This window comes from Streptomyces sp. NPDC052236 (assembly GCF_044548015.1).
Lineage (GTDB): Bacteria > Actinomycetota > Actinomycetes > Streptomycetales > Streptomycetaceae > Streptomyces.
Genome location: NZ_JBIUBL010000008.1, coordinates 1 through 55,338, shown reverse-complemented (window position 1 = coordinate 55,338; position 55,338 = coordinate 1). Strand labels below are relative to the sequence as shown.

Annotated in this window: 57 protein-coding genes and 1 riboswitch (1 of these 58 only partly in view); of the genes, 24 read left to right on the top strand and 33 right to left on the bottom strand. The window is 69.8% G+C overall.

What is annotated here, in order from left to right; translation table 11 throughout:
• A protein-coding gene (locus ACIHCQ_RS15610; protein WP_399662167.1) for a gamma carbonic anhydrase family protein crosses the window boundary here: on the top strand, nt 1–309 show its 3' portion. It extends 222 nt beyond the left edge of the window; 309 of the gene's 531 nt are visible here — the last part of the coding sequence; its start codon lies beyond the left edge, outside the window; its stop codon occupies nt 307–309.
• Between the two features lie 38 nt (nt 310–347).
• On the opposite strand, the gene ACIHCQ_RS15605 is transcribed toward ACIHCQ_RS15610, so the two are convergent.
• Both ACIHCQ_RS15605 and ACIHCQ_RS15600 read right to left on the bottom strand, forming a co-directional pair.
• Nucleotides 348–1,013 carry a DedA family protein gene (locus ACIHCQ_RS15605; RefSeq protein WP_399662165.1) on the bottom strand — a complete coding sequence of 222 codons (666 nt, stop codon included), beginning with the start codon at nt 1,011–1,013 and terminating at the stop codon, nt 348–350.
• 113 nt (nt 1,014–1,126) lie between these two features.
• Entirely contained in the window at nt 1,127–1,579 is a 453-nt protein-coding gene (locus ACIHCQ_RS15600) for a DUF4442 domain-containing protein (protein WP_399662163.1), read from the bottom strand.
• 95 nt (nt 1,580–1,674) lie between these two features.
• On the opposite strand from ACIHCQ_RS15600, the gene ACIHCQ_RS15595 reads away from it, so the two are divergent.
• Nucleotides 1,675–2,727, top strand: a complete 1,053-nt coding sequence (locus tag ACIHCQ_RS15595; protein WP_399662161.1) for a hypothetical protein — start codon at nt 1,675–1,677, stop codon at nt 2,725–2,727.
• Between the two features lie 100 nt (nt 2,728–2,827).
• Here the strand turns inward: ACIHCQ_RS15595 and ACIHCQ_RS15590 are convergent, their stop codons facing one another.
• Nucleotides 2,828–3,673: a spermidine synthase gene (locus tag ACIHCQ_RS15590; protein ID WP_399662159.1), complete on the bottom strand. Its 846-nt coding sequence runs from the start codon at nt 3,671–3,673 to the stop codon at nt 2,828–2,830.
• Between the two features lie 275 nt (nt 3,674–3,948).
• Here ACIHCQ_RS15590 and ACIHCQ_RS15585 point away from each other — a divergent pair, with 275 nt between their 5' ends.
• The 4 genes from ACIHCQ_RS15585 (at nt 3,949) to ACIHCQ_RS15570 (ending at nt 7,188) form a co-directional block, all read left to right on the top strand.
• The gene (locus tag ACIHCQ_RS15585; RefSeq protein ID WP_399662157.1) at nt 3,949–4,656 is read left to right on the top strand and encodes a TVP38/TMEM64 family protein; all 708 of its coding nucleotides are present in this window, start codon (nt 3,949–3,951) and stop codon (nt 4,654–4,656) included.
• Nucleotides 4,657–4,802: 146 nt separating this feature from the next.
• Entirely contained in the window at nt 4,803–5,678 is an 876-nt protein-coding gene (locus ACIHCQ_RS15580) for an undecaprenyl-diphosphate phosphatase (protein WP_399662154.1), read from the top strand.
• Between the two features lie 54 nt (nt 5,679–5,732).
• Complete coding sequence (locus ACIHCQ_RS15575) at nt 5,733–5,921, top strand: hypothetical protein (protein ID WP_399662152.1); 189 nt, start codon at nt 5,733–5,735, stop codon at nt 5,919–5,921.
• A gap of 106 nt (nt 5,922–6,027) precedes the next feature.
• Entirely contained in the window at nt 6,028–7,188 is a 1,161-nt protein-coding gene (locus tag ACIHCQ_RS15570; RefSeq protein ID WP_399662151.1) for a methyltransferase, read from the top strand.
• Here ACIHCQ_RS15570 and ACIHCQ_RS15565 read toward each other — a convergent pair.
• Nucleotides 7,178–7,798: a flavin reductase family protein gene (locus ACIHCQ_RS15565; protein WP_399662149.1), complete on the bottom strand. Its 621-nt coding sequence runs from the start codon at nt 7,796–7,798 to the stop codon at nt 7,178–7,180. The genes ACIHCQ_RS15570 and ACIHCQ_RS15565 overlap by 11 nt on opposite strands.
• 125 nt (nt 7,799–7,923) lie before the next feature.
• Here ACIHCQ_RS15565 and ACIHCQ_RS15560 point away from each other — a divergent pair, with 125 nt between their 5' ends.
• Together ACIHCQ_RS15560 and lnt are read left to right on the top strand one after the other, a co-directional pair.
• On the top strand, nt 7,924–8,382 hold the full coding sequence (locus tag ACIHCQ_RS15560; RefSeq protein WP_399662147.1) for a nuclear transport factor 2 family protein: 459 nt from the start codon (nt 7,924–7,926) through the stop codon (nt 8,380–8,382).
• Nucleotides 8,383–8,572: 190 nt separating this feature from the next.
• Entirely contained in the window at nt 8,573–10,171 is a 1,599-nt protein-coding gene (gene lnt / locus ACIHCQ_RS15555; protein ID WP_399662576.1) for an apolipoprotein N-acyltransferase, read from the top strand.
• On the opposite strand, the gene ACIHCQ_RS15550 is transcribed toward lnt, so the two are convergent.
• Together ACIHCQ_RS15550 and ACIHCQ_RS15545 are read right to left on the bottom strand one after the other, a co-directional pair.
• Entirely contained in the window at nt 10,095–11,000 is a 906-nt protein-coding gene (locus ACIHCQ_RS15550) for a Gfo/Idh/MocA family protein (protein ID WP_399662145.1), read from the bottom strand. The genes lnt and ACIHCQ_RS15550 overlap by 77 nt on opposite strands.
• Complete coding sequence (locus ACIHCQ_RS15545; protein ID WP_399662143.1) at nt 10,997–12,226, bottom strand: FAD-dependent monooxygenase; 1,230 nt, start codon at nt 12,224–12,226, stop codon at nt 10,997–10,999. Before ACIHCQ_RS15545 ends, ACIHCQ_RS15550 begins: the two co-directional genes overlap by 4 nt.
• Nucleotides 12,227–12,328: 102 nt before the next feature.
• On the opposite strand from ACIHCQ_RS15545, the gene ACIHCQ_RS15540 reads away from it, so the two are divergent.
• Complete coding sequence (locus ACIHCQ_RS15540) at nt 12,329–12,982, top strand: TetR/AcrR family transcriptional regulator (RefSeq protein ID WP_399662141.1); 654 nt, start codon at nt 12,329–12,331, stop codon at nt 12,980–12,982.
• Nucleotides 12,969–13,481, top strand: coding sequence for a DinB family protein (locus ACIHCQ_RS15535; protein WP_399662139.1), 513 nt, complete (start codon nt 12,969–12,971; stop codon nt 13,479–13,481). Before ACIHCQ_RS15540 ends, ACIHCQ_RS15535 begins: the two co-directional genes overlap by 14 nt.
• A gap of 52 nt (nt 13,482–13,533) precedes the next feature.
• Here the strand turns inward: ACIHCQ_RS15535 and ACIHCQ_RS15530 are convergent, their stop codons facing one another.
• From ACIHCQ_RS15530 to ACIHCQ_RS15500, 7 genes are all read right to left on the bottom strand, one after another.
• Nucleotides 13,534–13,971, bottom strand: coding sequence for a hypothetical protein (locus tag ACIHCQ_RS15530; protein ID WP_399662574.1), 438 nt, complete (start codon nt 13,969–13,971; stop codon nt 13,534–13,536).
• A 215-nt stretch (nt 13,972–14,186) separates the two neighbouring features.
• The gene (gene ung / locus ACIHCQ_RS15525; protein ID WP_399662137.1) at nt 14,187–14,870 is read right to left on the bottom strand and encodes a uracil-DNA glycosylase; all 684 of its coding nucleotides are present in this window, start codon (nt 14,868–14,870) and stop codon (nt 14,187–14,189) included.
• Nucleotides 14,871–14,938: 68 nt separating this feature from the next.
• Nucleotides 14,939–16,519 (bottom strand): ABC transporter substrate-binding protein, encoded by a 1,581-nt coding sequence (locus tag ACIHCQ_RS15520; RefSeq protein WP_399662135.1) that lies wholly within the window; start codon nt 16,517–16,519, stop codon nt 14,939–14,941.
• Between the two features lie 115 nt (nt 16,520–16,634).
• Nucleotides 16,635–17,432 carry an SDR family oxidoreductase gene (locus ACIHCQ_RS15515; protein WP_399662133.1) on the bottom strand — a complete coding sequence of 266 codons (798 nt, stop codon included), beginning with the start codon at nt 17,430–17,432 and terminating at the stop codon, nt 16,635–16,637.
• Nucleotides 17,433–17,449: 17 nt separating this feature from the next.
• Nucleotides 17,450–18,211: a 3-oxoacyl-ACP reductase FabG gene (gene fabG / locus ACIHCQ_RS15510; RefSeq protein ID WP_399662131.1), complete on the bottom strand. Its 762-nt coding sequence runs from the start codon at nt 18,209–18,211 to the stop codon at nt 17,450–17,452.
• A 160-nt stretch (nt 18,212–18,371) separates the two neighbouring features.
• On the bottom strand, nt 18,372–18,806 hold the full coding sequence (locus ACIHCQ_RS15505; RefSeq protein WP_399662129.1) for a DUF3037 domain-containing protein: 435 nt from the start codon (nt 18,804–18,806) through the stop codon (nt 18,372–18,374).
• Nucleotides 18,803–19,618: a HipA family kinase gene (locus tag ACIHCQ_RS15500; RefSeq protein WP_399662127.1), complete on the bottom strand. Its 816-nt coding sequence runs from the start codon at nt 19,616–19,618 to the stop codon at nt 18,803–18,805. Before ACIHCQ_RS15500 ends, ACIHCQ_RS15505 begins: the two co-directional genes overlap by 4 nt.
• 221 nt (nt 19,619–19,839) lie before the next feature.
• Between ACIHCQ_RS15500 and ACIHCQ_RS15495 the strand changes: the two genes are divergently transcribed.
• On the top strand, nt 19,840–24,141 hold the full coding sequence (locus ACIHCQ_RS15495; protein WP_399662572.1) for a GH92 family glycosyl hydrolase: 4,302 nt from the start codon (nt 19,840–19,842) through the stop codon (nt 24,139–24,141).
• 139 nt (nt 24,142–24,280) lie between these two features.
• A complete protein-coding gene (locus tag ACIHCQ_RS15490) occupies nt 24,281–24,781 on the top strand; it encodes a Rieske (2Fe-2S) protein (RefSeq protein ID WP_399662125.1) in 501 nt (166 codons plus the stop codon).
• Nucleotides 24,782–25,116: 335 nt separating this feature from the next.
• On the opposite strand, the gene ACIHCQ_RS15485 is transcribed toward ACIHCQ_RS15490, so the two are convergent.
• A complete protein-coding gene (locus ACIHCQ_RS15485; RefSeq protein ID WP_399662123.1) occupies nt 25,117–25,779 on the bottom strand; it encodes a cysteine hydrolase in 663 nt (220 codons plus the stop codon).
• Nucleotides 25,780–25,869: 90 nt separating this feature from the next.
• Here ACIHCQ_RS15485 and ACIHCQ_RS15480 point away from each other — a divergent pair, with 90 nt between their 5' ends.
• Entirely contained in the window at nt 25,870–26,346 is a 477-nt protein-coding gene (locus tag ACIHCQ_RS15480; RefSeq protein ID WP_399662121.1) for a pyridoxamine 5'-phosphate oxidase family protein, read from the top strand.
• Between the two features lie 24 nt (nt 26,347–26,370).
• Here the strand turns inward: ACIHCQ_RS15480 and ACIHCQ_RS15475 are convergent, their stop codons facing one another.
• Entirely contained in the window at nt 26,371–27,285 is a 915-nt protein-coding gene (locus tag ACIHCQ_RS15475) for a LysR family transcriptional regulator (protein ID WP_399662119.1), read from the bottom strand.
• A gap of 38 nt (nt 27,286–27,323) precedes the next feature.
• On the opposite strand from ACIHCQ_RS15475, the gene ACIHCQ_RS15470 reads away from it, so the two are divergent.
• Nucleotides 27,324–28,325, top strand: a complete 1,002-nt coding sequence (locus tag ACIHCQ_RS15470) for a DMT family transporter (protein WP_399662117.1) — start codon at nt 27,324–27,326, stop codon at nt 28,323–28,325.
• Here the strand turns inward: ACIHCQ_RS15470 and ACIHCQ_RS15465 are convergent.
• A complete protein-coding gene (locus ACIHCQ_RS15465) occupies nt 28,316–29,647 on the bottom strand; it encodes an aminotransferase class I/II-fold pyridoxal phosphate-dependent enzyme (RefSeq protein ID WP_399662115.1) in 1,332 nt (443 codons plus the stop codon). The two genes, ACIHCQ_RS15470 and ACIHCQ_RS15465, sit on opposite strands and share 10 nt — an antisense overlap.
• 36 nt (nt 29,648–29,683) lie before the next feature.
• Between ACIHCQ_RS15465 and ACIHCQ_RS15460 the strand changes: the two genes are divergently transcribed.
• Entirely contained in the window at nt 29,684–30,310 is a 627-nt protein-coding gene (locus tag ACIHCQ_RS15460; protein WP_399662114.1) for a pyridoxamine 5'-phosphate oxidase family protein, read from the top strand.
• 66 nt (nt 30,311–30,376) lie between these two features.
• On the opposite strand, the gene ACIHCQ_RS15455 is transcribed toward ACIHCQ_RS15460, so the two are convergent.
• The 3 genes from ACIHCQ_RS15455 to ACIHCQ_RS15445 form a co-directional block, all read right to left on the bottom strand.
• Nucleotides 30,377–31,330 carry a DMT family transporter gene (locus ACIHCQ_RS15455; RefSeq protein ID WP_399662112.1) on the bottom strand — a complete coding sequence of 318 codons (954 nt, stop codon included), beginning with the start codon at nt 31,328–31,330 and terminating at the stop codon, nt 30,377–30,379.
• Nucleotides 31,331–31,550: 220 nt separating this feature from the next.
• The gene (locus ACIHCQ_RS15450; RefSeq protein ID WP_399662110.1) at nt 31,551–32,552 is read right to left on the bottom strand and encodes an EamA family transporter; all 1,002 of its coding nucleotides are present in this window, start codon (nt 32,550–32,552) and stop codon (nt 31,551–31,553) included.
• A 31-nt stretch (nt 32,553–32,583) separates the two neighbouring features.
• Nucleotides 32,584–33,153, bottom strand: a complete 570-nt coding sequence (locus ACIHCQ_RS15445) for a Clp protease N-terminal domain-containing protein (RefSeq protein WP_399662109.1) — start codon at nt 33,151–33,153, stop codon at nt 32,584–32,586.
• A gap of 210 nt (nt 33,154–33,363) precedes the next feature.
• Here ACIHCQ_RS15445 and ACIHCQ_RS15440 point away from each other — a divergent pair, with 210 nt between their 5' ends.
• A complete protein-coding gene (locus ACIHCQ_RS15440; protein ID WP_399662107.1) occupies nt 33,364–33,792 on the top strand; it encodes an SRPBCC family protein in 429 nt (142 codons plus the stop codon).
• A gap of 61 nt (nt 33,793–33,853) precedes the next feature.
• On the opposite strand, the gene ACIHCQ_RS15435 is transcribed toward ACIHCQ_RS15440, so the two are convergent.
• Nucleotides 33,854–34,465 (bottom strand): PadR family transcriptional regulator, encoded by a 612-nt coding sequence (locus ACIHCQ_RS15435; RefSeq protein ID WP_399662105.1) that lies wholly within the window; start codon nt 34,463–34,465, stop codon nt 33,854–33,856.
• Between the two features lie 245 nt (nt 34,466–34,710).
• On the opposite strand from ACIHCQ_RS15435, the gene ACIHCQ_RS15430 reads away from it, so the two are divergent.
• The 3 genes from ACIHCQ_RS15430 to ACIHCQ_RS15420 all read left to right on the top strand — a co-directional run bounded on the left by ACIHCQ_RS15430 (nt 34,711) and on the right by ACIHCQ_RS15420 (nt 36,352).
• Nucleotides 34,711–35,274: a DinB family protein gene (locus ACIHCQ_RS15430; protein ID WP_399662103.1), complete on the top strand. Its 564-nt coding sequence runs from the start codon at nt 34,711–34,713 to the stop codon at nt 35,272–35,274.
• A gap of 386 nt (nt 35,275–35,660) precedes the next feature.
• Nucleotides 35,661–35,963 carry an ArsR/SmtB family transcription factor gene (locus tag ACIHCQ_RS15425; protein ID WP_399662101.1) on the top strand — a complete coding sequence of 101 codons (303 nt, stop codon included), beginning with the start codon at nt 35,661–35,663 and terminating at the stop codon, nt 35,961–35,963.
• Nucleotides 35,960–36,352 (top strand): VOC family protein, encoded by a 393-nt coding sequence (locus ACIHCQ_RS15420; RefSeq protein ID WP_399662099.1) that lies wholly within the window; start codon nt 35,960–35,962, stop codon nt 36,350–36,352. The genes ACIHCQ_RS15425 and ACIHCQ_RS15420 overlap by 4 nt, the downstream gene beginning before the upstream one ends.
• Before the next feature lie 11 nt (nt 36,353–36,363).
• Here ACIHCQ_RS15420 and ACIHCQ_RS15415 read toward each other — a convergent pair whose 3' ends face one another.
• Nucleotides 36,364–36,768, bottom strand: a complete 405-nt coding sequence (locus ACIHCQ_RS15415; RefSeq protein ID WP_399662097.1) for a RidA family protein — start codon at nt 36,766–36,768, stop codon at nt 36,364–36,366.
• A gap of 92 nt (nt 36,769–36,860) precedes the next feature.
• Nucleotides 36,861–37,760: a helix-turn-helix transcriptional regulator gene (locus tag ACIHCQ_RS15410; protein WP_399662095.1), complete on the bottom strand. Its 900-nt coding sequence runs from the start codon at nt 37,758–37,760 to the stop codon at nt 36,861–36,863.
• 103 nt (nt 37,761–37,863) lie between these two features.
• Here ACIHCQ_RS15410 and ACIHCQ_RS15405 point away from each other — a divergent pair, with 103 nt between their 5' ends.
• Complete coding sequence (locus ACIHCQ_RS15405; protein WP_399662093.1) at nt 37,864–39,390, top strand: MFS transporter; 1,527 nt, start codon at nt 37,864–37,866, stop codon at nt 39,388–39,390.
• Nucleotides 39,391–39,472: 82 nt separating this feature from the next.
• Entirely contained in the window at nt 39,473–40,321 is an 849-nt protein-coding gene (locus tag ACIHCQ_RS15400) for a PhzF family phenazine biosynthesis protein (protein WP_399662091.1), read from the top strand.
• A gap of 15 nt (nt 40,322–40,336) precedes the next feature.
• Here the strand turns inward: ACIHCQ_RS15400 and ACIHCQ_RS15395 are convergent, their stop codons facing one another.
• Both ACIHCQ_RS15395 and ACIHCQ_RS15390 read right to left on the bottom strand, forming a co-directional pair.
• Complete coding sequence (locus tag ACIHCQ_RS15395; protein ID WP_399662089.1) at nt 40,337–41,173, bottom strand: CPBP family intramembrane glutamic endopeptidase; 837 nt, start codon at nt 41,171–41,173, stop codon at nt 40,337–40,339.
• A 291-nt stretch (nt 41,174–41,464) separates the two neighbouring features.
• Nucleotides 41,465–43,015 carry a glutamate-cysteine ligase family protein gene (locus ACIHCQ_RS15390; RefSeq protein WP_399662087.1) on the bottom strand — a complete coding sequence of 517 codons (1,551 nt, stop codon included), beginning with the start codon at nt 43,013–43,015 and terminating at the stop codon, nt 41,465–41,467.
• Between the two features lie 478 nt (nt 43,016–43,493).
• Here ACIHCQ_RS15390 and ACIHCQ_RS15385 point away from each other — a divergent pair, with 478 nt between their 5' ends.
• Nucleotides 43,494–44,081, top strand: coding sequence for a hypothetical protein (locus ACIHCQ_RS15385; RefSeq protein ID WP_399662085.1), 588 nt, complete (start codon nt 43,494–43,496; stop codon nt 44,079–44,081).
• Nucleotides 44,082–44,394: 313 nt separating this feature from the next.
• A complete protein-coding gene (locus ACIHCQ_RS15380) occupies nt 44,395–44,601 on the top strand; it encodes a DUF5999 family protein (RefSeq protein WP_399662083.1) in 207 nt (68 codons plus the stop codon).
• Nucleotides 44,602–44,693: 92 nt separating this feature from the next.
• Here ACIHCQ_RS15380 and gcvP read toward each other — a convergent pair whose 3' ends face one another.
• Nucleotides 44,694–47,591, bottom strand: a complete 2,898-nt coding sequence (gene gcvP / locus ACIHCQ_RS15375) for an aminomethyl-transferring glycine dehydrogenase (protein WP_399662081.1) — start codon at nt 47,589–47,591, stop codon at nt 44,694–44,696.
• Between the two features lie 180 nt (nt 47,592–47,771).
• Nucleotides 47,772–47,877: riboswitch (glycine riboswitch) on the bottom strand.
• 123 nt (nt 47,878–48,000) lie between these two features.
• Here gcvP and ACIHCQ_RS15370 point away from each other — a divergent pair.
• Nucleotides 48,001–48,384, top strand: a complete 384-nt coding sequence (locus ACIHCQ_RS15370; RefSeq protein ID WP_399662079.1) for a PRC-barrel domain-containing protein — start codon at nt 48,001–48,003, stop codon at nt 48,382–48,384.
• Here ACIHCQ_RS15370 and ACIHCQ_RS15365 read toward each other — a convergent pair.
• The 8 genes from ACIHCQ_RS15365 to ACIHCQ_RS15330 all read right to left on the bottom strand — a co-directional run bounded on the left by ACIHCQ_RS15365 (nt 48,294) and on the right by ACIHCQ_RS15330 (nt 55,149).
• Nucleotides 48,294–49,853, bottom strand: a complete 1,560-nt coding sequence (locus ACIHCQ_RS15365; RefSeq protein ID WP_399662077.1) for a DNA polymerase IV — start codon at nt 49,851–49,853, stop codon at nt 48,294–48,296. The genes ACIHCQ_RS15370 and ACIHCQ_RS15365 overlap by 91 nt on opposite strands.
• An 86-nt stretch (nt 49,854–49,939) precedes the next feature.
• Entirely contained in the window at nt 49,940–50,536 is a 597-nt protein-coding gene (locus ACIHCQ_RS15360) for a MerR family transcriptional regulator (protein WP_399662075.1), read from the bottom strand.
• Nucleotides 50,537–50,715: 179 nt separating this feature from the next.
• Entirely contained in the window at nt 50,716–51,189 is a 474-nt protein-coding gene (locus ACIHCQ_RS15355) for a bifunctional nuclease family protein (protein ID WP_006123076.1), read from the bottom strand.
• Nucleotides 51,190–51,242: 53 nt separating this feature from the next.
• Nucleotides 51,243–51,998 carry a MerR family transcriptional regulator gene (locus ACIHCQ_RS15350; RefSeq protein WP_399662073.1) on the bottom strand — a complete coding sequence of 252 codons (756 nt, stop codon included), beginning with the start codon at nt 51,996–51,998 and terminating at the stop codon, nt 51,243–51,245.
• Nucleotides 51,999–52,042: 44 nt separating this feature from the next.
• A complete protein-coding gene (locus ACIHCQ_RS15345) occupies nt 52,043–52,996 on the bottom strand; it encodes an FHA domain-containing protein (RefSeq protein WP_399662570.1) in 954 nt (317 codons plus the stop codon).
• An 82-nt stretch (nt 52,997–53,078) separates the two neighbouring features.
• Entirely contained in the window at nt 53,079–53,897 is an 819-nt protein-coding gene (locus ACIHCQ_RS15340) for a DUF881 domain-containing protein (RefSeq protein ID WP_399662072.1), read from the bottom strand.
• Between the two features lie 26 nt (nt 53,898–53,923).
• Nucleotides 53,924–54,256, bottom strand: coding sequence for a small basic family protein (locus ACIHCQ_RS15335; RefSeq protein ID WP_164266945.1), 333 nt, complete (start codon nt 54,254–54,256; stop codon nt 53,924–53,926).
• Entirely contained in the window at nt 54,253–55,149 is an 897-nt protein-coding gene (locus ACIHCQ_RS15330; protein ID WP_399662069.1) for a DUF881 domain-containing protein, read from the bottom strand. Before ACIHCQ_RS15330 ends, ACIHCQ_RS15335 begins: the two co-directional genes overlap by 4 nt.
• Between the last annotated feature and the right edge of the window lie 189 nt (nt 55,150–55,338).

Genomic DNA, 55,338 nt, shown 5'->3' with positions numbered 1-55,338 from the left:
CCGGTCACGGTGGGCGACCGCGTCTCGGTCGGCCACAACGCCGTACTGCACGGCTGCACCGTCGAGGACGACGTACTGGTCGGCATGGGGGCCACGATCCTCAACGGCGCGCACATCGGCGCGGGCTCACTGGTCGCCGCGCAGGCGCTGGTGCCGCAGGGGATGCGGGTACCGCCGGGCTCGCTGGTCGCGGGCGTGCCCGCCAAGATCAGGCGGGAGCTGACGCGGGAGGAGCTCGAAGGCATCCGGCTGAACGCCGCGGTGTATGTGGATCTGGCCAAGGAGCACCGCGCGGCCCACGAGGGCTGACGGAGCCGGGTCCGGAGGTGGCTCGGTCCGGAAGTGGCTCAGTCGGTGGCGGGCACGGGCTCCCGCTCGGCCGCCACCGCCGACTCGGTCTCGCCCTCCGCGGCAGCCTTCTTGGCGCGGTTCTTCAGAAGGAGCATCGAGGTGAGCCCGATCAGCACCGCGAGAACCAGCCCCAGCCAGGAGAACCTCTTGAGCCAGGCTTCGGCGACCACGCCGACCGAGTAGATGACCGCCGTCGTGCCGCCCGCCCAGAGGATCCCGCCGAAGACATTGGCGATGAGGAACTTCCAGTACGGCATGTGCAGGACGCCCGCGAGCGGTCCGGCGAAGATCCGCAGCAGGGCCACGAACCGGCCGAAGAAGACGGCCCACATGCCCCACTTCTCGAACGAACGCTCCGCCATGGCGATCTGCGCATCGCCGAAGTGCTTGGGGAATTTCCCGCCGAGCCAGGCCAGCAGCGGCCGTCCGCCCCTGCGGCCGATGGCGTATCCGATCGAGTCACCGATGATCGCGCCCGCCGAGGCGCTGGCGCCGAGGATGTACGGATTGATGTCCCCGTGCTGCGAGGCGAGCAGCGCCGAGCTGACGAGGACGATCTCTCCCGGGAGCGGGATGCCGAGGCTCTCCAGTCCGATGACCACCCCCACCAGCAAATAGATGCTGACCGCCGGGACAGTCTCAAGCCATTCCTCGACGTGCAAGGCCGGTTCCTCCCGCGTTCCCAGGCCGCTGCCCGGCGTACGCCCTGGTCGGCGTACGCCGGGCAGCCTACCTGGTCCTGCCTGATCGGCCCGTCATCGCCATACGGGGTTGCTCAGGTGTTGGGACGCAGTGTCCAGACGACTGTCATTTCGCCGGTCACCGCGCCGTCCTCGCGCTGGATGGCAATGGCGACGGGAAATTCGGGCCGCGCTCCCGCGTCCAGCTCGGCGACGATGTCCGCGATCGGCCGGCCGAGGGTGGCGGTCGCGGTGACGACGCCCTTCGCCACCTTCTTGAAGGCGATCTCCGCCGTGACGGGGAGGGGTACGGCCCGGTTCAGCTGATCGCCGAAGGCGGCCAGCACGATGGCTCCGCTCGCGGACTCGGCGAGGGTGAACATCGCTCCGGCGTGCGGTCCGCCTATGTGGTTGTGGTAGTCGGGCTGGTCCGGCAGCCGGACGACAGCACGCTCGGCGGTGGTCTCCAGGTACTCCAGGTTGAGGGTCCTGGTCATGGGGACGGTGGCGGCGAGCATCTCGCCGAGGGACGTCTGATCAGCGCTCATGCGACGCGACGTTACCCGCGAGTAGGGTCGCTTGGCCATCCCCTCGCGGGGGTGGGCGTAGCAGCGGGTTCCAGTCACCTCTATCGTTACTCGCCATGTGGCCAGGACAGCAGCCGCCCGGGGGCGAGCAGAACCCGCAGGACCAGAACCCGTATCAGCAGCCGGGTTACCAACAGCCGAATCCGTATCAGCAGCCGGGGTACCAGCAGCCCAATCCGTACCAGCAGCAGCCGGGTTACCCGCCGCAGCCGGACTACGAGCAGCCGACCGCGCCGCAGTACGGCGTGCCCGGTCAGCCGCCCGGTCCGCCCCAGCCTCCGGAGGACAACAAGAAGAAGACGACAACGATCGTCGCGATCGTCGCTGCGACGGCTGTCGTCGCGGCTGCTGTCGTCACGGGCGTCGTCGTGCTCGGGGGCGAGGACAAGGGTACGAAGGACGAGGGCGCCAAGGAGGTCAGCGCCTCCAAGAGCCCGGCGTCGTCCCAGACCCCCAGCCAGGCGGCCGAGTCGCCGGCCGAGAACCCGCGCGGCGGCGCGGAGGCCAAGCCGGTCATCGCGGGATGGAAGGTCGTCACCAACCCGAAGTACGGTACGCAGTTCGACGTGCCGCCCACCTGGGAGGTGTCCGGGTCGGGCATGGGCACCTTCTTCGAGGACGAGAAGGCGGGCGACGGTTCGCCGGTCGCCTATATGTCCGCCCCCGCGCACTACAAGAGCAAGTGGTGCACCGTCGACTCCGACAAGGACGGCAGGGACGAGGAGTACGGCATAAGCTCGGTCGGCTCCAAGGGCGCCAAGGGTGCGAAGGACAGCGCGACGGCCGCGTACAACGAGGCGGGCAACTGGGTCTGGGCCGCGTACGCGCAGACGGAGCCCAAGGGCACCGTCAAGGTCACCAAGGCCGTGCCGTACACCACCAAGGGCGGACTCACCGGCAGCGTGTCGACGGCCACCGCCATCGGTGTCAAGAAGGAGAACAAGTGCGAGACCGACGGCAAGTCGATCGCCTTCTCCTTCAAGAACAGCAAGGGTGACTTCGCCAGCTGGGTGCTGTACAGCAACAAGGGGGTCCCGGACGAGGTCCCGGACGCCACGATCCAGCAGATCCTGGGCACCGTACGGCTGGCAGGCACGCCCACCGGTTAAGTCGTTCGGCAAGTCGGGAGGGCGGCGGGAACAGTGCCCGGAGCGACGACACCTGCCGCCTCTCCCCGCCGGTCCGCCCGCCGCCGCGGCACCGGGTGATTCAGCCGATGCTGAAGGCTCCGTCGGGCGGCTCGGGTGACGCCACCGCGTCCGTGTCCCGTACCGCCGTCGCGTTCCCGGTGAAGCGCGTCAGCGGCGGGCCGTACTCGACGCGCGCGGGGAAGGCGTCGGAGGCGGTCCGGCGGGCCAGGGCCGCCGTGTCGATGGGCGACTGCGAGGCGAGGAGCACGGCGTTGCCGAAGCGGCGACCGCGCAGCACGCCGGGTTCGGCGATCAGCGCGAGGTGCGCGAACACCGACGCGAACGTGGCGAGTTGGGAGCGAAGGAAGGCGAAGGGCGCGCCATCCGCGAGGTTCGCGGCGTAGATCCCGTCCGGGCGCAGGACGCGCTCGGCCGCCCGCGCGTACTCGACCGAGGTGAGGTGCGCGGGCACCCGTGAGCCGCCGAAGACGTCGGCGATCAGTACATCCGCCGAGTCCGCCGGGGCCGTTTCGACCCAGGCGCGGGCGTCCGCTCCGTGCACCTCGATGGCCGGACCGTCCGGCAGGGGCAGAAATTCGGCGACGAGCGCCAGCAGCCCGAGGTCCGCCTCCACCACATCCTGGCGCGATCCGGGGCGGGTCGCGGCCACATAGCGGGGCAGGGTCAGCGCCCCGCCGCCGAGGTGCAGCACATCGAGCGGAGCGCCCTCGTCCGCAGCGCGGTCGAGGACATGGGCGAGGCGCTGCGCATACTCGAACTCCAGGTGCGTGGGCGCGTCCAGGTCGACGTACGACTGTGGCGCGCCGTTGACGGTCAGCAGCCAGGCCCGCCGCCGGTCCACGTCGGGCATGAGTTTGGCGGTGCCTCCGTCGACGCCCCGGGTGACGGGTATCTGCTCGTTCACCGTCTCATTGTGCCGCCCGGGTGGCGCGCTGCGGTGCGGTGTGGCGTCGAGCACGCCGCGCACGAAGTCGCGGCGGGGCGGGGTGGGGATGCCGGGGAAGACGCGAGGCCCTTCATATGTGCCGTGGCCTGCGCGGCTCGTGCCCGACCGGCCGCCGTGGGGCACTCGGCGGTGGGCCGTTCCCTGGCGGGGCCGGCGAGAGAGCCGCACGGGACGGCGGTCGGCATGTGCCCGGATTACGGCGATCACGACGGTCGGTCGGTTAGTCTCCCCGAATGCTCGATCCCGTGCCCAGGCCGTCCTCGGGCCTCGCCATCCGCTGCACCCGGGTACTGCTCTCGCCGTGGTCCCGGCTGTCGCTGCTGCTGATGGTGCTGGCCGCGGCGGCGGTGACGATGGTGCTGTACGAGCCACAGCGGCTGCTCTCGGAGGGCTGGTCGTCGCCGCAGCTGACCGGCACTGTGGCCGTGGTGCTGTTCGGGGTCGCGTACGGGGCGTGCACGGCGGCCTTCGTACCGCGGCCCCTGCTCAATCTCGCCGCCGGGGCGCTCTTCGGCTCGCAGGCCGGTATCGCGGCGGCGCTCACGGGCACGGTGCTGGGGGCGGGCATCGCCTTCACACTCGGCCGGGTGCTGGGGCAGGACGCGCTGCGGCCACTGCTGCGCGGGCGCTGGCTGAAGGCGGCGGACAGCCAGCTGAGCCGCCACGGCTTCCGTTCGGTGCTGGCGCTGCGGCTCTTCCCGGGTGTGCCGTTCGCCGCGACGAACTACTGCGCGGCTGTCTCCCGTATGGGCTACGTCCCGTTCCTGCTGGCCACGGGCCTGGGCTCGATCCCCAACACGGCGGCGTACGTCGTCGCGGGCAGCCGGGCGGGGTCGCCCACGTCACCGGTTTTCCTGATGGCCATGGGCTTCATCGTGCTGACGGGGGCGGGCGCGGCGGTGGTCGCGTGGCGCAAGCGCCATGGGCTGCGCGGCCACTGACGCGGTGGTGGGCCGCGGGGCCATAGGGGCAGCGGAAGCCCCGTCTTCCCGGGGCGCTACGCTGCCTCAGACCTGGCGCATGATCGCGAACGTTACGCGCCGTCAGACCGTGAACACTTCTTGCTTCTTGGGTGGCGTAGTTTTCGATGTCTTGGTTCGAATCATTCATCCTCGGGCTCGTCCAGGGGCTGACCGAGTTCCTGCCTATCTCCTCCAGCGCGCATCTGCGGCTCACCGCCGCCTTCGCGGGCTGGGAGGACCCGGGCGCGGCGTTCACCGCGATCACCCAGATCGGCACGGAGACCGCCGTCCTGATCTACTTCCGCAAGGACATCGTCCGGATCGTCTCCGCCTGGTCGCGCTCGCTGACGAACAAGGCGCTGCGCAGTGACCACGACGCGCAGATGGGCTGGCTCGTCATTGTCGGCTCGATCCCGATCGGTGTGCTCGGCGTCACCTTCAAGGACCAGATCGAGGGTCCCTTCCGTGATCTGCGGCTCATCGCCACGACGCTGATCGTCATGGGCATAGTCCTCGGCATCGCGGACCGCCTGGCCGCCCGGGACGAGAAGGGCGGCAAGCACCGCGCCATCAAGGAGCGCAAGACGCTTCAGGAGCTGGGCGTCAAGGACGGTCTGATCTTCGGCGTCTGCCAGGCGATGGCCCTGATTCCCGGCGTCTCGCGCTCGGGCGCCACGATCAGCGGCGGTCTGCTGATGGGCTACACGCGTGAGGCCGCCGCACGCTACTCGTTCCTGCTGGCGATCCCGGCCGTTCTGGCGTCCGGAGTCTTCGAGCTCAAGGACGCGAGCGAGGGCGGGCATGTGGTCTGGCCGCAGACGGTCTTCGCGACGATCATCGCGTTCGTTGTGGGATACGCGGTGATCGCCTGGTTCATGAAATTCATCACTACGAAGAGTTTCATGCCGTTCGTGATCTACCGCGTACTGCTCGGCATTGTGCTGTTTGCGCTGGTGGGGACGGATACGCTGAGCCCGCACGCGGGTGAGTCGGGCGACTGAGGCCCACTGTCGCGGTAGAGACGGTTGTCGTACCCAAGCCGTAACCTGAGGGGCATGTCCCTTCGTCCCACCGAGTCAGCAGCCGAACCGCCCGCGACCGATCTCTCGGCCGCGGAGCTGAACACCCGCATCCGTGACCTGTGGGCGGACGGCGAGCTGCCCGACGAACGGCGGCCGGAGTACGAGACGCTGGTGATGGAGTGGGCCGCGGCGACCCGCGAGGACGTCGAGCGCGCCGCCTGACCACCGCGCCGGCCACCCCACTGACCACCGCCGGCGACCGGGCGGACGGCCCCTTCACGGTGCGCGTACGCGGCATGACCCACCACTCGGCTAGCCTGAGCGCACGATGAACCGTTTGACGACCTCCTGGGGCGAGCTCGACCTCGCCCGCTTCCCCGAGGACCCCCGCGAGACGCTCCGCGCCTGGGACGCCGCCGATGAGTACCTCCTCCGGCAGCTCAAAGGCATCGACGACGCCGGACCGACCGACCTCTCCGGCACCGTGGTCGTCGTCGGCGACCGGTGGGGCTGCCTGGCCACCTCGCTGGCCGCCGCGCACCGCCCCGTACAGATCACGGACTCCTTCCTCGGCCAGGAGGCGACCCGCGCGAACCTGGCGCGCAACGGAATCGACGCGGACGCGGTGCGGCTCCTGTCGGTCCGGGACCTGCCGCCTGAGCGGATCGACGTACTGCTGATCCGGGTGCCCAAGAGCCTCGCGTTGCTGGAGGACCAGCTGCACCGCCTCGCCCCCGCCGTCCACGCGGACACGGTCGTTGTCGGTACGGGCATGGTCACCGAGATCCATACGTCCACGCTGAAGCTGTTCGAGCGCATCCTCGGCCCGACCAGGACCTCGCTGGCGGTGAAGAAGGCGCGGCTCATCTTCTGCGCGCCCGACCCGCAGCTCCCCCGGGTGCCCAGCCCCTGGCCGCTGCGCTACTCACTGCCCGCCGATGTCGGGGCGCTCGCGGGCCGGACCCTCACCAACCACGCGGGCATCTTCTGCGCGGAGCGGCTCGACATCGGTACGAGGTTCTTCCTGCGGAGCCTGCCGGAGCGGAGCGGCCCCGAGCGGGTGGTGGATCTGGGCTGTGGCAACGGGGTGATCGGGACGGCCGTCGCCGCGGCCAATCCGGAGGCCGCGGTGACATTCGTGGACGAGTCGTTCGCCGCGGTGGCGTCGGCCGAGGCCACGTACCGCGAGAATGTCACCTCGGACGCCAAGGCGGAGTTCGTGGTGGGCGACGGGCTGTCCGGCGTCGCGGACGAGTCGGTGGACCTGGTGCTGAACAACCCGCCGTTCCACTCGCATCAGGCGACGACCGACGCGACGGCCCGCCGGATGTTCGGCGGTGCGCGGCGCGCGCTGCGGTCCGGGGGCGAACTGTGGGTCGTCGGCAACCGGCACCTGGGGTACCACGTGAAGCTGCGGCGGCTGTTCGGCAACTGCGAAGTCGTCGCGAGCGACCCGAAGTTTGTCGTTCTGCGGTCCGTCAAGAAGTAGCCGCACCGCCGCTGGGCCACTTCTCGTACGGGACACGGGCGATCTCGCGTACGCCGCCGAAGGTGCCCCACTCGTTCTTCCCCAGCCGGGTGAGCGGCGCCAGCCTCGTCACCTCGGGGTGCCCGTCCACCAGTACTTCTTCGCTGATCGCCGCGTGTACGACCCGGCCGAAGACTACGGTCGAGTCGCCCAGCCGTACGGTGCTGTGCAGTTCGCACTCCAGGGCCACCGGCGAGGCCGCGACGCGCGGCGGCTTCACGCGCAGGCTCGCCTCACGGGTCACCCCGACCGCGTCGAACTCGCTGATGCCGCGCGGGAAATCGGTGGCGGTCGCGTTGATCTGCTCGAAGAGCGATTCGGGCGCGAAGTTGACGACGAAGGCGCCGGTGTCCTCGATATTGCGCAGCGAGTCCTTACGGCCGACCGAGGTGAACTGGACAACCGGCGGCGACACGCAGGCGATGGTGAAGAAGGAGTGCGGGGCGAGATTGTCCGTTCCGTCGGCGGACGTGGTGGAGACCCAGGCGATCGGCCGGGGCAGGACGGTGGCGGTCAGCAGCCGGTAGAAGGTGTCGCGGTCGCTCTGGGCGGGGTCGTAGTCGATGCGCATGGGGAAAGTATGGGGCGGACGGCAACTCGGCAGGTTTCCGCCGATTGCCGACGCGGATGGGGCGGCGCGGGTGATGGGCGGGTACAGCACTTGGCCTGGGGCTCTCGCTGCCCGACACTGACCTGATGACGCAGCGCGTGGATCTCGCGACCGTGATGGACCGGCTGACCATCGACGATTTGATCACCAGTTACGCGGTGGCGGTGGACGATGCGGACTGGGCCGCCTACCGGGCTCTGTTCGCCGAGGACGGGCGCGCGGACTACCGCGGCTCCGGCGGTATCGAGGGCTCGGCCGCGGAGGTCGCCGACTGGCTGGCGGAGGCGATGCGGCTCTTTCCCGTACGCCAGCACCTCATCGTCAACCGGCGGCTGCGCCTCCAGGATCTGGGGGGCTATCCGGGCGACCAGGCCGAGATGCAGGCGGATTACGTGAACCCGATGCGGGTCGATTCGGGTGACGACTTCGTCTCCGGCGGGCGGTACGCGTTTGGCCTGCGGCGGCTGGACGCGGGCTGGCGGCTGAGCAGCGTGGTGATCCACGAGAAGTGGCGGCGGGCGACCGGGGCTCTCGCGGACAGTTGACGCGCCCTGTGCCCGGTGCGCTGTCGGTGCCGGGCACAGGGCACAGGGCCGCACACTGGCCGCACACTGATAGAGACACTGCTCGCGGGCCCTTCCAGGCAGGACGAGGAGGCGCGACATGCGGGTTCTGTTCGGCCGGCAGGAGCGGCAGGAGCGGCAGGAGAAGCGAGCACGGCAGCGCCCGAGGCTGATGCTGCCGTCTCCGCGTCTGTCGTCTCCGCGGTGGCGCGGCGCGGCCGCGGTGGCGGGCGGGGCGCTGCCCGCGCTCACCTTCCCCGAGCCCGGCCTGTGGTGGTTCGCGTATGTCGCGCTGGTGCCGTGGATGCTCCTTCTGCGCACCGCCCCCACCGGCCGCCGTGCCGCGATCGAAGGCTGGCTGGGCGGTGTCGGCTTCACGATCGCCGTCCATCACTGGCTGATCCCGAGCCTGCATGTGTTCATCGTGGTGGTGGCGGCGCTGTTCGGGCTGATGTGGGCCCCCTGGGGCCGGCTGCTGTGGGCGCTGCTCGCCGGGGAGTCGTCTCCCGCCCGGGGAGCCGTTGCGGTCGTCGCCCTCCCCTCTGGCTGGCTCATGATCGAACTGGTCCGGTCCTGGGAGGGCCTCGGCGGCCCCTGGGGGCTCCTCGGCGCCAGCCAGTGGGAGGTCTCCCCCGCCCTGCGGCTCGCGTCGGTGGGAGGGGTGTGGCTGGTGAGCCTGCTGGTGCTCGCGGTGAATACCGCGGTCACCGTTCTGATCGCGGTGAAGAGGGCCCGTACGGCGGCGGTGGGCGGCGGCCTCGTCTGCGCGCTCGCGCTCACCGCGGTCTGGATATGGGCCCCGCAGCCGCGGGAGTCGGGCCACGCCAGGATCGCGCTCGTACAGCCCGGGATCATCCAGCCCGGGATCGTCCAGGGCCTCGACAGCGTCGACCGCCGCTTCGCCCGTGGCGAGGAGCTCACCCGCGAACTGATCGGCCAGGACCTCGATCTGGTGGTCTGGGGCGAGAGCAGCGTCGGCGCCGACCTGCTCGAACGCCCCGATCTGGCGGCGCGGCTCGCGGTGCTCTCGCGCGCGGTCGGCGCGGATGTCCTGGTCAATGTGGACGCCCGGCGGCAGGACTCCTCGGGCCGGACCGGGATCTTCAAGTCCTCCGTCCTCGTCGGCCCGCAGGGTCCGACCGGGGACCGCTACGACAAGATGCGGCTCGTGCCCTTCGGCGAGTACGTCCCGGCGCGTGAGCTACTGGGCTGGGCCACCTCCGTGGGCAAGGCGGCGGCCGAGGACCGGCTGCGCGGCACCCGGCCGGTGGTGATGGTGCTGCCGGAGAGCGCGGGCGGGCTGCGGATCGGGCCGATCGTCTGCTTCGAGTCGGCGTTCCCCGATATGAGCAGGCGGCTCACCCGGGACGGCTCGCAGCTGCTGATCGCCCAGTCCTCGACCTCGACGTTCCAGGGCAGCTGGGCGCCGGAGCAGCACGCCTCGCTGGCGGCGCTGCGCGCGGCGGAGAGCGGCCGGCCGATGGTGCATGCGACGCTCACCGGCGTCAGCGCGGTGTACGGCCCCGACGGCGACCGGGTGGGCCGGCTGATCGGTACGGACGCCAGCACTGCCGTCGTGTACGATATCCCGCTGGCCACCGGCACGACCCTGTATGTGCGCTTCGGCGACTGGCCGGTCTACGGGGCGCTCGCCGTCCTCGCGCTTCTCTGCGCCGCCGAGGGCGCGCGGTCCTTCAGGAGGCCTGCTCCAGGGCCTGGCGAACCACTCGTTCACACAGCTCATGAGTCCGCAGCGCGTCCTGGGCGCTGAGCGTCTTCCCTACGCGTACGGCGTCGAGGAAGAGGTGCACCGACTGTTCGATGCCGCGCTGCCTGGCGACCGGCACCCAGTCGCCGCGCCGCCGTACGCTCGGCTGCCCCTTGTGGTCCACGATCTCCGCGAGGTTGCGGACCTCCCGCTTGGTGTCCTGTCCGGACACTTCGAGGATCTCCTCGGTGGAGCCGCTCATCCGGTTCATCACCCCGATGGCGGTGAATCCGTCGCCGGACAGCTGGAGCACGACGTGGTGCATCAGTCCGTCGATGATCCGCGCCCGTACGTCGGTGTGGTCGACGGGCCCCGGGAGCAGGAAGCGCAGGGTGTCGACGACGTGGATGAAGTCGTCCAGGACGAGGGTGCGCGGTTGCTCGGGGAGTCCGACGCGGTTCTTCTGCATCAGGATCAGCTCGCGCGGGTGCTCCAGGCACTGGGCGTACCCGGGCGCGAGACGGCGGTTGAAGCCGACGGCGAGGCTGGTCGCGCGCTCCTCGGCGAGCTCCACCAGCCGTGCGGAGTCGGCCAGTTCGTACGCGAGCGGCTTGTCGACGTAGGTGGCCACCCCCGCTTCGAGGAGCCGGGTGACGATCTCGGGGTGCGCGGAGGTGGAGGCGTGCACAAAGGCGGCGTCCAGGCCCTGGGCGAGAAGCGAGTCGAGGTCGGTGTGGCACTGCGCGGCGGGGATGTGATGGGCCCTCGCGGTCCGCTCCAGGGTGGCCGGAGTGCGGGTATGGAGGTGCAGTTCCACTTCGGGGAGGGTGGTGAGCACGGGCAGATAGGCCTTCCGCGCGATGTCCCCGAGCCCGATGCAGCCGACCTTCACAGGGGCCTCCCTTGGCGCTGTGCCGGTATTGGTCCTTGGTGTGCCTCGGCAGCATACGTGCGCTGAGGCGGCTGCCAGTCGGCGATGCCGTCGAAGGTCCGCAGGACAAGGCCGGGGCCGAGCCGGGAGACCGCCGACATCAGGGAGTTGCGCAGCGCGACGGCCGGAGCGCTGGTCAGGGACATCAGCCGGGCGATCTGGGCGGCCTGGCGGACCACGGCCGTGGTGCGCGGCAGCCGCTCGGCGCTGTACGCGGCGAGACCGGCCCCCAGGTCGGCGCCGGGCGTGAGGTGGTGGGCGAGCACAATCCCGTCCTCGATGGCCTGGTTGCCGCCCTGGCCGAGGGTGGGGGCCATGGCATGGGCGGCGTCGCCGACGAGCGCGGTGCGGCCCCGGTGGAAGGACGGCAGCGGGTCGACGAGGTGGTGGACGTCGTTGCGCAGCACGCGGTCGGGCTCGGTGGCCGCGATGATCGCGGGGATCGGGTCGTGCCAGTCGCCGAAGCGGCGCAGCAGTTCGGCCTTCTCGTCGTCGGCGGCGCGGGCTCCGGCGGGGGCGACGGCCGCCGCGTACGCGTAGATCCGGCCGTCCTTGAGCGGCTGGGTGCCCCACAGCCTGCCCCGGCCCCAGGTCTCGTGGGGTTCGAAGGGGTGGTCGGGGGCGGGGGCGACGACGCGCCAGGTGGTGAACCCGGAGTAGGCGGCGCCGGGGTGGCGGGGGAAGAGGACGCGGCTCACGCCCGAGTTGATGCCGTCGGCGCCGATGACGAGTTCGGCGTCGAGCTCTCCTTCAGGGGTACGGACCCGGGCCGGCCGGCCGCCCGCGACACCCGGGTCGGTGAGCTCGGCGGGGCTGTCGGTGCGTACGGTCCCGGCGGGCAGCCGGCCGGCGATGCGGTCGATCAGGGTGGCGCGGTGGACCATGACCAGGGGGCCGCCGAAGCGTTCGGCGGCGGCGGCGCTGCTCGTACGCGCCAGCCAGCGTCCGCGCGGATTGCGCATGCCTCCGTCGCCCTGCCAGGCGGCGAGGTCGCGGAGGTCGTCGCCGAGGCCGATGACGTCCAGGGCGCGCTGGCCATTGGGCGCGAGCCCGATCCCGGCGCCGACCGGCTCCAGGGACGGGGCGCGCTCCAGGACGGTGACCTGCCAGCCGCTCTGGCACAGGGCCACGGCGGCGGTCAGCCCGCCGATTCCGCTTCCGATGACGACGGCACGGGGTGTGGTCATGGGCATGGCTCCTCCTTGGTGACGTGACGGAGCTGGCGAACTACATCTGTAGTGCGCTTTCCTACCGTACTACGGCTGTAGTCGAGGCGATAGATTGGGGCCATGGCCCCCCGCACCGCAACGCCTCCGGGCACGTCCCGCGCCGACCTGATCGCCGACGCCGCGCTGAAGCTGCTCGCCGAGCGCGGGATGCGCGGGCTCACCCACCGGGCGGTGGACGAGGCGGCGGGACTCCCCCAAGGCTCCACGTCGAATTACGCCCGCACCCGGCAGGCACTCCTGGAGGCCGCGGTACGGCGCCAGGCGGAGCGCGAGGCGGCCGTGCTCACCCCCGACGAGATGCCTGTGCCGGAGGGCGGTCTGGAGGGGCTGGTCGACGCGCTCGCGCTGGCGCTGCACCGCTATCTGAGCCGCCATCGCGAACTGCTCGTCTCCCGCTACGAGCTGGCGCTGGAGGCCACCCGTCGGCCGGAGCTGCGGGCGTCCTACGACGCGGCAGGCAGCCGGTTCCGCGAGCCGCTCAACGCCCTCATGGCCGCGGCCGGCTCCCCCGAACCCGAGCGCCACACGCTGTCGTTGGTGGCCTGGTGCGACGGGCTGATGTTCTCCTGCGCGGCGGGTTCGTACCATGCGGCCGTCCCGGAACCGGCCGAGCTGCGCACCGGCTTCCAGGAACTGCTGCGCGGAATGCTCGGCGAAAAGTCGCTGGCCACACGGCGACCAGTGGTTCAGGATGATCGCCATGACGACACCTGAACGGACCGAACCCTCCACCCTGGCCGCCGAGCGCGAGATGCTGGACGGCTGGCTCGACTACCACCGCGCGACCCTGGAAATGAAGTGCGCGGACCTGAACGACGAGCGTCTGCGGCAGGCTTCCGCGCCACCCTCCGAGATGTCGCTGCTCGGTCTCGTGCGCCATATGGCGGAGGTCGAGCGGGGCTGGTTCCGTAACGTCCTGGCCGGCGAGGGCGTCGACTCGCTCTACTCCGAGGAGGACAGGGACGGAGACTTCCACGTCACGGAGCAGCACACCTATGCCGAGGCGTACGCCGCCTGGCAGGCCGAGATCGTACGGGCGCGGGAGCTGGCCGCCGTCCACGGCCTCGACGATGTGGGCAAGGCCCCGAGCCGACGCACCGGGGAGACATTCAATCTGCGCTGGATCATGACGCACATGATCGAGGAGTACGCGCGCCACAACGGCCACGCGGACCTGATCCGGGAGCGGATCGACGGCGCGACCGGCGACTGAGACCGGAGAGCGGAGAGCGGAGAGCGGAGAGCGGAGAGCGGAGAGCGGAAACTTACTCGCCGCGCAGCCTGAGCTCCAGCCGGTCGATCGCGGCGCGGACGCCGTTTCCGTATCCGTCGTCCCCCAGCGCGTCCGTCGCCGCGCGCGCCCGGTCGAGATGGAGCCGCGCCGCCTCGGGGCTCCGCAGCTTCACATAGTCGGCGGCGAGATTGAGATGGAGCGAGGGGTAGAAGGCCCACACCGCCGGCGCGCCCTGGCCCCGGTCCGGCCACTCGTCCCGTACTCCCTCCGCCGCGGCCAGCGCCCGCAGGTCCCACATGAGCTCGTCGCCCGGGTCGTCCTGGGTGTCGGCCATATAGTGCGCCAGCGTGCAGCGGTGGAACGGATCACCGTCCTCGCCGAGCTCCGACCAGAGCGCGCCGAAACGGTTGCGCGCCTCCTCGCGGTCACCGCCGTGCAGCAGCATGATCGCCTGGCCGATCCGCGTCATGACGGCGTCCCCCGACCACTCCTGCGGTTCCTGCTGCTCCTGCTGCTGCTCCTGCTCCTGCTCCTGCTCCTGCTCCTGCACTGCGGTCTCCCACGTCCGTGCGGCGAATTGCGACCGCGGCGTCAGCTCACGACGCGACGCTAGCGGCCACGGCCGCCAAAGGCCCACAGGCTCGGGCAGGGGCCCGAGCCTGTCAGCCGGGTGCGCGACAAGACTCAGCCGAGGTCCGGAATCCGCCAGTCGACGGTCTCGTGCCCCTGCGCCGCGATCGCCTCGTTGATCTGCGTGAACGGACGGGAGCCGAAGAACTTCTTCGCCGAGAGCGGCGAGGGGTGCGCGCCCTTCACCACCACATGCCGCGTCTCGTCGATCAGCGGCAGCTTCTTCTGCGCATAGTTCCCCCAGAGCACGAACACCGCCGGGTCGGGCCGCTCCGCCACGGCGCGGATCACCGCGTCCGTAAACCGCTCCCACCCCTTGCCCTTGTGGGAGTTGGCCTCGCCGCCCCGGACCGTCAGCACCGCGTTGAGCAGCAGGACGCCCTGCTGTGCCCATGGCATCAGATAGCCGTTGTCCGGGATGGGGAGACCGAGGTCGTCCCTTATCTCCTTGTAGATGTTCCGCAGGGAGGGCGGGACCCTGACGCCGGGCCGCACCGAGAAGCAGAGGCCGTGCCCCTGCCCCTCTCCGTGGTACGGGTCCTGGCCGAGGATCAACACCTTCACCTGGTCGTACGGCGTGGCGTCCAGCGCGGCGAAGACCTCTTCGCGCGGCGGATAGACCGGCCCCCGCGCCCGCTCCTCCTCGACGAATTCGGTGAGCTCCTTGAAGTAGGGCTTCTGCAGCTCTTCGCCGAGGACGCCGCGCCAGGACTCGGGCAGCATGTGGGTGTCGGTCACGTCAACAACCTCCGGAATACGATCAGTTCTCAACCACAGAACTTACCGGGGGCCACTGACAATCGCCGCTACCAGCTCGCCTTGCGGTACAGCTCCCACACTTGCATGATCGTCTGCGGGTCCATGGCACGCTCGCCGCCGCCGATCTCCTCACTCGCCGCGATGTACACCTTGCCCTGCCACAGCGGCAGCAGGCGCACATCATCCACCAGGACCTCCTGCGCCGCGTCGAACTGCTTGGCGACCGCCGCGCGATCGCTCTCGCGCCGGGACTCCTGCAGCGCCTGGGCGATCTCAGGGCTCTTGTACGGCGTGTTGAGCGCGTTCTTCTCGCCGACGAACGGCGCGATGAAGTTGTCCGGGTCCGGGAAGTCCGGGAACCAGCCACGGCCGAATACGGGGTACTCGCCCTTCTTGTAGCCCTCCTGGTACTCCGTCCACGGCTTGGACTGCAGCGTGATCGTGAACAGCCCCGAGCCGTCGAGCTGCCGCTTCAGCTCGGCGAACTCGTCCTTGGTCGAGGAGCCGTAGCGGTCGGTGGTGTACCAGAACGTCAGCGGCACCGGCTCGGTGATGCCCGCGTCCTCGAGGATGTCCTTCGCCTTGGCCACATCCGGCTCGCCGAAGCGGTCGTAGAACTTGGTGGTGTGCCCGAAGATGCCCTTGGGGACCATCGAGTACAGCGGTTCCGCCGTGCCCTTGTAGGCCGTGGCGACGAGCGCGCCCCGGTCGACGACCTGCGCAACCGCGCGCCGTACGGCGAGCTTGCCGGCCATCGGGTCGCTGGGGTTGAAGACGAGGTAGCGGATGTCGGCGCCGACGGTCTCCACCAGCTGAAGGTGATCGAGCTCCGGCTTTCCCCCCTGCTGGAGCTCCACGATCTCCTGCGCGTTCAGACCACGGTTGATCGCGTCGATCTGCTTCTTCTTGAGCGCGTCCAGCATCACTTCGGACTCACTGAAGTACCGGATGGTGACGGCGTCGTTCTTGAGCTTCGCGAACCCCTGGTACTTGGGGTTCTTGGACAGCACGGCCCGGTCGCCCTTTTTGTACGAGTCCATGGCATACGGCCCGGAGCCGGTGAGCTTGCCGTCCTCGCGGAGCTTGTCCGCGGGGTACAGCTTGGGCGGCACCATGGCCATCGCGGGCGTGGCGAGGATGAACGGGAACGTGGCGTCCGCGGCGTTGAGGCGGAACGTCACAATGCGGTCGCCGGTGGTCTCGACCTTCGCCAGCGACCCCAGCAGACCGTTGGGACCGCCCTCGACATCGATCTTCTTGATCCGGTCGATGGAGTGCTTCACGGCGGCGGCGTCGAGCTTCTCTCCGTTGGAGAACTCCAGCCCCTCACGCAGCTCGCACTGGAAGGTCTGATTGCCGGTGTCCGTGAACCGGCAGCTCTTCGCCGCGTCGGGCTGCGGCGTCGTACTGTCGGTGGGAAAGCTCAGCAGCGTCTGATAGACGTTGCGGAACAGCTCCCATGAACCGTCCCAGGCAGCGGCAGGATCGAGTGTGGTGGGCTCACTCATCGTGCCGACTGACAGCTTCTGCTCGCCTTCTGCGTCCCCGTCCGAAAACAGGCCGCATCCGGCGAGCAGGGATATGGACGCTAGGGCTGCAACGGCCTGCAGACTGGTCCGGTAGAACACGTGCACGCTCCTAGGTGAGCCATGGATCGGCCGACCATACCGCAGGGCCCCGCCGGGGCAACCGCCCGGCCCGGCGGGGCACTTCCGCATTCAGGAACAAATCACCCAGAGCGGCTCAGTGAACGCCCGCATTCAGGAAGATACCCCCGTCCACCACCAGGGTCTGGCCGGTGATCCAGTCCGACTGATCTGAGGTGAGGAACGCGGCGGCACCCCCGATGTCCTCCGGCACACCGAGCCTTCCCAAGGGATACGCGGCGGCTGCCTCCGCCTCCCGGCCCTCGTACAGCGCCTGCGCGAACTTCGTCTTGATCACGGCGGGCGCGATCGCGTTGACCCGGACACCCGGGGCGAACTCGTGCGCCAGCTGGAGCGTGAGATTGACCATGGCGGCCTTGCTCATGCCGTACGCGGCGATGAAGGGCGAGGCGGAGAGGCCCGCGACCGAGGCGATGTTCACGATCGCGCCGCCGTTCTCCTTCTGCCAGGCCTTCCAGGTCTGCTGCGCGAAGCCGAGCGCCGAAATCACGTTGGTCTCGAAGACCTTGCGCGCCACGTTCAGGTCGAGCTCGGCGAGCGGGCCGAAGACCGGGTTCGTACCGGCGTTGTTGATCAGGAAGTCGACGCGGCCGAACGCCTCCATGGCGCGTTCGACCGCGACCTGCTGATGGGCCTCGTCATGGGCCTTGCCCGCGACGGCGATCACCCGGTCCGCGCCGAGCCGCTCCACGGCGTCCTTGAGCGCGTCCTCGCCGCGGCCGGTGATGCACACCCGGTCGCCGCGGGCGACGAGCGCCTCGGCGACGCCGTAGCCGATGCCGCGGCTCCCGCCGGTGACCAGCGCGACCTTTCCGCTGTCCATTACCCGTACTGCCTCTGCTGCCTCTGCCGGCTCTGCTGTCTCTTCGGTCATGTCTGTCACCTCCGGATTCAGTTGAGCGGTCCGCCGGCCACGTACATGACCTGGCCGGAGACAAACCCGGCATCATCGCCCGTGAAGAACGCGATGGCGCCCGCGACGTCCTCGGGGTAACCGACGCGCTGGACCGGGATCTGGCTGGCCGCCGCGGCCTGGAACTCCTCGAATCCCATGCCGACGCGCGCCGCCGTCTCGGCCGTCATCTCGGTGACGATGAATCCGGGCGCGACGGCGTTGGCGGTGACGCCGAACTTGCCGAGCTCCTTGGCGAGCGTCTTGGTGAAGCCCTGGAGACCGGCCTTGACGGCGGAGTAGTTGGCCTGGCCGCGGTTGCCGAGTGCCGAGCTGGAGGACAGCGAGACGATACGGCCGAACCCGGCGTCCACCATGTGCTTCTGGCAGGCTTTGGCCATCAGGAACGCGCCCTTGAGGTGGACGTCGACCACGGTGTCCCAGTCGGACTCGCTCATCTTGAAGAGCAGGTTGTCGCGGAGCACGCCCGCGTTGTTGACGAGGATCGTGGGCGCGCCGAGCTCGGCGGCGACGCGCGCCACGGCGGACTCCACCTGGGCGCCCTTCGACACGTCACAGCCGACCGCGAGGGCCTTGCCGCCCGCCGCGGTGATCTTCTCGACGGTCTCCGCGCAGGCCGCCTCGTCGAGGTCGAGCACTGCTACGGCGCGGCCCTGTGCCGCCAGCCGTACCGCGGTGGCGGCGCCAATGCCACGCGCCGCCCCGGTCACGATGGCAACACGCTGCTCGGTGGTGGACATGCTGGTTCTCCTCGCCCTTGAAATGCGGCCCATGCGGTACGACCCGGTGGTGAGCGAACGGGTGAGCAACCGCTTAGTACCTTCAGCAGACGAGACGCTAGAAGCCCTGGCACCCGGTGTCAACGGCCAAGCGCGCGCGCCAGGGCGCGTCACACCGCGTTCAGCGCACCAGCAGCTGGAACAGCCGCTCGATCTCGGACTCGGGATCGGCGGTCAGGCCACTGTGCACGGGCCCCGGCTGTACGACGGTGGAGCGCGGCGCGATCAGCCACCGGAAGCGCCGCCCCGGCTCGTCCCGCGCGGCCTGGCCCGCGTCCGCGCCGCCCCGGCAGACGCCCTCGACTGCGCGCAGCGCGGCACGTACGCCGGTGACGTCGGCGCCGGGGTCCAGCGCCTTCAGTTTCGACTCGTCCAGATACGTACGGGCGGCGACGAAGGACTTGGCGCGGCAGTAGACCACCACGCCGGCGTTGAAGCACTCGCCGCGCTCGACGCGCGGCACGACCCACAGCAGCGCGTACTCGAAGACGTCACGGACCTGACGCGCGTCACGGACTTGCCGGCCGTCACGGACTTGGTGGTTCCGCTCGCTCACTTGGCGCCGTCCTTCCCGGTCAGCCAGCCGGGCGCCCGCGAGGGCCGGTCCTTGGGCGGCGAGTCCAGGGTGATACGGGTGTGGATCGTCGCGGCGCGCGGCAGCAGTGCCTCGACATACGCCCGGCGCAGCGCGTCCGTGGTCGCGAACCCCGGCTCGTCGACCAGCCACTCGCCGGGAACGTCGGCGGCGATCTCGGTCAGCAGCTCCTCGGTGACGAGCGGCGCGAGCTCGGCGGCGGCGGACGTGATATCGGGCCCGAAGGGCGCGAGGGCGTGGTCCGAGGCGTCGTACGGCTTGGCGGCGGAGGCCTCGGCGCCCGCCCAGTTGTGCTGCCAGATCATGGTGGCCCCGTGGTCGATGAGCCACAGGTCGCCGTGCCAGATCAGCATGTTCGGATTGCGCCAGGAGCGGTCGACGTTGTTGATCAGCGCGTCGAACCAGACGACCTTGCCCGCCTGCGCCGCGTCCACCTCGTAGGCGAGGGGATCGAAGCCCAGCGACCCGGGCAGGAAGTCCATGCCGAGGTTCAGCCCGCCGCTTGCCTTCAGCAGATCCTGCACCTCCTCGTCGGGCTCGGCGAGACCGATGACGGGGTCAAGCTGGATGGTGACCAGCTCGGGCACACGCAGCCCGAGCCGCCGCCCCAGCTCTCCGCAGATGATTTCGGCGATCAGGGTCTTGCGACCCTGTCCCGCGCCGGTGAACTTCATGACGTACGTACCGAGATCGTCGGCCTCGACGATGCCCGGAAGCGAGCCGCCCTCACGCAAAGGCGTGACATAGCGGGTCGCTGTGACTTCGGAAAGCATTTCCCCAGACTATCCGTCAGGGCTTCGTGTCCGGTTCACTGGTCCGTTGTCGTCGGGCCTTCCGTTCGACCAGCTCAGACAGCATCGTGGTGCCGGCAATCCGCAACTCGTTGAACACCGAGAGGACCCACATGTGGCCTTTGGCCTCAAGGGCGTTGTCTTCGCGCCCCCTCACCGCTCGCTCCGGTCCCCCCAGACGCGACCACCTCCTGGTGACGGCCATGGCGGCGGGCGCGCTCATCGCGGGTCTCGTACCCGCCACGGCCGCGGCGTCCGGGGCCGCCTCCGCCTCCGGCTCCCGCTCCGAGTCCCGGATCAGCGCGTTCGACGCGGTCGATCCGTTCATCGGGACGGAACTGGACACCACGCAGAACAAGGGCAACAGCGCATACGGCAACACCTGGCCGGGGGCGACCGTCCCGTTCGGCATGGTGCAGTCGAGCCCCACCACCTACCGCTCGGGCGACGGTGACCAGAAGGGCGGGTACGAGTACACCGCCGACAAGCTCCGCGGCTTCGGGATGACGCGGCTGTCCGGCACGGGCTGCGAGGGCCGTTTCAGCGCCTTCGACTTCCCGGTGCTGCCGTACACCGGCGCCCTGAACAACGGCGCGCTGCCGACGAGCCCGGCCACCGCCATCACCGACTACTACCTCGGCTTCGACCACGATGGTGAGAAGGCGGATCCCGGCTACTACTCGGTGTCGCTTGACAACGATGTCAAGGCCGAGTTGACCGCAACCACCCGTACGTCCGTGAGCCGCTTCGACTTCCCCTCCAGGGGCAAGTCCGGCGGCAGTTCGGACAGCGGCTCCACGCTGATCCTGGATGTGGCCGGCTCGAACAACCGGGTCTTCGACAGCGAAGTGACCGTCGCCGGCAACACCGTCAGCGGCTGGGTCGAAACCGCCTCGGTGTGCGACGAGGGCGGACGGTACAAGGCCCACTTCTCGGCCACCTTCGACCGGCCCGTACGCTCCTACGGCACCTGGAAGGGCGACACCGTCACCCCGGGCGCCGCCACCGCCCGCAGCGGGGCGGTCAAGCACGGCGCCGGCGCCTACCTCGTCTTCGACAAGGGCGCCGAGGTCACCGCCAGAACCGGCCTCAGCTACGTCAGCGTCGACAACGCCGCCCGTAACGCCGCGGCCGAGGCCGGCAGGCACAGCAGCTTCGACCGGGTGCGCGCCGACGCCGCCCGGCTGTGGCGGGACTCGCTCGACACGGTCGACGCCAAGGGCGGCACCAAGGACGAGCGGGTGAAGTTCTACACGGCGCTCTACCACGCGCTCCTGCACCCCAACACCTTTGACGACGTCAACGGCGAGTACCCCGGCTACGACGGCAAGGTGCACAAGGTCGCCAAGGGCCGCCACCACTACGTCACCTACGCGGGCTGGGACACCTACCGCGGCCAGGCGCAGCTCACCGCCCTGCTCTTCCCCAAGGTCGGCAGCGATATCAACCAGTCCATCGTGGACATGGTCCAGCAGACCGGCACCTGGTCGAACTGGCCGCACCTCAACCAGGCGCAGCAGAAGATGAGCGGCGACTCCCTCCAGTCCGTCGTCTCCTCCGTCGACGCGTTCGGCTCCACGGATTACGACCGCGGGGCGGCGCTCGCCTCGATGGTCGACACCCAGACGCTGCCCGCGGACAGCACGCGGCGCGCCCACGCCTACCAGTACGCCGGCGCCGGATTCATCGAGAGCCGCAAGGCCGATGCGGCGACGTCCAAGACCCTTGAGTACGCGATTGACGACTTCGGGATCGCCCAGCTCGCCCAGCGGCTCGGCGACCGGAGCGCGTACGAGCAGTTCATGGCGCGGGCTCAGAGCTGGCAGAACGTCTTCGACGACCAGACCCGCCAGATCCGTCCCCGGGACCGCAACGGGTTCAACCGGGCGTTCGCCCTCGGTGAGCGCGGCGACCAGTTCGAGCAGGCCACCGGCCACCAGTACGGCTGGATGGTGCCGCACAACGTCTCCACGCTGATCGAGAAGCGCGGCGGCCTGCAGACCGTCACCGCCGCGCTGGACGAGCACACGCGCCGGCTGGACGCCGGGGTGTACGGCACGACCGGCGCCTATCTCTCCAACCAGCCGAGCTTCAGCATGCCTTACGTCTACAACTGGCTCCGCCAGCCGCACCGGACGACCGATGTGCTGCGCCGCGCCGTCACCGAGATGTACGACACCACGCCGTCCGGCCTGCCGGGCAACGACGACCTCGGCTCGCTCAGCGCCTGGTACGTATGGGCCAGCCTCGGCCTCTCGCCGTCGATCTACGGCACCTCGAACCTCGTGGTCAGCTCGCCGATGTTCGAGCGCATCACCATCGACAGCGCCGACAGCCGCCGTACCCTCACCCTCAAGGCGCCGGGCGCCGGCGGGGACGCGAAGTATGTGACCGGCCTGAAGGTCGACCGCAAGTCCACCACGCGCTCCTGGCTCAGCGAGGACTTCACCCGCAAGGGCGGGACGCTCGACTTCACGATGTCCAGGACCCCGGGCACCTGGGGAACGGGCGCGGCCGATGTCCCGCCGTCGTACACCGACGGAGGCGACGCGCGGAACAACACCGGCACCACCCCGGACGGACAGGGCAACACCGGCTCGCTCGACCTGAGCGACAGCTCGCTCTCGCGCGAGAAGCTCGCGGCGGCGGGCGCGGGGCCCGGCGGGCGACTGCCGCTCGGCGACACCGGTGTCAGCTTCACCTGGCCCGACAGCGCTCCCGGCAAGCCCGACAACTGGATTCCGCACGGCCAGCGCATCGACATGAAGAACAGCCAGGGAACGGCGAACGCCACCGGTATCTCCTTCCTGGGACTCGCCACCAACGGCCCCTCGCAGGGCACCGCGGTCGTCGAATACACGGATGGCTCCACCCAGAACGTGGCCGTACAACTCACCGACTGGACCCCGGGCACGAACTACCAGTTCGGCAACACCCCGCTGGTCACCACGGCAGGACGCAACAAGGCCGACGCCGCCCCCGACACCGCGCAGGCGAAGGTGTTCGGCACGAAGCCGCAGCTCCTCGACCCCAGTAAGCGCGTCGCGGCCGTCGTCCTGCCGCGGGGCAGCGACCGCGGCATCATGCACATCTTCGACGTCGCGCTCACCACGAACCCCGACCTGGCGGCACCCGAGGCGCTGCCCGAGCGGATCGTGCTGACGCCGACCGAGAAGGCCGAGAACTCGCAGGCCTTCACCTGGCGCACCGGGTCCGCGCTGACCTCCGGCGAGGTGCAGCTGCGCAAGGCGGGCACCGACACCTGGCGGACCGTCCCGGCGCGCGGCAATGAGGAGCTGATCAGCGGCGGTGTGCCGGTACGCACCCACTCGGCGGTGGTGGACGGGCTGGCGCCCGGCACGGCGTACGAGTACCGCGTCGGCACCGGGAAGTGGTTCAGCAGGACGTACGCCTTCACGACGGCACGGCCGGCGGGCGAGGAGTTCACCTTCCTCTACTTCGGTGACGCGCAGAACGACCTGACGGCCACATGGGCGCCTGTCGTCAAACAGGCCTACACCCGCTATCCCGACGCCGTGGGCAGCGTCAACGCCGGCGACCTCGTCAATTCCTCGGGCAACGACAGCGAGTGGCGCGACTGGTTCGGCGCCATGGACGGCTACAGCCAGACCGGCAATGTGATCGCCGCGCCCGGCAACCACGAGTACAACGGGGACGCCTTCCTCAAGACCTGGAAGTCGACCTTCGAGTACCCCGCCAACGGGCCCCGGGCGACCCCGGCGGCCGATGACAGCCCCGCGGAGCGCCGGCGCGCCGCCTATGAGGCACATATGGCCAAGGTGCTCACGGAGACCGCGTGCTACAACGACTACCAGGGCGTACGGTTCATCACGCTCAACGCGAGCACGGGCGACGCCCGCGCGCTGATGACGCCGGACAACCTGCCCGCCTGCACCACGGGCTGCCCCGATCCGGAGAAGCTCTGGCTCGACCTCCAGGGGCGCTGGCTCGACGGGATCCTCGGCAACAACCCCAATAAATGGGCTGTGGCCGTCTTCCATCAGCCGGTCTTCTCGGGCGCCGAAGGCCGTGACGAGAAGCCTGTGCGGGACGCGTGGCTCCCGGTGTTCCAGCGGGGCGACATCGATCTCGTACTGATGGGCCACGACCATGTCTACGCCCGTGGGTATGTGAACGCGGACGCGACCGCGACACCCGGCGTGACGACCGGCCCGGTCTACGCGGTCGCCATCTCCGGGCCCAAGTATTACGAGCAGGCCCCGGCGGGCGACAACGTCTGGACGCGCAATGGCGCGACCCAGGTCGCGACGGCCGGCCACACCTCCACCTTTCAGGGGATCAGGGTCACCGCGAACCAGATCCGCTACGAGTCGGTCGTCGCCGCGAAGTGGGACGACCGGTCCACGACCGACAAGGAGGTGGGCGAGGTGCTGGACTCCTTCACGATCACCAAGTACGACGACGGGACGAAGTATGTGACCGAGGACGGCGTACCGATCCCGCCCCAGTCCGCCAAGCGCTAGGCGCGCGCGTTCGTCACCTAGCGCGGCGTCATAACTTCGGAGAGTATTGACTCACTGATCATTTGAACGTCGGACGTCCGCTTCCCGTACAACTTTCAAGAACCGGCCAACGACTATTGACCTTTGAGAGGGATCCACCATGACCCGATCGCAAGGGCCAGCACGGACCATCGCCCGCCGTACTGTCGTCACCACATTGGGGGGAGCGGGTCTCGCCGCCGCGCTCACCGCGTGCGGCGACTCGGAGGACGGCGGGCAGTCGGCGCAGGAGCAGCCGCCGCAGCAGCCGACCGGCGGAACAGCGTCCGCCACCGCCTCCGCCGAGGCGGGCGCTGACGCGGGTGGGGGTGCCGGCACCGGCAAGGTGATCGCCAAGACGTCGGAGATCCCCGAGGGCGGCGGCAAGGTGATCGGCGATGTGGTGGTCACCCAGCCGACGGCGGGTGAGTTCAGGGCGTTCTCGTCCAAGTGCACCCACCAGGGCTGCGCGGTGAAGGGCATCGCCAATGGCGTCATCAACTGCCCGTGTCACAACAGCGAGTTCAGCGTGACGGACGGCAGCGTCAAGAAGGGGCCCGCCACCACGGCGCTGCCCCCCGCCTCGATCACCGTCGCGGGAGACTCGATCACGCTCGCGTGAGCGCGTCCGTGGCGGGCTAGGGCGTGTTTGAGAAGTCCCTCCCCCTGGACTTCGTCCGGTGGGGGTCCCCTGGGGGCACCTCCCGTGCGAAGCCACGGGGGAGAAGCCAGGGGGACCCCCAGCCCCGCGACGCCTGGCACGCGCACTCACGGTGTTGTCGGAGTCGCCCAAGCACTCCCCCAGAGCTCCGCCTGGTGGGGGTCCCCCCAGCGGAGCGAGGGGGAGTGCCCCCACCGCCTTGCGACTGCACGCACTGGGGGTACCTCCCAGGCGAAGCTCTGGGGGAGCCGCAGGGCCCGCCCCACGGGCGGACGGCGCTACTTCTCAAACACGCCCTAGCCCTGGCGTTCCCAGCAGGCGAGCACCGAGTCGGTGGTGGTGACCGTGGCGACGAGCGCGAGGGTGTTGCGGATCATCGCGGGGGTGTAGTCGGCGGGCACCCCCGCGATGGCGTCGCCCGGGACCACCGCCGTATATCCGAGGTTGACGGCGTCGAAAACGGCGTTGGGTATGGCGACGTTCGCCGAGACGCCGGTGACGACGAGGGTGCGGCAGCCGAGGTTGCGCAGCAGCGCGTCGACGTCCGTACCCGCGATGGGCGACAGACCGTGCAGTCTGCGTACGACGAGGTCCTGGTCGGCGACCTCGATGGGCGGCGCGATACGGACGGCCGTCGTGCCGGAGTGCTGCTGTACGGGCAGCCGCCCGGCCGCCCTGAAGAGCCGGGCGTTGTGGTTGGCGCCGCGGCCGTCGGGGCGGCGCTCGGCGACCGCGTGGAGTACTTGGACGCCTGCCGCGTGGGCGCCCGCGACCAGGCGAGCGACGTTGTCGAGCGCGCCCGAGGAGCGGGCCGCCTCGGCCAGTTCCGGCAGGGCGCTGTCCGGGCCGACGACTCCCCGCTGGCACTCGACGGTAAGCAGTGCGGTGGTGGCCGGTTCGAGGTCTTTCGCGAGCTGTTCGAAGGCGGGCACGGCTTCCCCTCGGGTCGCTGCGGACATGGCGTGCAGTGGGTGCATTGCGTGACGGCGGAAGACCCCCCATGATGCCTGACACAACGTCAGTCAAACACTCTCGGGAGGTGGCCGCGCATGGCCGTCACACAGCGCCGGGGCCGGCGCGTCATGATGACGCCCGGAGAGCGGGACGAGTTCCTGGCCGAGCAGCGCACCTGCCGGGTGGCCACCGTCTCCGCCGACGGCCGCCCGCATGTCACCGCCCTCTGGTTCGCCTGGGACGGCAGCGCGCTCTGGCTGTACTCGATCACGCGCAGCCGCCGCTGGGCCGAGCTGCGGCACGATCCGCGGCTCGCGGTCGTGGTGGACGAGGGCGAGGAGTACGGCGAGCTGCGCGGCGTGGAGCTCACCGGCACCGCCGTGTTCGTCGGCGAGATGCCGCGCACCGGGGAGCCGTGCCCCGAACTGGACGTACCGGAGCGCCTCTTCGCGCGGAAGAACTTCTCCCTGGACGAGATGCCGCACGACGGTCGCCACGCCTGGCTGCGGCTGACCCCCGACACGATCGCGTCCTGGGACTTCCGCAAGCTCTCACAGCCTTCACAGCCCTGAGAGCCCTGAGGGCCCTCAGAGCACTCAGGCGGCTGACCGCTCCACCTCGCTCGCGGCCTCCCGCAGCGCCTCGACCACCGCTCTGATGGACGGCCGCCGGTCGGCGTCCGCCCGCCACACCGCGTACACATGCCGCCGCATCCGCTGCCGTACGGGGACGAGCGCGACGCCCTGCGGAACGTGCCCCCGGCCGAGCCGGGGCGCGACGCACACCCCGAGCCCGGCGGCGATCAGCGCCAGCTGCGTATGGTGCTCCTCTGCGATGTGCGCGATCTTCGGCTCGACCCCCTTCGAGCGCAGCGTGAACATCAGCCACTCGTAACAGAACTCGCCTTCCGGCCAGGACACCCAGTCGTCGTCGGCGAACTCCTCAAGATCCACCTCCGCCCGGCCCGCCAGCGGATGGTCGGTGTGCATGGCGACATCGGGGATGTCGTCCAGCAGCTGGACCTGCGCGAGCCCGCCCGGCACCGGCAGCCGCTTATTGCTCCAGTCCAGGACGACGGCGAGGTCGAGGTCACCCCGGAACACCTCCCTGACGGCCCGGTCGGGCTCCACCTCGCGGCTGCGGACGCGCAGGTCGGGGTGGGCCTTGCGCAGTGCGGACAGGGCCCCGGGGAAGAGCCCGCGGACGGCCGTGGGAAAGGCTCCCATCCTCACCTCGCCGACCACCTCTCCGCGCTGCGCCTCGATGTCGGACTGCGCGAGTTCCACCTGGGACAGGATGCGCGCGGCGTGGTCGGCGAGCAGCCGGCCGGCGTCGGTCAGCCGGACGCCGCGCCCGTTCTTCGCCAGCAGCTGCTGACCGACCTCCCGTTCCAGCTTCGCCATCTGCTGGGAGACGGCGGAGGTCGTGACATGCAGTCCGTCGGCTGCTCCGCTGACCGAGCCGTGGCGGGCCAGGGCGTCGAGGGTGCGGAGGCGCTCCAGATTCAACATGTAAGCGATGCTACGCGAACACCTCAAATAATTCTCACTTGTCCTACAAGGTCGTGGAGGCCAGGGTGGACGCCATGAGCACCGCACTCCCCAGCCCCTCCCGGACCTCTCGTCCCATCCATCGATCCGCGGGCCCTCCTGCCCGCCGCCGCGCCGTCGACTGGCGTATCCGCTTCGCGGTGCTCTCGACGGTCTGGGGCTTCAGCTTCCTCCTCATCAAAGTCGGCACCGGCGCGTACGCGCCCTTCCAGGTCACCTTCGGCCGGCTCTTCTTCGGTACGGCGGTGCTGGCCGTCGCCATGGCGGTACGGCGCGACCGGCTGCCGCGCGGGCTCCGCACCTGGACGCATCTCACCGTCGCCGCCTTCCTCCTCAACGCGCTGCCGTTCTCGCTCTTCGCATACGCCGAGCTGACGATTCCCTCGACGCTCGCGGGGATCTGCAATGCGACCTCGCCGTTGTGGGGCATGGTGCTCTCGCTGGTCGCGCTCTCGGAGGACCGGCCCACCCGCCGCCGGGTCGCCGGGCTCGGCCTCGGCTTCCTTGGCGTGCTGACCGTGCTCGGCGTCTGGCAGGGCTTCTCCGGGCTCGACTTCGGCGGCACGGCGATGGCGCTGCTCGCTTCGCTGAGCTATCCGATCGGCTGGATCTATGTGCGGCGCACGCTGGCCGGCAGCAGCGCGTCGAATCTTTCGCTGACCGGTGCGCAGCTGTTGCTCGCGACCGTCCAACTGGGCGTGGTGACACCGCTGTTCACCACGGTGCCGACATCCTTTCCGCTCGTTCCGCTGCTGGCGGTGATCGCGCTCGGCGTGCTGGGGACGGGCTTCGCGCTGCTGCTCCAGTACGGGATGGTCGCCGAGGTCGGCCCGACGACCGCGCAGATGGTCACGTACTTCATTCCGGTCATCGCCACGGCGGCGGGCGTCGCGGTCCTGGACGAGCAGCTGACCTGGAACACGCCGGTCGGCGCGCTGATAGTCCTGGCGGGCGCGGCGCTCACCCAGAGCAGGCCGAAGGCGAGCGGCAGTCAGCCGTAGCTGCGGGCGGGCGCCGGGCCCGCCGCTGCCGCCACCGCGTCCGCGAGCGGCCCGATGTCGTCCATCGACAGCTCCGAGACGGTGATCCGCACGGCGGGCGGCGCGGACAGCCTGAAGCGCGCGCCCGGCGCGACCGCCCAGCCCGCCTGCAGCAGCCGCGCCACCGCCCCGGTCTCGTCGGAGACGGGCACCCAGACATGCATGCCGCTGCGCCCATGGGCCGCGATCCCCCGCCGCGCCAGCGCCTGTACGAGTCCGTCGCGCCGCTCCCCGTACGACCGCGCGACGGTACGGGGATCGACCGCGCCCGAGGCCCACAGGTGCGCAACCGCGCGCTGGAGCAGCCTGCTGACCCAGCCGGCTCCCAGCTGCTGGCGGCCCATGACCCGGTCGATGGTGGTGGAGTCGCCGGTCAGCACGGCGACCCGCAGATCAGGGCCGTACCCCTTGGCGGCGGAGCGTACGAAGGCCCAGCTGTCCGTCACCCCGGCGAGGGGGTACAGCGGCTGATCCACGATGGCGTGCCCGTGGTCGTCCTCGATGAGCAGGGTGCGGGGGAAGCGGGCGAGCACCGCCCGCAGTTCGCGGGCGCGCGCCTCGCTCACCACGGCGCCGGTCGGGTTCTGCGCCCGGTCGGTGACGACGATCGCCCTGGCGCCCGCGGTCAGCACCCGCTCCACTTCGGCGGGCAGCGGTCCGTCGTCGTCCAGCGCCATGGGTACGGGTTTCAGCCCCAGCGCGGGCACGAGGTCCAGCAGGGCGCCCCAGCCCGGGTCCTCGACGGCGACCGTGTCACCGGGCTTGAGCTGCGCGGCGAGGACCCGCTCGATGGCGTCCAGCGATCCGGAGGTGACGGCGATCGGCCCGTCGGGTACGCCGTCCGCGTCCATCCCGGCGCGCGCGAGCCGCCCGAACTCGGGGTCGACGGGGACCTGTCCGTACAGCCCGGGCTCCTGCGCATGGCGCCGGGCGGCGGCGGCGAGCGCGTCGTGCAACGGCGGCAGCAGGGCGGGGTCGGGGTTCCCGTCCCCCAGGTCCCGTACGCCGGGCGGGGCGTCGACACGCAGCGACCCGCGCGCGGTACTGGCGGGTCGCGGGCGCACCCGGCTGCCCTTGCGTCCGGCGGTCTCGATCACTCCGCGCTCCCGCAGCGTCCGGTACGCGGACGCGACGGTGTTGGGATTGACCCCGAGCTGGGTCGCCAACTCCCGCATGGGCGGCAGTATTTGCCCTGGCTCCAGCTCACCCGCGCCAACAGCGCGCTCGACGCTCGCGGCAATCTCCGATGCGCGCCGTCCGACAATCCGATATTCTCCTAGCACAAACATCAGTATGCACTAGTGCAATGGAGTGCGCAAATGCCGGACACCTACGAGCCCACCGAACGAACCGTCCCCACTCGCTCCCGGGAGCGTGCCGCGTACAACCGCGAGCTGGTCCATTCGATACTGGACGAGGCGTACGTCTGCCATCTCGGCTTCATCCGGGACGGCGCGCCGGTCGTCCTGCCGACGCTGTTCGCCCGGGTCGGCGAGCAGCTGTACATCCACGGCTCGACGGGCTCGCGCCCACTGCGCATGGCAGGCGGCGAGGCGGACCCGGGGCTGTCCGTATGCCTGACGGTCACCCATGTCGACGGCCTGGTCCTGGCGCGCTCCGCGTTCCACCACTCGATCAACTACCGCTCGGTCGTGGTCCACGGCACGGCCCATCAGGTCACGGCCACGGAGGAGAAGCGAGCGGCCCTGGAAGCCCTGGTCAACCAGGTCGTCCCGGGCCGCTCGCGGGACTCACGCCCCCCGAACCCGAAGGAACTGGCGGCGACGGCGGTACTGCGGCTGCCGCTGACGGAGCTCTCGGCCAAGCTCCGCACGGGCGACCCGCTCGACGACCCGGAGGACGCGGGGCTCCCGTACTGGGCGGGAGTCATCCCCGTCCACACGATCCGCGGCGAGCCGATCCCATCCAGCCCGTCCGGCGATTGAGGACACCGCCCGAAGGACGGTACGGGGGTCTGGGGCAGAGCCCCAGAAAGCCCGCCGCAGGCGCCCCTACCCCACCCGCCCCCGCACGCCCCGCATCTCCGCCCCCGCCAGTCCCCCCACCGCCCCCAACAGCAGCACCGTCCCACCAACCGTCGCCGCCGTCAGCCGCTCCCCCAGCACCGTCACCGCGATGGCCGACGCGCTCACCGGCTCCAGCAGCATGATCACCGAGACCGTCGCGGCCCGGACCACCGCCGCCCCCGCGAAGTACAGCGCGTACGCCAGCGCCGTCGGCACCGCTGCCACGTACGCCAACAACCACACCACCCGGCCGAGTTCCGCCGTGTGCGGCAGCAGCCCCTCTCCCAGCGCCAGGGGCAGCAGCCCGACCGACCCGATCGCGAAGGCCCACGCCGTCGTGGAGAGCGAATCGCCGCCTTCGCCACGCCGCCCCAGCCACCGCGTCAGCAGCGTGATCACCGCGTATCCGGCGGCCGAGAGCACCGCGAGTGCGACGCCCACCGGGCGTACCGTGCCGCTGTCGCCACCCAGTACGAGTACTGCCAGACCGGCGAGCGCGCCGAGGACGGCGATGGCGCCGCCCCGGCCGAGGCGCTCGCCCATCGTCAGTCGCGCGCCCACCGCGATGAGCACGGGGCCCGCGCCCAGCGTGACGACCGTACCCACCGCGAGGCCCGTCGCCTGGACGGCGGCGAAGTAGGCGCTCTGGAAGAAGGTAAGCCCTATCCCCGTACCGAGGATGCGCAGCAGCCGCAGGCGACGCGGCTCCACCGCACCCGGACGCGCCCCGGCACCCGCACGCGGCGCCACGACGGAGGCCCACCGCGCCCGCCACACCAGCGCCCCCAGCAGCACGACCAGCCCGCCCGCGCAGCGCCAGAACGACAGCGCCAGCGGACCCATGTCGCTCACCTCGAAGATGAGCGAGGCGGCGGCGCCCGCGGTGCCCCACGCGATTCCCGCGACGATCAGATAGAAGAGGCTCCGCCCGACGGGCACAGGCGTCGCGGCAACAGAAACAGATGTAACAGATGTAACAGATGAAAGATTCGACACGTGACTTCTCTGTGTGAAGAACGGGATGTGTGGTCGCTCAGCTCCGTCACACGGGCAGCGACGATCCGCTCGGGGACAACCCCGAGCCCGGTCTTCGTCAGAGAACTGCCGCCCGCGCTAAGCGGCAGGCGGCGGAAGTACGGTCAAATGCATGATCATGAGCCTAGGGCGTGGAGGGCCTGGCCGACAACTCCACTTCGGGCTGCTCGGCCACCTCGACCGGCACAGCCGCCGTCGGCCCCGGCTCCCCCGACGGCGAAGACGCCGCCTGTGACTGCGCGATGAACGCCCCCACCAGCACCACCACCCCGCCGAAGATCTGCGGCGCCGACAGATGTTCCCCCAGCAGCACCCACGCCAGGACTGTCGCGATGACCGCCTCCAGGCACGCCACCACGCCCGCCACCTGCGGCGACAGTCTGCGCACCGAGATGACCCCGGTGACGTACGCCAGCACCGTCGCGATCAGCACGATCCAGCCGAGCAGCAGCCCCGCGGGCACCCGCGTCCCGCCCAGTTCCGCGCCGCCGGCGAGCAGCGACCAGTCCATGCCCCAGGGCCGCGCCACCACCGTCAGCACGGCCGTGCCGACGAGCAGTCCGTACGCGATCACCCCCAGCGGATCCGCCGCGTCGTCCCCCTCGCCGCCCTGGTCCGACAGGACGAAGTAGCCGACCTGGCAGCACGCCGCGGCCAGCGCCAGCAGCAGCCCGACCGCGTCGAAGCCGATCCCCGCCCACACCTCCACGACGCACGCGAGCCCGCCCACCGCGAGAACGACACCGACCGCCGCGGCCCGGCTGACAGGCCTGCGCTGCACAAAGCGGACCCAGCCGAGCACGAGCGCGGGAGCGAGGTATTCGACGAGCAGCGCGACACCGACCGGGATCCGGGATATCGCCGCGAAGTAGCAGGCCTGTACGCCCGCGACCGCGAGCAGCCCGAAGCCGACCAGCAGTGCGGGTCTGCGCCGCACCAGATCGCGGTGGCGCCAGGCCAGCGGCAGCATGATGAGCGCCGCCCCGGCCACGCGGAGCCACACCACGTGCAGCGGGTCGAGTCCCGCTTCGATCAGCGGTTTGGCAGCGACTCCTGAACCACCGAACGCGAGGGCCGAACCCAGGGCGAGTCCCAGACCGGACGTAGACAAGGCAGAGGCGCGCATCGGCACATCATGTCAGCGGCGGTAAGGACCGTCACCCCTGTGACACATGTCGAGATGGAACGGCCGCCCGCCTGGCCAGCAGCTCCGTATCGACCCCGGCCCGCTCCAGTACCTCCACCGCCCGGCTCTCGCGATCCGCCGCAAGGCGGGCGAGCAGATCCATGCCACGGACGCGCGCGTCGCCGCGCAGCCGGGCCCGCTCCACCGCGCCTTCCATGGCGGCGACCGCGGACGGCGACCAGCCGCACAGATCCGCCTCGGCGCCCGGCCCCGCGCCCCCGTCCGCGTCCGCATCCGCATCTGCCTCACCCACGACGGGAACAGCGCCCGAGTCCTCCACCGACCCCTGCCAGCGCAGCCCGTATCCGATGGAGCGCTGTACGAGATAGCCGAGCAGCCGCTCGATCCGCGCCACGTCGCCGACGACGGTCCGCACCTCAGGGTCCGATTCGATCAGCGAGTGCAGCAGATGGGCCGTGTCGATCTGCCGGTCGCCGTCGCGCAGCGCTCTCCTGCGGGCGCCCCCGATCACCGAGGCCAGTTCGACCGTCCATCTGGCGTCGTTCTCCGTACGCGGGGCAGGGCGTTGCACAACTCCCACCCCATCAGCTCGCAGAGATCCGAGCGTCCTCGCAAGGTCTCATTCGGCCATCCCACTGAGGTTGGGCACGGAGGACCGACTCCTCCTCCTCAGGGAGGAGACCGAGACCTTCAGCCGGCCGAGCAGATCTGACTGTTCATCAGTATTGAATGTTCGAGCGAGTACGGCTACGTTCCGCGACACCGTAACCGGACAGGAAGGGGTGGTCGTATGGCCGAAGTCAGCGCCGAGGCCCGCATCGAGGCGTCGGCCGAGAAGGTCTGGGCCCAGCTGACGGACTTCACCGCCTACGGCCAGTGGAACGCCACCCACACCAGCTTCCCCAAGGGCGCGCCTTCGACGCTGGAGCTGGGAACCACTTACCAGGAGAACATGAAACTCATGGGGTTCCCCGCCGAAGTGGCCTGGACGGTGCATGAGTTCGAGGCGGGACGGATGCTGGGGGTCAAGGGCACGGGCCCGATGGGCGTCAGCGTCGCCAACCGTTACACGCTCACGCCGGACGGGGACGCGACCACGGTCCGTATCGACGGGGAGTTCACCGGCGCCGCCGTGTCGCTCATGGCGGGCAAGCTCAAGGACTCGGCGACCGCCGCGCTCAATGAGTCGCTGCGCAAACTGGGCGGCCTCGTCACCTGACCTCGCCGAGCACCGCGAGAAGGACCCCGCGCGACTGCGCGGGCCCTTCTGACGCCACGAGTCAGTGCTCGTCGGCGAGGATCAGATAGAGCTTCTTACGGGCTTCATTGACGACGGCGACGGCCTTCTGCCGCTGCTCGACGCTGCCCGTCTTCCAGACCTGGCCGAACGCCTCCATCAGGCCGAATCCGGCCTGCCGGATCTCGTTGACGGTCTCCCAGTCGACTCCGCGCCCGGCCTCTTCCCACGGAGCCTCCGGCCCCGATTCGGCCTCGGCGCGCCCCGAGTCGGTGAGCGTGAACAGCTTCTTGCCGCCCTCGCTCTCGTTGGTGATCAGGCCTTCGTCCTCAAGCAGCTGAAGGGTCGGGTAGACCGAGCCGGGGCTGGGCCGCCAGGCCCCGCCGCTGCGCTCGCCGATCTCCTGGATCATCTCGTAGCCGTGCATCGGCCGGTCCTTCAGCAGCGCCAGGATCGAGGCACGCACGTCACCGCGCCGCGCCCTTCCCCTGCCACCGCCACCGCCGCGACCGTGTCCGCCTCCCCGGAAGGGGCCGCCGAACGGCGGTCCGAACGGGCCGACCGCCCCGCGCCCCCTCTCGAAGTCGCCCTGACCGTGATGGCCGGGCCCGCAGTGTCCATGACCGTGTCCGTGTCCTTGCCCTGGTGAACGCATCGCCACGCTCCTTCCATCGTTGATCTGTCGCGATGCTTCAACGATATATCGGAACAACGCTTACGACAACCCCCTGTCGGTCTTCCCTGTTGACCTGTGTCAGTGGGTGTTGATCGATTGTCAGCGAAGGGCGATCAATTGACTTCCGTGCCAATTAGGGATGACTGCCTGCTGGCTTTGTGACAGTGGAGGATGACCGCAGACGGCGACGATCACTCTGCTCGACGGATCTGTAGTGTGCGGCAATGACACGAAGCGAGCGGCTCGCGGAGCAGTTGGACTGGTACTGGCGCAAGAACCTGCGGCCACGGCTGGACGGTCTTACCGACGAGGAGTACTTCTGGGAGCCGGTGCGCGGCTGCTGGAGCATCCGCCCACGTGGCACGTCGGCCGTGCCGATGTCGGAAGGCTCGGGGGAATGGACGATGGACTCCGCGGCCCCTGCCCCGGTGCCAGCGCCGGTGACCACGATTGCCTGGCGGCTGGCGCACATCATCGTCTCCTGCCTGGGCTATCGGGTCGGATGGTACTTCGGCGGCCAGGACGTCGACTCCCAGACATTCGCCTACGCGGGGACCGCTGACGAGGCGCTGAAACAGCTCGATGAGATGTATGGGAGATGGAACACGGGGGTCCGCAAGCTCTCGGACGCTGACCTGGACAATCCGCCCACGGTGGGTCCCGAGCGGTTTCCCATGGAGAACAGGGTCCTGCACGTCAATAGGGAGCTGATCCATCACGGCGCCGAGATTTCCCTGCTGCGCGACCTCTACCGCTGGCAGGACGGAGTCGTACCGCACCGAATATGACTTTCGGTAACCGGCGATCGAGCTTCGGTAACTCACGTGGACTCCGTGACGCTCCATGGCTGCTGCCGCCGAGAGGCCTCACGATCTTTAACCGCCGTTCTGCGCAGGTAGAAGGCCCTGGCATCCGGGCGAGCGCCACGCCAGGGCCTTCTACCTGCATGTTCGAAGTGGGCGAAGCTTCCATGAACATCACCAAGGCCGCCTCCCACCGCGCTCAACCTTCCCTACGTTATTGGGACGGGATGAGCGCTTCGCTGAGACAGGTCATGGATGTCCGATGTCATCGGCGTTTGAGTGCGCTCGCGAAGGGGGCTGGACGTGGGCGAACTCGGGACGTGACGCACCTCAACTTGATAGGCAAGTGAATAGTTGCCTATCCTGTGGTCGTGGCTGACGACCTTTTCAAAGCCTTGGCCGACCCCACCCGCCGCACCATCCTCGACGAGCTCACGGAGAAGTCCGGACAGACACTGTTCGAGATCTGCTCCCGACTGAGCATGAAGCACCAGCTCGGCATCTCGCGTCAGGCGGTCTCCCAGCACCTCGCCGTGCTGGAGGCCGGCGGGCTCGTCGAGACCAGGCGGGAGGGCCGCTACAAGTTCCACGACCTGAATACAGCCCCGCTGCGGCAGATCGCCGAGCGATGGCTCGTGCCCGACACGTCCGGACCAGAGAAGAGCACCCCATGAAGATCCATCTGACCAGCGTCTTCGTCGACGACCAGGCCAAGGCCGAGCACTTCTACACCGAGATCCTCGGCTTCGTGAAGAAGCACGACGTCCCGGTGGGCGAGAAGGACCGGTGGCTGACCGTCGTCTCGCCCGACGAGCCCGACGGCACCGAACTCCTCCTGGAGCCCGCCGGCCACCCGGCCGTCAAGACCTACCGCGACACGCTCGTCGAGGACGGCATCCCGCTCGCCCAGTTCGCCGTCGACGACGTGAAGGCGGAGTACCAGCGCCTGCGTGGCCTCGGTGTCCGCTTCACCCAGGAGCCCCTGGAGATGGGCCCCGTCACCACCGCCGTCTTCGACGACACCTGCGGCAATCTGATCCAGATCGCGACCAAGCCGCAGTAGGCAACCGCCTCCTAATCGACGACTGCGGTGACCTCGGCCTCGATGAGAATGCCGGGCTCAAAGAGGACATCGACCCCGATCAGCGCGAGCGGCGGCGTAACGAGATCGAACTCGCGGGCTGCCTGCTCAACGCCCGCATTGAAGGCCTCGTACATTTCTCTCTTCCAACCTGCGGCGTACCAGGTAATGCGGACGACGTCGTGGAACGTTGCTCCTGCCGCGTCGAGCGCCTTGGCGACGTTGCGATAGACCTGGGCGACTTGTCCGGCCAGGTCGCCCGGCGCCACGAGGTCGCCGTTCTCGTCCCAGGCGACTTGTCCCGCGATGTGGACCTGTCTGCTCCCCGTCGCCACCGCGACGTGGTGGTAGATCGGGACTCGGACATGCCCGTCGGGGTTGATGAGCGAAACAGCCATGAGATCTCCTTTTGTCCATGGTTTGGTGAGCGCTTGTCGACGCCCCCTCTGAGGCGCAGACCCACCGTTGCCGTGCGGGTGATAGGCAGCAGTTACCTGTCCAGATGGCGGGGCGCCGCGGCGCGGGCGACCTCAGGTTCCTGCTGATCGGCGACTTGGCCGGACAACAGCCGCAGCGCGTCGGCCGAGGCGGTGTCGTTGGGTGTATAGACCTCAAGCCGGTGGTCGAGGCTCTCGGGCTGGAGCCACACCTGGTAGTCGACGTCGACCCCTCCGACGGTTGGGTGTCGCAGGCGCATGGTGCCCACGGTGCAGTCCGCGACATCGCCTTTGGCCCACAGCTTGGCGAAGTCACCACTGCGCATGGCGAGTTCGCCGATCAGTTCGGCCAACCGGGCGTCGTTGGGATATCTGCCTGCGGTGAGCCGCAGGTAGGCGACATGGGTTCGGGCCAGTTCATCCCAGTTTCCGTACAGGTCGCGGGTGAGGCGGTCGAGGAAGAACATCCGGGGGATGGACGGCCGTCGCGCGAGATCGTGGGGCGCGTCGAAGTCGACATGTTCTGCGACGAGGGCATGTCCGGTGCGGTTCCAGACCAGCACGTCGCCACGGCGGCCGAGCACGACGGCCGGCGTGGTCTCTCCCAGGGAGGCCAGGAGCGCCAGTACTCGTGGGTGCGGCCTTTCCGGGCGGGGGCGGACCAGGCGTGAAGTGGTGGGCTGACGGGCGAGGTTGTGCAGGTGGGCCGTCTCGGTCTGATCGAGCTCAAGCACGCCGGCGAGCGCGTCGAGGACTTGTTGGGATGCCGTACCGGCCTGCCCCTGTTCCAGCCGCGTGTAGTAGCCGGCGCTCACGCCCGCGAGCTGGGCGAGCTCCTCGCGACGCAGACCCGGCACGCGGCGGGCGGTTCCGTAGGTGCGCAGTCCGACGTCGGCGGGCGTGACCCGGTCGCGGCGGCTCTTGAGATAGGTCCCGAGGCTCTCCAGCTCCATGCCCTCAAGCGTAGGCGGAACGCTCCGATCCCGGGTGTCCCTGCGAGGTGTACCCACGACGCGGGGATGGCTGCCGAGCGGACGAAGCCGCACCGTTCCCAGCATGAATGAACAGCGTGTTCCTCACTCACCCGGTCCGCGGGCGTGGCTCGGTCTGCTGGTGGTGCTGGGCCCGGTACTGCTGGTCGCGATGGACAGTTCGGTCCTGTTCCTGGCGATGCCCAAGGTCTCCGAGGCGCTGTCGCCGACCGCCGATCAGGCGCTGTGGATCCTGGACGTCTACGGATTCGCCGTCGGGTCCCTACTCATCGCGTTCGGGAACATCGGCGACCGGTACGGCCGGCTGAAGCTGCTGATGACCGGCGCGGTGGTGTTCGGCGCGGCCTCGGCGGGAGCGGCGTTCGCCCCCGGGCCGGAACTGCTGATCGCCTTCCGGGCGCTGATGGGCGTGGCCGGTGCCACGCTGCTGCCGTCGGCGCTGGCGGTACTCAGCGAACTGTTCACCGACCCACGCCTGCGGGCGAAAGCGATCGGCGTCTTCGCAGCCACCTTCGCCGCCGGCTTCGCGATCGGCCCGGTCGTCGGCGGACAGTTGCTGAACAGCTTCTGGTGGGGATCGGTCTTCCTGATCAATCTCCCCGTCGTCGTGCTGTTCCTGATTCTGGCCCCGGTCCTGCTCCGCGAGGTACGTGCCACCCGTACCGGCCGCGTCGACGCTCCGAGCGTTCTGCTCTCCGCTGCGGGCATCCTGCTGACGGTCTACGCGATCAAGCATGCGGCGGCGGAGGGGCTGACCGTGACCCCGATGGCCACAGGGATCGCCGGCGTCGTCACCCTGTGGTGGTTCGTCCGGCGGCAACTCCACCTTGAACACCCGCTGATCGACTTCCGCCTCTTCCGCGACCGGGTGTTCACGATCGCGGCCATCACCGGGCTTCTGCCGCTGGCCGCATGGTCGGCAGTGGCCTACCTCGGCGGCATCTACCTCCAGTCCGTCCTCGGACTGACCGTCCTGGACGCGGCTCTCGTCGCGCTCCCCGGCGCCGCCGTGCTCACCGTCACCTGCGTCGTCACACCGGCACTGGTCGAGCGTATCGGCACCCGGGCAGCGCTCATCACCTGCCACTTCTTCATCGCCGCAGGGCTGCTCCTGCTGCTGGCCACCAGCACCTCCAGCGGCATCGGCTGGTACGTGGCGTCCACCGTCATCGCCGGCATCGGCTACGGCATCTCCTTCAGCGTGGTCGCCGACACCGCCATCGCCGCGGTTCCCGCGGAGCGCGCCGGGTCCGCGGCGGCAATCGCCGAGACCAGCAACGAGATCGGCAACGCCCTCGGCATCGCACTCCTCGGCTCGCTGGCCGCCCTTATCTTCCGGCTCCAGGGACCTGACCTCGCCGGTACCCTCAACGAGACATTGCAGGTCCCCGGCCTCACGGCCGCGGCGATCGGCGATGCGAAGTCAGCCTTCGTCACCGGTCTGCACGCCGCTGCCGTCATCGCAGGCATTCTCCACGCCGCACTCGGCGTCTTCGCCCTGCGCCACCTGCCGAGGGCCTTCACCAGCACCGACGATGCCTGTCCGGACCCCCTGCCCCAGGACACCGCCGAAGAAAACAGCGTTCGATGACCCACAAGTCTCACCAGCGATCGGTCCAGTCACCGCGAATTGGCCTTGGCCTGCGGCTCTGTCCCACCCCTACGGTCAGCTCATGCGGATTCGAATCGTCGACGCCTTCACCGACCGTCCCTTCGCCGGGAACCCCGCCGGAGTCCTGCTCCTGGACTCCAACCACTTCCCCGACGACTCCTGGCTCCAACAGGTGGCGACGGAGGTGAACCTCTCGGAGACAGCTTTCGCCCACCCCCTGCCCTCCGGCGCTTCGGGCGCTTCGGGCGCTTCCGACGGCGAGGCCGACTGGGCGCTGCGCTGGTTCACCCCGTCCACCGAGGTCGACATGTGCGGCCACGCCACGCTGGCCACCGCCCATGTGCTGCACACCACGGGCATCGCAGGCGGCACCGTGCGCTTCGCCGCACGCTGCGGCATCCTGTCCGCCACCGCCCACGAAGACGGCACGCTCACGCTCGACTTCCCCACCGCACCGCTCACGCCCGTCGAAACCCCGGACGGCGTCGCCGACGCACTGGGCGCGAAGGTGATCTCGGCCCACGACACGGGCCCGCACATCGGCGATCTGCTGGTCGAGCTTGCCGACGAGCAGTCCGTACGGGCACTCCGCCCGGACCTCGCGGCCCTCGTGACGTACTCGAAGCGCGGCATCATCGCGACAGCCGCCGCCGAAGATCCCCACGGCGGCTACGACTTCGTCTCGCGCTGCTTCTTCCCCCAGGTCGGCATCGACGAGGACCCGGTGACCGGCAGCGCGCACACGGCCCTCGCGCCATTCTGGTCCGCGCGGCTCGGCCGCGGCGAGCTGACCGGCCTCCAGGCCTCCGCCCGCTCCGGACTGGTCCGCACCTCACTGCGCGGTGACCGCACGCTGCTCACCGGCCGGGCCGTAACCGTCATCGACGGCGAGCTGCTCACCTCACCGTGAGCGCCTCGCGACCACTCACGGCGTGGGCAGCCACCCCACCTTCCCGGCCAGCAGCCCGTATCCGACAAACGCCACGATGTCGAGCAGCGCATGCGCCGCCACCAGCGGCCCCACCCGCCCCCACCGCCGGTAGAGCAGGACGAACACGACCCCCATCACCAGGTTCCCGATGAACCCGCCGATGCCCTGGTAGAGGTGGTACGAGCCGCGCAGCACGGAGCTCGCCACCAGCGCCGCCATCGGAGTCCACCCCAGCTGCCCGAGTCTGCGCAGCAGATATCCGACGACGATCACCTCCTCCAATACGGAGTTCTGGATCGCCGAGAGGATCAGCACGGGGTACTTCCACCACACCTCGGGCAGCGCTTCGGGCACCACCGTGAGGTTGAAGCCCGAGGCGCGCGCCACCAGGTAGAACGCGAGCCCGGCGCTCCCGATGCCCGCCGCGACGAGTGCCCCACGCCCCAGATCGAACCATGGCCTGGCCCGGTCGAAACCGATCGACCGGACGCCCGCGCCCTCCCGCACCAGCAGATGTGCGACGAGCACGACAGGCACCAGCGACGTCGCGATGCCGAAGAGCTGCCAGGAAAGATCGAGCCACGGCCGCCCAGGGGCGTACGACCCGTTCAGCGTCGCCGCCTGGTCCTTCAGACCGCCCGGCTTCGTCAGCGATCCGACAAAGCTGATCAGCGCCGACACTCCACTCGCACCCAGCGAAACCGCCAGTACGAGGAGCATCTCGGACCGCAGAATCCCCGGTGACACACCCTCCCGAGGAAGAGATTCAGCCCCGCGCCCCGCCTCTGCCCGCACACCGCCTCCAGTTGACTGATCCCACCTCGTCCCCATCCTCACCCCGCCAGGACCTCGAATACACGTACGAAGAGAGCTGCCCGACGGGCCGGGGGACGCATGGGACGTCACAGCTTGCCTCACGACGATATGACGGCCGCAGGCAGGTCCCGTCCGCGCGTCCGCCGCCGTACGCCTGGACCTCGCCGGCGTCTCGCAATCCACCCTGACCGCGGCGCGCGGCCCGGACGCCCGACAGCGAGGTCGCGGCCACCGCCAAGCCGCTGTCGCAGCGGGTGTCCGCGGCGGACCCAGCTCTGGACAGTTCTGGACAGCCTGGACGGGACGTCAGAGCTGCCGCCGCCCCGACCGGCCCCGCGCCTGACGCCACGGCTGCGGCCCCGGAAAGCCGACCGGCCATGTGTGCACCGGCTCGCCCTCGTGCATCAGCTCGCAGTAGCGGCGCGTGGTGGCCGCGAGCGCGGCGTCCCTCTCCAGCCCCGCCTCCAGGGCGCGGTGGTACGTGTCCGCCTGCCACGAGGCCCCGTTCACCCGCCGCCTGCACCTCTCCTCGATCACCCCAAGATAGAAGTCCCGGTCGGCGCGCTCGATGTTCCACGCGTCGAGCCCCGCGGCGGCCAGCGGCAACAGCTCGTCGCGTACGAGCTTGGCGGCGGGCACAGCGGTGACGCCGCCCGCCCGCCCCGGGCGTGGCCAGTGAAGCTCGGAGTCGATGCCGTCACGGCACGCGGCCTCGAAGTTCGATGCCGCGGCGGCGAAGGGCAGCCGCGTCCACACCGGCCGGGGCTCCTCGGCGAGCGCGCGCACCAGCCCGTAGTAGAAGGCGACGTTCGCGATCACATCGGTGACCGTGGGCCCCGCCGGCAGCACGCGGTTCTCCACCCGCAGATGCGGTACGCCGTCGACGACCGCGTACACCGGCCGGTTCCAGCGGTAGATCGTGCCGTTGTGCAGGACGAGCTCCTGGAGGCGCGGCACGCCGCCGTCGTCCAGCACCCGCAGCGGCTCCTCGTCGTCACAGATCGGCAGCAGCGCGGGGAAGTAGCGCAGGTTCTCCTCGAAGAGCTCGTACGGCGATTTCACCCACCGCTCGCCGAACCAGGTACGCGGCCGGACGCCCTGCGCCTGGAGCTCGGGCGGGCGGGTGTCCGTGGCCTGCTGGAACAGCGGCGGGCGCGTTTCGCGCCACAGCTCCCGGCCGAAGAGGAACGGCGAGTTCGCGCCGACCGCGACCTGGACCGCGGCCACCGCCTGCGCGGCGTTCCACACATCCGCGAACCGTGCGGGCGTCACCTGGAGATGCAACTGAACCGAAGTGCAGGCCGCTTCGGGCATTATCGACGACGAGGTACAGGTGAGCCGCTCCACGCCGTCGATATCGAGCACGAGATCCTCGCCGCGCGCGGCCACGATCTGATCGTTGAGCAGGGTGTACCGGTCGACGTCGGAAAGGTTCGCGGAGACCAGATCGCGCTGGGCGAGCGTCGGCAGGATTCCGATCATCACGATCCCCGAGCCGACCTCGTTCGCTTTCCGGTGGGCGTAGCCGAGACCGGTGCGCAGCTCCTCGGCCAGCTGGTCCAGAACACGCGCGGCCATGCGGTGCGGAACAACATTTACTTCCAGATTGAACATTCCCAGCTCGGTCTGGAAATCATGGCTCGCGATGCGCTCAAGGACCTCCTTATTCATCATCCGGGGCAGCCCGTCGTCGCCTGCGAGATTCAGTTCGATCTCAAGGCCCATGAGATTTCTGGGCCGGTCGAACCTCTTCTCGTCCAGCAGCCGCCCCAGTCCCGTGAGGCACTGCTGGGCCTTTCGCCGGTACTTTTGCCGATCGGACAGGTGGATCCCGCCTGCCACGACCTTCTCACCCATCGGAGATCCCTCCCGGGAGTGGACGGCCACGAAGCCCAGGCCGCTCGTGTCACGGACGATAATGCCCACCCTGACCGCGCCGTAACGCCCCGCGGGCGGCTCGCTGGAGGTAGGGTGGGCCAAAACTCCAGCGGCACATTCCTACGGCAAGTAGCGCTATACGGGCCCGTCATCGAGGTCTCGTGAAAAACACCGACTGATCTCGGCCGACCACTGCGCAGGTAAAGTCCCTGGCCGCAGCCCTTACCTTCGTAAAATACCGGGATAATCGCCGCCACAGAAAGACCGAATACAGCCTTGCCGGAAATACGGGCGATCGCTAGCGGAAACATTGCGAGAACACGTGTCGTATAAACTCCGCATACAAGGCAGAGAGTTGGCGTCCGGCGCCTTCGGCCCCCTGAGGCTCCGCACTCCAACAGTGCCGTCCGCACCTGCCCACGCTCCAACGTGTCTCCCAAGTGAGAGGCGACCCATCATGCCGCTGCATGTCCCCCCGGCCCCCGCGCCTGCCCTGCGCACTGTCCTCGCGGCACTCGGTTCTCCCACCGCCGTCCGCGATCCCCGCACTCCCGCCCTGAGGTCCGCACCGGGCCCCCTGACCCCCGAACTGCCGCTCCCCGTCCACGTACTGGACCGGATCGTGGGGAGCGACCGAACCGCGTACACCCGCCTGACGGGCTGGCGCTTCCTGATCCGCAGCGGCGATCGCGCCGTAGCCGCCGCGGAGACGATGCTCACTCCCGACGGCTGGGCCTTCTCGCACTTCTTCGAAGGCCCGTACCTCAGCTCCACCGAACGGGCGCTGCGCCAGGCCGAGGCCATGCGCACGCCCTTTCAGCCACGCCTGCTGTCCATTCCCGAGCTCTATATGCTCACGCTCTGGCTGCACGGCGACACCGATGCCGACGCCTCGGCCGGTACACCCCGGCCTTCGGACGTCCTGGTGCCGCTGGCGCCCGCGCCGCCGGGCATCGCCGCACACCTTCCGCACCGGGTCGCCGATCTGCTGCCGGTGATGACGCTGCGGTTGTCACCGGCCCCGCTGCTCGGCTCACCCGCCTGAGAACCGCCGGGCCCACCCGCCCGGAGTACCACCAGGTGTGCGCCCCGTGACCGTCCGGTCGCGGGGCGCACTCCCGCCCATCCGGACTAGCCCAGACAGGCCACGTCGAACCACCCGAAGAGACAGGGCAGTTGGACTGAACCGTCCGCGTGGGTGACACGTCCTTACCCAATAAGGAAGCGCTGCCGCGAAATCCCTGCGGATTGACGCCCGTAGGGCAACACTGGTACCGGACCGATAGATACGGGGGGCGGCCATGAGCACCTCAGCCAGCCGCAGGACAATCACTACGACGCAGCGAAAGAACCCATCCATGTGCCAGCACCAACCACCCTGCCCGACATCCGACTCAGCCGACCGGGAAGCCGCGCGCCTGATGGCGCACCACCCGGAGCAGGGCTGGAGCCTGCTGTGCAACGGCGTCCTGCTCTTCGAGGACACCGGCGAGCTGCTGCCGAACGGGCAGATCATCGCACCGCACCGCGCGCGGGACACCGGGCAGGTGATGACGGCCGCCTGAAGCGCCGTCGATAGAGGTACTCAGCAGTACGTATGACCAGGGGCCGGCCGGAGACTTCACTCCGCACCGGCCCCGACCCGTGAGTGCCGCCGTCAGTTGTCGTACTCGTCCAGCGGCGGGCAGGAGCAGACGAGGTTACGGTCACCGAACGCGCCGTCGATCCTGCGCACCGGCGGCCAGTACTTGTCCGAGGCGCTCACACCCGCCGGGAAGACCGCCTCGTCCCGGCTGTAGGCGTGCTCCCACTCCCCGCCCAGCGCCGCCGCCGTGTGCGGGGCATTGCGCAGCGGGTTGTCCTCGGCGGGCCACTCGCCGGACGCGACCTTCTCGATCTCGCCCCGGATCGCGATCATCGTCTCGCAGAAGCGGTCGATTTCGGTCAGGTCCTCGCTCTCGGTGGGCTCGATCATCAGCGTGCCGGCCACCGGGAAGGACATCGTCGGCGCGTGGAAGCCGTAGTCGATCAGACGCTTGGCGATGTCGTCGACGCTGACGCCGGTCGCCTTCGACAGCGGGCGCAGATCCACAATGCACTCGTGCGCGACCAGACCGGCCGGACCCGTGTAGAGCACCGGGTAGTGCGGCTCCAGGCGCTTGGCGATGTAGTTGGCCGCGAGCACGGCGACCTGCGTCGCGCGCTTGAGGCCCTCGCCGCCCATGAGCCGTATGTACGCCCAGGAGATCGGCAGAATGCCCGCGGAGCCCCAGGGGGCGGCCGAGATCGGGCCGATGCCCGTCCGCGGTCCGGCGGTCGGCTGGAGCGGGTGGTTGGGCAGGTACGGGGCCAGGTGCGCCCGCACGCCGACCGGACCGACGCCGGGGCCGCCGCCGCCGTGCGGGATGCAGAAGGTCTTGTGCAGATTGAGGTGCGAGACGTCGCCGCCGAACCTGCCGGGCTTGGCGAGACCCACCAGCGCGTTGAGGTTCGCCCCGTCGACGTACACCTGACCGCCGGCGTCGTGCACCTGCGCGCAGATGTCGGCGACGTGTTCCTCGAACACACCGTGCGTGGACGGGTAGGTGATCATCAGCACGGACAGCTCGTCGCGGTACTGCTCGATCTTGGCGCGCAGGTCCTCGACGTCGATCTCGCCGTCGTCCGCGGTCCTGACCACGACGACCTTCATGCCCGCCATGACGGCGCTGGCGGCATTGGTGCCGTGCGCGGAGGACGGGATGAGACAGATGGTGCGCTGGTCGTCGCCGTTGGCCCGGTGGTACGCCCGTACGGCGAGCAGGCCAGCGAACTCGCCCTGCGAACCGGCGTTGGGCTGGATGGAGACCGTGTCGTACCCCGTGACCTCGGCGAGGCGCTCCTCCAGCTCGCGGATGAGCGTGAGGTACCCGGCGGCCTGCTCGACCGGTGCGAAGGGGTGCATCGCCGCGAACTCCGGCCAGGTCACCGGCTCCATCTCGGTGGTCCCGTTCAGCTTCATGGTGCAGGAGCCGAGCGGGATCATGCCACGGTCCAGCGCGTAGTCCCGGTCGGCGAGCCTGCGCAGGTAGCGCAGCATCGCGGTCTCGGAACGGTGCTGGTGGAAGACGGGGTGGGTCAGGTAGTCGTCCGTACGCAGCAGGGCCTCGGGCAGCGCGTCCGCGGTGGCCTCGTCCAGCGCTTCGTCCAGCGCCTCGACATCCGCCTCGACGCCGAAGGCGTTCCAGACGGCGGACAGCCGGCCGCGCCCGGTGGTCTCGTCGCAGGCGACGGAGAGGTGGTCGGCGTCGATCAGGCGGAGGTTCACCCCGCCCTCGCGGGCGGCAGCGACGATCTCGGCGGCCCGGCCCGGGACCCGGACGGTCAGCGTGTCGAAGTACGAGCCGTGCACGATCTCCACACCGCCCGCCCGCAGCCCCGCCGCGAGCAGCGTCGCGTACCGGTGGGTGCGCTGCGCGATGCCGCGGAGGCCGTCGGGGCCGTGGTAGACGGCGTACATCGCCGCCATGACGGCGAGCAGCACCTGCGCGGTGCAGATATTGCTGGTGGCCTTCTCGCGGCGGATGTGCTGCTCACGCGTCTGGAGCGCGAGCCGGTACGCCCGGTTGCCGTCCACGTCGACCGAGACTCCGACGAGTCGGCCCGGCAGGGAGCGCGCGAAGGTGTCCCGTACCGCCATATAGCCCGCGTGCGGACCGCCGAAGCCCATCGGGACGCCGAAGCGCTGGGTGGTGCCCACCGCGATGTCGGCGCCCAGCTCACCGGGCGAGGTGAGCAGCGTCAGCGCCAGCAGATCGGCGGCGACGGTGACGATCGCGCCCAGCGCGTGCGCCTGCTCGATGACGGGCTTGAGGTCGCGTACGGCGCCGGAGGCCCCGGGGTACTGCAACAGCACGCCGAAGACCCCGCGCTCGGCGATCGAGGCCGGGATGCCCTCGCTGAGGTCGGCGGTGACGACCTCGACGCCGGTCGGCTCGGCACGGGTCTCGATCACCGCGAGCGTCTGCGGCAGGGCGTCGGCGTCGACCAGGAAGACGCCGTTCTTGACCTTGCCGACCCGGCGGGCGAGCGCCATGGCCTCGGCGGCTGCCGTCCCCTCGTCCAGCAGCGAGGCGCCGGAGGTGGGCAGGCCGGTGAGATCGGCCACCATCGTCTGGAAGTTCAGCAGCGCCTCCAGCCGGCCCTGCGAGATCTCCGGCTGATACGGCGTGTACGCGGTGTACCAGGCCGGGTTCTCCATGACGTTGCGCAGGATGACCGGCGGGGTGAACGTGCCGTAGTAGCCGAGGCCGATCATCGGCGCCAGCACCTGATTGCGGTCGGCGAGGGTGCGCAGCTCGGCGAGGACATCGGCCTCGGTGCGCGCATCCGGGAGGTTCAGCGCCTCGGCGCTCTTGATCACATCAGGCACCGCGGCGGCGGTCAGCTCGTCCAGCGAGCCGTAGCCCACCTGCGCGAGCATCTTGGCCTGGGCCTCGGCGTCGGGCCCGATGTGACGCCGTTCGAAGGGGGTGCCTCGCTCCAGCTGGGAGAGCGGTATGCGGTTGGCGGTCATGAGGAGGCCTCCTGGTCTGACACGACCTGCGAGGGGCACCACGGCGCGGATGCCCGGACGGCCTCCCCCTCTGTCATCTCAACCTGAGAGTTTCACCGGACCGCCGCCAATGCGCGATCCGGCTTTCACCGTCGGTGAGAGCGGATGCCGTCCGACGCCCGCCCTACTTTCCAGAGTGACCTCGTCCGTGCGGTACGGGGGCCTGAGAGTTTCCGGGGAGGATTTGCTCCTTCGGCGCCACCGGCACGTTCACACTTCTACCGGAGGGCTCTCCCGCACAGGGTCAGCAGCCATTTGCCAGCCTACCAGCGCGCTCCCGCGCCAATCGCTCCAGTGGCCGACACCCTAAATCTGCCCTTTTGTAGTATTTAGCTAGCATTTGGCTGGCTTGCGACCTTTTGGAGGGACCGTGCAGACCGACATCGATCCGCGCAGCCTGATCGGCCGCAAAGCGTTCGACCGCGACGGCGTCAAGATCGGGACCGTGGACGAGGTGTATCTGGACGATGCCACCGGGGCACCCGAATGGGCGGCTGTACGCACCGGCCTGTTCAGCCGGGACGCCTTCGTCCCCCTGGAGCCCAGCGAGCTGGTCGACGGTGGCCTCCGCATCCCGTACGAACGCGCGCTGATCAAGGACGCGCCGGACTTCGGCGTCGGCCGTCATCTCTCCCCGGAGCAGGAGCTGCAGCTCTACCACCACTACGGCCTCGAACTGCCCGAGCCGCCGAGTGCGCCCGCGCCCTCCTCCGGCGACGGGTCCCGCGGCCGGGTCTCCGGCGAGGAGGACTGACCCGGCTCCCCCTCATCCGCCGCCGGGGCCGGCCCCACCAGCCCCACCAGCCCCACCAGCGGCAGCGGGTCGGCGGGCTCCAGGTCCGGGTCGTCCACCCGGAAGGTGCGCACCCGCCCGGGGGGCGACCCCGGCTCCTCGAACCGCACGGTGACCCGCCCGACCCCGCTGCCCTGCACCCACCCCGGCCCGTACTCGGCATGCCGTACGTCGTGCCCGGCGGGCCACCGCCGCTCGCCGGGGACTATGGACGCGGCGGCCGTGGCCGGAGCCCTGCCCCCGGATGCCGCCTCACCGGCCTCACCGGCCTGCTCCGAGGTCTGCGTCTGCGTCTGCGTCTGCGTCTGCGTCTGCGGGGACTCGGGCAGGGCTTCGGCCTCCTCTGCTGCCTCCGCGGATGCCGCCTGGGCGAACAGATCCTCCTGGGTGTAGTCCGCGAGCCCGCTGACGCCCACCCCGAGCAGCCGCACCCCGCCTGTCGTGTCCACAGCCTCCAGCAGCCGCCTGGCGGCCTCCCGCACCACTCCGGGGTCGTCCGTCGGCCCGCGCAGCGTCTCCGAGCGCGTCAGCGTCGAGAAGTCGTACCGCCGCACCTTCAGCACGATGGTCCGCCCCGAGTGCCCCGACTCCCGCAGTCGCCGCACACACCGGTCGGCGAGCCGGTCCACCTCGGTCCGCACCCGCACCCGGTCGTGCAGATCGACGTCGAAGGTGTCCTCCACCGACACCGACTTCGTGTCCCGCTCGGACACCACCGGCCGGTCGTCGTTGCCCAGGGACATCCGGAACAGCGAGGCTCCGTGCGACCTGCCCAGCAGCCGTACGAGCTCATCCTCGCCCGCCGCCGCCAGGTCCGCGATCGTCGTCATACCGGCCCGCCGCAGATGCTCGCCGGTCGCCGGGCCCACACCGGGCAGCGTCCGCACCGGCATCGGCCCGAGCAGCTCGCGCTCCGTGCCGGGCGGTATGAGCACCAGACCGTCGGGTTTCGCCTGCTCGGAGGCGATTTTCGCCAGCATCTTGCAGCCCGCGAGACCGACGGACCCGGTGAGCCCGGTGACCGCGCGGATGTCCGCGCGCAGCCGCTCACCGGTCGCCCGCGCCGAGTCCGCGTCGTCGGCCGAGCCGCCCGCCTCCAGGTCCACGAACGCCTCGTCCAGGCTCAGCGGCTCCACCAGCGGCGAGAGCCGCCCCAGCAGCTCCATCACCTGCTCGCTGACCGTGCGGTAGAGGGAGAAGCGCGGGACGAGATACGCGGCGTTCGGCGCCAGCCGTCTGGCCTGCGCCATCGGCATCGCCGAGTGCACCCCGAACCGTCTGGCCTCGTACGACGCGGTCGCCACGACGCCGCGCGGCCCGAGCCCGCCCACCACCACCGGCTTTCCGCGCAGACTCGGCTTCGCCGCCTGCTCTGCGGCGGCGTAGAAGGCATCCATGTCCAGATGCAGAATGGTCGGCGCGGCTCTCACACCTTCGATGCTGCCCTACGCCACTGACAATGGGAGCTTTCGGACACCCGGTCTTCAGAGACCCATGGTCTTCAGACGGCTGGTCTTCAGACGGCCCGGTCGCGCCTGCGCCGGGCCAGCTCGTCGGTGGGGTTGTTCCCGATCAGGGTCTCGCCGGTGTCGACCCGCTCCCCGTGCAGCTGCGACAGCGCGGCCTCGACATCCCGCCACACCACGCCCACGGCGATCCCGAAGATCCCCTGACCGCCCTGGAGCAGGTCGACCACCTCGTCGGGCGAGGAACACTCGTAGACCGTCGCGCCGTCGCTCATGAGCGTCATACGCTCCAGGTCCCTGACGCCCCGGCCACGCAGGTGCCGCACTGCGGTGCGGATGTTCTGCAGCGCGACGCCGGTGTCCAGGAAACGCTTGACGATCTTGAGGACGACCACATCGCGGAAGCTGTAGAGCCGCTGGGTACCGGAGCCGTACGCCGGTCGCACGCTGGGCTCGACCAGGCCGGTACGCGCCCAGTAGTCGAGCTGCCGATAGGTGATGCCCGCCGCCGCGCAGGCGGTGGGTCCGCGGTAGCCGATCGTCTCCGCGGAGGTGTCGGCCGCACTCCTGTGAAGCGGATACGGCCCATCGTCACCCAGACTCCATCCGGATGCTCCCCCAGCCGTACCGTCGCCGCTGCTTCTCACGCCGACCTCCGTCCTTGACCTGCCAACTCGAAGGTAGGCAGTCACCCGGGGTGCGTCAACGATCGCCACACTCGCCACGCCGAGTGATAATCACCCTGAGAGTGGTTTCGCGTCCCCCCATTCGGGAAGAGCTCTTCGAATGTGCTGACGCCGCCCGGCCCGGACGCTTGCTGACTGGCTTACTGACTGTTGGTACCGAAGTCCTCGGGCGAGATCTGGTCGAGGAATTCGCGGAACTTCTCCACCTCATCCTCCTGCTCGTCCGGGATGGCGATGCCCGCGTCGTCGAGGACGCCATCGCTGCCGTAGATCGGCGTACCGGTGCGCAGAGCCAGCGCTATGGCGTCGGACGGTCTGGCGCTGACCTCGACCCCGCTGGCGAAGACCAGCTCGGCATAGAAGACCCCTTCCCGCAGGTCGGTGATCCGGACCTCGGTCAGCTCCTGGCCCACCGCCTCCAGCACATCCTTGAAAAGATCATGGGTCAGCGGCCTGGCAGGGGCCATGCCCTGCTGGGCGAAGGCAATAGCGGTCGCCTCCCCCGGACCGATCCAAATGGGGAGGTACCGGTCGCCTCCCACTTCACGCAGGAGCACGATCGGTTGGTTCGAGGGCATTTCGACCCGGACACCTACAACGTCGAGCTCGTTCACACAGCAACCCTAGGACGTGCCCGGCCGGTTTGGGTAGTCGGGCCGTCCCAAGGTCACTGGAGCCGCACTCCCAGAGCGGTCTGCACCAGGGCCGCATGCAGCCGTACGGACAGGACCGCGAGCTCTTTCGCAGTCGCTTCGGCATGCGCCCTGGTCTGCGGATTGCGATGCAGCCGCAGGGGCGCCACCACCTGCTCGACCAGTCCGGCCTCACGTTCGGCGGCGGCTTTCATCGCGCGCAGATGCCGCGGTTCCAGGCCAAAACTCCCCAGCTCGGCGATCAGCCTGGCCACGGTCACCGACTCGGCGTCGTAGCCGCCGTTCTCGTCCGGCGCAATGAGGCCGTACGACTCCCATGCGGCCAGCTCGTCCTCGCTCACCTCGGCGGTGGCAAGGAGCTCGGCCCGGCCGACCCGGGGAGCGGTGGGCCGCCCAGAGCCGCCGTCCCAGGAGCCGTCGAGCAGCTCCCGCGGCGCGCCGGGCGCGGGCAGCCGCACCTCGTCGCCGCGGGCCAGGGCGTCGAGCTGCTCACGGATGACCTTCAGCGGCAGATAGTGGTCCCGCTGCATCCGCAACACCTGAGCCAGCCGCTCCAGGTCCTCGGGCGAGAATTTGCGGTACCCCGACGCTGTACGCCGCGGCTCGACCAGCCCTTCGGACTCCAGGAACCGGATCTTGGAGATCGTGACCTCGGGAAACTCCTCACGCAGTCGGCTGAGCACCGTGCCGATGCTCATCAGCCTGTCCCCCGCGCTGTCCCCCGCGGTGGCGGTGCCGTGCCCGGCACCGCCCGTCGGTGTTCGCAGCATGTACCTTCCTTGGGGGTCCCCCCGGACGGAGTCCGGGGGAGGCGTCACATGCCCCGCTGGCTCGCATAGAAGACCAGCCGGTACTTGCCGATCTGGACCTCGTCACCGTTCGACAGGATCACCGAGTCGATCCGCTCACGGTTGACATACGTGCCGTTCAGGCTGCCGACGTCGGAGACGCTGAAGCGGCCGTCCGGCCCCCTGCGGAACTCCACATGGCGCCGCGACACGGTCACGTCGTCCAGGAAGATGTCGCTCTGCGGGTGGCGGCCTGCCGTGGTCAGCTCTCCGTCCAGCAGGAAGCGACTGCCGGAGTTCGGACCGCGGCGCACCACCAAGAGCGCCGAACCGAGCGGCAGCGCGTCGACCGCCGCCTGGGCCTCGGGAGAGAGGGACGGCACCTGTGTCTGCCCCGTCACCTCCGACTCGTACGCCTCAAGGCCGGAGATGGAGATCGTCGACGTCTGCTCCGAGGCGCGCTCCGCGGGCACTCCGCCCCGCAGCGGCGTGCCGCAGTTGGAGCAGAACTTACTCGCCTCGGTGTTGCGGTGCCCGCATCTCGCACAAACCGGCAAGGCCGACATGGACGGATCCTCCTGCCGCGGCTGCCCCGCGTGGGGATTGGTCGCATACGGGTCGGAGGCAAACCCTCCACCCGCACTTGAGGCTGATGGTTCCCCGAAACCTATGCGGCCCGGACCAGCAGGGTCAACAGACGACGCGCCCCGACTGCCCGAAATGTCACCGCCCGAACCAGCCAGCTCATCGCGGAAGAGCGGACGCTCGGCGCCCTGCTCCTCAGCCTGGCCATGGCGCGGCGCGCGGTGACGGGCGTTGCCGCCGGCGTCCTCGCGTGCGCTCTTGCCGAACAACTTCCCAAACAACTTCACGGGCGTTTCCCCTTGACCGAAATAGACCCGCCCGTGGGGCAGGACGAACCCTGAATGATCAGACCTGCCGACCCGGACATCCTCACAACGTCCGTAACCACCAGACAGTTTCCACCACGCACCACCCTTGTGATGCGTCGACCCCCCGAACCCTCATGCCCTGGTTCGCCGGACCCCATGCGCCGCCGCCTCACTGCGAGGACGATCGAGCGTAGTCAGGGCGCGTCGCGGGTCGCAAGGCATCCACGACGATCCGCTCCGACCGCGCCACTGTGGCGATGGCCTGCTCCTTCTCCAGCGTCTTCACGACGCCGCCGGGGATGTTCAGGGCGGGCTCCAGATCCTGCGGCTGGCCGATGACTTTGAAGCGGTACGGCGCGGTGACGCGCTTGCCGTCGACCTCGATCTCGCCGCCGGTGCCGGTGAAATGAGTGTCGGCGGCGACCCTGACGTCGTTCACCTGAATCGCTTCCGCACCGGCGGCGCGCAGTTCCTGGATCGTATCGAGCAGCATGTCCGACTCGACGGTGCCGGACGGGTCCTCGATGGTCAGCGTGATGCCGGGCCCCTCGGCGGCGACCGTGCCGGCCAGGATGCCGAGCTGCTGTTCCTTCTGCTGCGTCTGCTTGCGCGCCTCTTCGGCCTGGTCCGAGCTGTTCTCGAGCTCGCCGCGCTGGTCCTCCAGCCGCCGCTTCTCGTCCTCCAGCCGCTGGGTGCGGTTGTCGATCTCGTCGAGGATGCGGACCAGGTCCTCCTGGCGGGCACCGCGCAGCGCGCTGTTGTCGCTGGTCGAGCGGACCTGGATGGCGAGTCCGAGACCGAGGACGAAGAGGAGCACGGCGACGATGAGTTGAGCGCGCGTGATGCGCGGTGGCCACAGCCCGGCGATCAGCCGCTGCCGGCCGGTCGGCTGCCGCTCGGGCTCGCCGACCGCCTGCTTGTCCGTCAGCTTCTTCTCATCCTCGGGAGTCTCGCTCCGGGGAGGCTCATTCCTGAAAGTCTCGCCCATGGGATTCTCTGCGCTGTTCATCGGCCTCACGCCCGGAACACGTGCCGGCGGATCGCGGCAGCGTTCGAGAAGATCCGGATGCCGAAGACGACCACCACACCCGTGGACAGCTGGGCACCGACGCCCAACTTGTCGCCCAGGAACACGATCAAGGCCGCCACGACCACGTTCGACAGGAAGGAGACGACGAAGACCTTGTCGACGAAGATGCCGTCGAGCATGGCCCGCAGCCCTCCGAAGACAGCGTCCAGAGCCGCGACAACGGCGATCGGCAGATACGGCTCGACCATCGCCGGCACCTCGGGCCGGACCAACAGTCCGACCACGACTCCCACGACGAGGCCCAGTACGGCGATCAAGATGTGCCCTTCCCAGTGTCAGCCGGCTCTGCTGTACGTACGATCAAGGAGGGGGCCGCCGGCAGACGCACCTTCTCCTCGGTCGAGATGGTGGAGCGAATACCGAAGTCCTCCTGCAGCACGTGCAGATACTCTCCGTCGGCACTGTCCTGGAAGGCGGTGCTCAGCCGCTTCCCGTCCCCCACCGCGAGCACCGTGTACGGCGGCACCAGCGGCTTGTTGTCGACCAGTATGGCGTCGCCCGCGGCACGGATCGCCGACAGGGCGGTCAGCCGCTGCCCATTGATCGCGACGGCCTCCGCGCCCGACCACCACAGCCCGTTGACGATCCGCTGCAAATCGCGGTCCCGCACCCTGCCTGTGTCGTTGAATCCGCCGGTCTCGCGTGGCCCGTCGCCGTCGCCGTCCTGCGCGATGTCCTTCGCGTCGTCGACGACGAGCTTCACACCCGGTCCCTGGACCTCGGTGGCGCCGGAGAGCAGCGCGACGAGGTCCCCCTGCCCCTCACCCTGGGTGTTGAGGGCCTTCCGCTGCCGGTCCCCCACCTCGTTGCGGAGCTTGTCGACACTGCGCTCAAGGCTGTCGGCCGCCGTGGTCTCCGCATCGATGCGGTCGATGAGCTTCTCGCGCTCCTTCGCCAGGACCGGCGCCGATATCCGGGCCTCCGCGGCTCCCACGGTGACCACCAGGGCCGCCAGCACCAGCCCGGCGGCGAGGCCGAGCTTCGCGCGCACGGTACGGGGACGTGCCCCGCCCTCGGCCTGCCTGCGGGCCGCAGCCTCCGCGTAACCCTGGTCGAGGCTGTGCTCCATCACGTTCGTCAGCAGCGACATGGACGCATCGGGACGAGGGGGTGGAGACCCGGTGCTCCGAATGGGGGGCTGCTGCGACATGCCGCACATCGTCGCACGTCGCAGGTGCTACCGCCGAATGGCCCCACCGGTGTGGGGGGGGGGGGGGGGGGGCCCCCACCCGCCCCCCCCCCCCCCCCGCCCGGGGGGGGGGGGGGCGGGCGGGGGGGGGGGGGGGGGGCGGGGGGGGCCGCAGCCACCACCGCCCCCCCCCCGACCCGAGGGCCGGCA

Bases quoted from the DNA above. Each gene is read 5' to 3' on its own strand.
- ACIHCQ_RS15575 (WP_399662152.1), top strand. From the start codon at position 5,733: ATGTCCCTTCGTCCCACCGAGTCAGCAGCCGAACCGCCCGCGACCGAT.
- ACIHCQ_RS15430 (WP_399662103.1), top strand. From the start codon at position 34,711: ATGACACGAAGCGAGCGGCTCGCGGAGCAGTTGGACTGGTACTGGCGC.
- ACIHCQ_RS15340 (WP_399662072.1), bottom strand. From the start codon at position 53,897: ATGGGCGAGACTTTCAGGAATGAGCCTCCCCGGAGCGAGACTCCCGAG.
- ACIHCQ_RS15530 (WP_399662574.1), bottom strand. From the start codon at position 13,971: ATGACGCGGATCGGCCAGGCGATCATGCTGCTGCACGGCGGTGACCGC.
- ACIHCQ_RS15415 (WP_399662097.1), bottom strand. From the start codon at position 36,768: ATGGCTGTTTCGCTCATCAACCCCGACGGGCATGTCCGAGTCCCGATC.
- ACIHCQ_RS15405 (WP_399662093.1), top strand. From the start codon at position 37,864: ATGAATGAACAGCGTGTTCCTCACTCACCCGGTCCGCGGGCGTGGCTC.
- ACIHCQ_RS15485 (WP_399662123.1), bottom strand. From the start codon at position 25,779: ATGTCCGCAGCGACCCGAGGGGAAGCCGTGCCCGCCTTCGAACAGCTC.
- ACIHCQ_RS15600 (WP_399662163.1), bottom strand. From the start codon at position 1,579: ATGAGCGCTGATCAGACGTCCCTCGGCGAGATGCTCGCCGCCACCGTC.
- ACIHCQ_RS15515 (WP_399662133.1), bottom strand. From the start codon at position 17,432: ATGACCGAAGAGACAGCAGAGCCGGCAGAGGCAGCAGAGGCAGTACGG.
- ACIHCQ_RS15390 (WP_399662087.1), bottom strand. From the start codon at position 43,015: ATGGGTGAGAAGGTCGTGGCAGGCGGGATCCACCTGTCCGATCGGCAA.
- ACIHCQ_RS15475 (WP_399662119.1), bottom strand. From the start codon at position 27,285: ATGTTGAATCTGGAGCGCCTCCGCACCCTCGACGCCCTGGCCCGCCAC.
- ACIHCQ_RS15585 (WP_399662157.1), top strand. From the start codon at position 3,949: ATGCTCGATCCCGTGCCCAGGCCGTCCTCGGGCCTCGCCATCCGCTGC.
- ACIHCQ_RS15565 (WP_399662149.1), bottom strand. From the start codon at position 7,798: ATGCGCATCGACTACGACCCCGCCCAGAGCGACCGCGACACCTTCTAC.
- ACIHCQ_RS15395 (WP_399662089.1), bottom strand. From the start codon at position 41,173: ATGGGGACGAGGTGGGATCAGTCAACTGGAGGCGGTGTGCGGGCAGAG.
- ACIHCQ_RS15595 (WP_399662161.1), top strand. From the start codon at position 1,675: ATGTGGCCAGGACAGCAGCCGCCCGGGGGCGAGCAGAACCCGCAGGAC.
- ACIHCQ_RS15460 (WP_399662114.1), top strand. From the start codon at position 29,684: ATGCCGGACACCTACGAGCCCACCGAACGAACCGTCCCCACTCGCTCC.
- gcvP (WP_399662081.1), bottom strand. From the start codon at position 47,591: ATGACCGCCAACCGCATACCGCTCTCCCAGCTGGAGCGAGGCACCCCC.
- ACIHCQ_RS15570 (WP_399662151.1), top strand. From the start codon at position 6,028: ATGAACCGTTTGACGACCTCCTGGGGCGAGCTCGACCTCGCCCGCTTC.
- ACIHCQ_RS15500 (WP_399662127.1), bottom strand. From the start codon at position 19,618: ATGCTTTCCGAAGTCACAGCGACCCGCTATGTCACGCCTTTGCGTGAG.
- ACIHCQ_RS15435 (WP_399662105.1), bottom strand. From the start codon at position 34,465: ATGCGTTCACCAGGGCAAGGACACGGACACGGTCATGGACACTGCGGG.
- ACIHCQ_RS15410 (WP_399662095.1), bottom strand. From the start codon at position 37,760: ATGGAGCTGGAGAGCCTCGGGACCTATCTCAAGAGCCGCCGCGACCGG.
- ACIHCQ_RS15450 (WP_399662110.1), bottom strand. From the start codon at position 32,552: ATGCGCGCCTCTGCCTTGTCTACGTCCGGTCTGGGACTCGCCCTGGGT.
- ACIHCQ_RS15490 (WP_399662125.1), top strand. From the start codon at position 24,281: ATGACCCGATCGCAAGGGCCAGCACGGACCATCGCCCGCCGTACTGTC.
- ACIHCQ_RS15535 (WP_399662139.1), top strand. From the start codon at position 12,969: ATGACGACACCTGAACGGACCGAACCCTCCACCCTGGCCGCCGAGCGC.
- ACIHCQ_RS15420 (WP_399662099.1), top strand. From the start codon at position 35,960: ATGAAGATCCATCTGACCAGCGTCTTCGTCGACGACCAGGCCAAGGCC.
- fabG (WP_399662131.1), bottom strand. From the start codon at position 18,211: ATGTCCACCACCGAGCAGCGTGTTGCCATCGTGACCGGGGCGGCGCGT.
- ACIHCQ_RS15495 (WP_399662572.1), top strand. From the start codon at position 19,840: ATGGCGGCGGGCGCGCTCATCGCGGGTCTCGTACCCGCCACGGCCGCG.
- lnt (WP_399662576.1), top strand. From the start codon at position 8,573: ATGCTGCCGTCTCCGCGTCTGTCGTCTCCGCGGTGGCGCGGCGCGGCC.
- ACIHCQ_RS15580 (WP_399662154.1), top strand. From the start codon at position 4,803: ATGTCTTGGTTCGAATCATTCATCCTCGGGCTCGTCCAGGGGCTGACC.
- ACIHCQ_RS15540 (WP_399662141.1), top strand. From the start codon at position 12,329: ATGGCCCCCCGCACCGCAACGCCTCCGGGCACGTCCCGCGCCGACCTG.
- ACIHCQ_RS15350 (WP_399662073.1), bottom strand. From the start codon at position 51,998: ATGCTGCGAACACCGACGGGCGGTGCCGGGCACGGCACCGCCACCGCG.
- ACIHCQ_RS15385 (WP_399662085.1), top strand. From the start codon at position 43,494: ATGCCGCTGCATGTCCCCCCGGCCCCCGCGCCTGCCCTGCGCACTGTC.
- ACIHCQ_RS15400 (WP_399662091.1), top strand. From the start codon at position 39,473: ATGCGGATTCGAATCGTCGACGCCTTCACCGACCGTCCCTTCGCCGGG.
- ACIHCQ_RS15480 (WP_399662121.1), top strand. From the start codon at position 25,870: ATGGCCGTCACACAGCGCCGGGGCCGGCGCGTCATGATGACGCCCGGA.
- ACIHCQ_RS15330 (WP_399662069.1), bottom strand. From the start codon at position 55,149: ATGTCGCAGCAGCCCCCCATTCGGAGCACCGGGTCTCCACCCCCTCGT.
- ACIHCQ_RS15440 (WP_399662107.1), top strand. From the start codon at position 33,364: ATGGCCGAAGTCAGCGCCGAGGCCCGCATCGAGGCGTCGGCCGAGAAG.
- ACIHCQ_RS15545 (WP_399662143.1), bottom strand. From the start codon at position 12,226: ATGACCACACCCCGTGCCGTCGTCATCGGAAGCGGAATCGGCGGGCTG.
- ACIHCQ_RS15560 (WP_399662147.1), top strand. From the start codon at position 7,924: ATGACGCAGCGCGTGGATCTCGCGACCGTGATGGACCGGCTGACCATC.
- ACIHCQ_RS15380 (WP_399662083.1), top strand. From the start codon at position 44,395: ATGTGCCAGCACCAACCACCCTGCCCGACATCCGACTCAGCCGACCGG.